Below are 55,008 nucleotides of genomic sequence, written 5' to 3'. Positions count from 1 at the left end.
GGACCGTGGCGGCGGTGACCGATGTGAGCTTCGACCTGCGTGCCGGAGAGACATTGGGGATCGTCGGCGAGTCCGGGTCGGGCAAGAGCGTGACCGCGATGTCCATCCTCGGGCTGATCCCGAAGCCCCCGGGCAAGGTCGTGTCCGGCGAGATCCGGGTGGACGGGAAGGACCTGCTGGCGCTCGACCGCCGCAGCCTGCGGGCGGCGAGCGGGTCGGACGTGGCGATGATCTTCCAGGATCCGATGACCTCGCTCAACCCGGTCCACCGGATCGGGGCGCAGATCGCCGAGGGGATCCTGGCCCACCGGCGCAGGCCGTCGAAGGCCGACAGGGAGGCGGCCCGGCGCAGGGCCGTCGAACTGCTCGCGGCCGTCGGGGTGCCGGCGCCGGAGCGGCGCGCCCGGCAGTATCCGCACGAGCTGTCCGGCGGCATGCGGCAGCGGGTGATGATCGCCATGGCGATGAGCTGCGACCCGAAGGTGCTCATCGCCGACGAGCCGACCACCGCGCTCGACGCCACGATCCAGGCGCAGATCATGCGGCTGCTGCGCGAGGTACAGCAGCGCACCAACGTCGGGATCATGCTGATCACCCACGACATCGGCCTGGTGGCACAGAACGTCGACCGCGTCCTGGTCATGTACGCGGGGCGGGTGGTGGAGATGGGCACCGTCGAGGAGGTGCTGGGAAACCCCAAGCACCCCTACACCGTAGGCCTGCTCCGGTGCACGCCGAGCCGGCTGCCTGCGGACTCCGTCCGGCGGCGGCTCACGCCGATCCACGGCCTTCCGCCCAACCCGACGGACCTGCCCCCCGGATGTTCCTTCGCGCCCCGATGCACTCTCCGCGGCGACCGGGAGCGGTGTCTCCTGGAACAGCCGGAGCTGCGCCCGGCGCCGACGGACGACCACCGGTCCGCATGCCACTTCCTTGAAGAGGTCACCCCCTGAGCGTGTCCCCGCGCTCGTGCTCGACGGTGAGGAGTCGGAACTGATGTTCCACAGCACACAACAAGACGTGGTGGATCCCGCGGAACCGGCCGGTGAGGAACTGCTGCGGATCGAGGGACTCAAGGTCCACTTCCCGCTCGGCAGGCGCAGACGCGGCCGGTACGCCGAGACGGTGTACGCCGTCGACGGCGTGGACTTCACCCTGCACAAGGGCCAGACCGTCTCGCTCGTCGGGGAGTCGGGGTGCGGCAAGTCGACCGTCGCACGGTCACTCGTCGGGCTGGCCCGCCCGACCGCCGGGTCCATCCGGTACAAGGGCATGGACCTGAGGACCGCGAGCCGCAGCCAGATGCGGATGCTGCGGCGGGAGGTGCAGATCGTCTTCCAGGACCCGTTCGCGTCGGTCAACCCGCGGATGCGGGTGCGGGACATCATCGAGGAGCCTCTGCGCGTGCAGGGGCTCCCACGGGACAAGTACGTGGCCGAGGAACTCCTGGAGATGGTCGGGCTCCAGCCCGTGTACGCCAACCGGTTCCCGCACGAGTTCTCCGGCGGGCAGATGCAGCGCATCGGCATCGCGCGCGCGCTCGCGCTGAAGCCGCGGGTGCTGGTGCTCGACGAGCCGATCTCCGCGCTCGACGTGTCGATCCAGGCCCAGATCATCAACCTGCTCATGGACCTGCAGGACGAGCTGGGACTGGCCTACCTGCTCATCGCGCACGACGTGGCCGTCGTGCGCGCCGTCAGCCACCGCGTGCTGGTGATGTACCTGGGCCGGATCGTCGAGGCGGGCCCCGAGGTGCTGTCCGATCCCAGTCACCCGTACACGCAGGCACTGCTGAGCGCCATCCCCTCGGCGGAGGTCGGCTCCCGCGGCTCCAGGAAGGAGATCATCCTTGAGGGCGACGTCCCCAGCCCGACCGACCCGCCGAGCGGCTGCCGGTTCCGCACCCGGTGCTGGAAGGCCGCCGACGTGTGCGCGGAGGAGGAGCCCGGACTGCTCGACCGCACCGGGCTGGGCGTGCTCAACGCCTGCCACTTTCCCGTCCGTGAGTAGTGCGCGAAACGCCGAAGGCCCGGAAGCCGCTGTGGCGGCTTCCGGGCCTTTCCCGCGCCGGAAACTAGAGGCGGTAGATGTGGTACACCTTCTGGAAGGTCTCGTGGACGGTCCAGGTGCCGTTCCAGCCGACGGGGAAAACCGCGCTCGACCCGGGCGTGAGCTTGACGGGTTCGCCGCCGTCCTCCTGCACGGTCATGCTGCCGGAGATCACGTAGATGGACTCCTCCCGGTTGGGGTACTCCCAACGGGACGAGCCGGGCGCGCACTCCCAGGTGCCGATGATGAACTTCTTGTCCTCGCTCATGTGCAGGACGCGGTTGCGGGTGAGAATCTCGGCGGGCTCGATGGGCGTGGCGCTCGGCGGTACGAGAGGCCGCTGCTTCGAGTCGCTCAGATCAAGGTCTTCGGGGCGAAAGTTCATCGTCATGGATCGCTCCTCACTTCGTCGGGGTCGCCGGACGGCCCGGCCCCGGTCCTCGCCGGGGCCGATGGCGGCGGTGCTGCGTGAAGTCTTCCTTTGAATTCTATACTTGATATATCACATGTCAAATCTGGTGCGTATAAAGCGCGACGGTCGTCACCCGTGCGCCCCGCCGCCCGGCCCGCTGTCCCCGGCCTCCCAGGCGGTCGCGCGGGGGAGGTCGAGGACGCGTTCGAGCCAGGAGCCGCGGGCGGCCTTCGACGCCCGGCTGACCGTGGTTCCTGGAGCCTGCTCCGTGAAGCCGTGGAACGCCCCCGCCCAGATGTGCAGCTCGGCCTGGCCGCCGACCGCCCAGATGCGTGTCGCGTAGTCGACGGCCTCGTCACGGAACACCTCGCAGGCGCCCGCGTCGATGTAGGCGGGCGGGAGGCCGGACAGGTCGCTCGCCCGCGACGGCGCGGCGTACGGGGACACCTCCGGGCCGCCCGCGTCGTCGCCCAGCAGGAAACGCCAGCCCCAGAGGTTGCTGTTACGGTCCCACCAGCCGATCCCGTCGTACTGGTGACTCGACGCCGTGGTGTTCCTGTCGTCGATCATCGGGCAGTACAGCCCCTGCCCGGCGATGGCGGGCCCACCCCGGTCACGCGCCAGCAGCGACACGCCCGCGGCGAGGCCGCCGCCCGCGCTGCGCCCCATCACGACGATCCGTCCGGGGTCGAAGCCCAGTTCGCCGGCGTGCTCGGAGACCCAGACGAGGCCCGCGTAGCAGTCCTCGACCGGCGCGGGATGCGGATGCTCGGGCGCGAGCCGGTACTCGACCGAGACCGCGACGAGCCCGTAGACGTCGACGAGCTCCACGAAGCTCTCCATGGACCAGAACCGGTTGCCCATGCACATCCCGCCGCCGTGGATGTTGTACAGCGCGGCCGGCGTCGTGACCCCGCCCTTCGGGCGCAGGATCGAGACGGTGAGGTCGGGGGCTCCCGCCGGGCCCGGGATCACCCGGTCCTCGAACTCCACCGGGCGGTCGCCGAGGATCTCCTCGATGGGCTTGGTCATCGACCCGCCGCCGTCGCGTCCCGCGCGTACGGTCTCCGGGCCGAGCGGCGGGCCCCCGCCGACGTGGAGCGCCTCGTAGGCGGGCAGAAGGTCGGGGTCGAACGGGACGGGTGTCACGGTCATCGGGATTCCTTCGGGTCTCGGGCAGGGGGAACGGCCGCGTCCTCGCGTCGGGGAAAACCGGCCTGCGAGGGGGGTGTCCAAGGCTCGGCGCCCCTGGGCTCGCAGGCCCCGGTTCCGCGTCCGGCCGGGCGCGTGACGCCGTTTCGAGGGGAAAACAGCTTAGATACTAGATGTGATGTATCAATTCGTCTATTATGTGATGGGGCGCCCGGGCCGGACGGCACACGCCGTCCGGCCCGGGAAACCGGGTCTAACGCGCCGGGTCGAACTCGGCGGGATAGACCGTCGTGCCGATCAGCCTGCCGAACCCGTCGAGCGTGAAATGGTCGAGGACCTGCCGGGACTCGTCGAGCCCGAACAGCACGCCCCGCGAACGGACGCTGCGGATGTCACGGTGGTCGGCGACCGTCACCGCCGCGCAGGGGAGCGCCTTCTCCCGCCAGGCGAACAGGAAGATGCCGGGGCGCAGTTCGTAGGCGGTGCACTCGTCGGTGTCCGCGAGCCCCTCCTCGGAACCGGCCAGGCACTGCCAGGCGTATTGCCGCGGTCCGAGGTAGATGTGCTCGTACACGCGGTCGTGGCCGTACTCCCACAGCACACGGCGGCCGGTGAGCGCGGTGGACGGCGCGGGCGGGAGCATGGTCGACTCGACTCCCTCGATCCGCGCCGTCGCGAAGCACTGCAGGACCCGGGGCCGGCCCGGTGAGGGATCGCCGGCCAGGGTGAGCACAGAAAGCGCGTGCCCGCTCGTGAAGTCGAGCGCGAGGCTCACGGACTCCGTCGGCGTCTGGGTGTGGCGGAACTGTACGTAGAAGAGATCGTCCGCGACCCGGAACGCGTCGTAGCGGCCCTCTCCTGAGGCCGAGACGTCGTCTCCGCGCCCCGGGCTACGCGTCCACGTGACGGTGTCCGCACCGAAACGGTGCGTGATGCGGGTGCCGTGGTCGTCGTAGAGCACGACCACGCGGCCGACGAGGGCGGGCGGCGGATCGGTTCTGGTGAGACCGATGTCCGCGGCCGCGAGGAGTCCGTGGACGGGTTGACGGATCGAGGCTTCGGAAAGGTCGCTGATCATGGTTCTCCTCACCGGAGGAAGACGGAGGCGAGGGTGAGCGAGGAGGCCACGGGCGCGGATGGGGCAGCGCCAGTGGCTCCCGCTCGGCTCATCGAGCTCGGTTTCGTCCGCGACGGCGGACTCTGGTCTGTAAGTAAGCGCGCGGCTGTACGCCGGTCGTCAGATGTAACGCTGGTTGTGTGGAGCGGGATGAACGAGACGGAGACGGCGCGGTGGGACCCGGCGAACGCCGTGGCGACGTGACCGATCCGCGCCTCTTGAACAGGATCGTTCAAGACTTACCTCCCTTGCCTCAAGGGCAAAGCTTGCCGATCCCATATGGCATCCCGCCAGGTTCGGTGCTGTCAAGGTGATTTGAGCGGGCACCGGATCGGGTGATCGCCGCACGTCCGGTGCCGACGGTGTGCTCTGGAGCGTGTCGGCGGCCGTCACAGCGGGGGGCGGAGCCGCTCACAGGCCTCGACGTACTCAGCGACGATCCGCTCGACGATCTCGGCCGCGGGGAGCACCGAGTGGATGAGCCCGGCGGACTGACCCGCCTCGGCCTTGCCCCAGGTGACGTCGCCGTACAGCGCGGCGTCCCGCAGCGTCGAGGCCTGGAACGCCTTGCCCCGCACGTCGATGTCCGCGTTGGACTCCTCAAGTTCGATCATTCGGGCGGTGAACTCGTTCGCGAGCGCGCGGGTGACGCCGAGCCCACGTCCGACGGCCCGGGTGCCGTCGACGGTCGCGGCGAGGACGGCGGCCTTGTAGTTCGGGTGGACACCCGCCTCGTGGCTGGCGAGGAACCGGGTGCCGAACTGCGCGGCGTCGGCCCCGAGGGCGAGCATCGCGGCGAGGCCCGCGCCGTCGGCGACGCCGCCGGAGGCGATGACGGGGACGCCGGGGACCGCGGTGACGACGGCGCGCACGAGGACCTGCGTGGTGACCATGGCGGGCGGCGGGTGGCCGCCCGCTTCCGCGCCGACGACGATCAGCCCGTCGACGCCCGCCGCAGCGGCCTTGTGGGCGTGCTCGATGCCCGCGACGACGTGCAGGCACGTGGTGCCGATGTCGCGGAAGCGATCGAGGTAGCGCTGCGTCCCGCCCTGGGCCGCGATCAGGATCGGCGGCCTGCGCCGGAGGAGAAGGTCGATCACCTCGTCGGCGCCCCGCCGGTAGAGGGGAAGGTTGACGGCCCACGGCCGGTCGGTCCCGGCGGCCATCTCGTCGAGCGTGCGCGTCAGGTCGGGGATCCGCATCGGGCCGGCGGCGACGACGCCGAGTCCACCGGCCCGGCTCACGGCGAGCGGCAGGGCGGAGTTGGACGAGGCCCAGGACATGCCGCCCTGGATGATCGGCAGGTCGATTCCGAGCAGGCGGGTGACGGAGGTGGAGATCACGCCCCCACCTCGCTGCGCTCCTGGTCGAGCAGCCCGCGCGCGTGGGCCGCGAGCTGGTTCTTCTGCACCTTCGAGCTCGCGGTCATCCCGATGTCCTCGAACCCGTCCACGATGCGGAGATAACGGGGGACCTTGAACCCGGCGAGGTGCGTGCGGGACCAGCTGAGCAGTTCCTCCTCGGTGGCGTCGCCGGACTCGGTGAGCACGACGAACGCGAAGGGAACCTCGATCAACCGCTCGTCGGGGACCCCGACCACGGCGGCCTGGTGGACGCCGGGGTGACGGTGCAGGGCGTCCTCGATGTCGGCGGGCGCGACGTTCTCCCCGCCGACCCTGATGATGTCCTTCGTGCGTCCGACGAAGTGCAGCCGCCCGGCCTCGTCGAGGACGCCGATGTCGCCGGTGAACAGCCACCCGTCGGAGTCGATGGTCGCGGCGGTCTGCTTGGCGTCGTCGAGGTAGCCCCGCATGACGTTCCAGCCGCGGACGAGGATCGAACCCGGCTCGCCGGGGGCGCAGTCACGACTGCCGTCGAGGGCGCGGATGCGGACCTCGACACCCGGCTGGACGCGCATCGCGCCGGAGGCCCGTACGGCCTCGTCCTCCCACCAGGCGGACAGCGCGACGTTGGGGGAGGCCTCGGACAGGCCGTAGGCGGCGACACACTCGGTGGCGCCGAGTTCGTCGATCACGCGCCGGATCACGGTGGAGGACGCCGCGACCCAGGCTCCCCGCAGGTACAGCGTCCGCCGGGCGCGGTCGGGGTGGTTGAGCAGCATCAGCGCGATGGTGTCGTTGCCGGAGAAGTGCGTGCACCGTTCCGCCTCGAACAGGCGCAGCGCCTCGGCGGGCTCGAAACGGGCCATGGTCACCAGGGTGGTGGCGTGCTGGATCGACGCGAGCACCGAGAGCGTGCTCCCCGCGACGTGGAAGAACGGCCGCGCGCTGTGGTAGCGATCGCCCGGGCGCAGACCGAGGCGTACCCCGGCGAAGAAGGCGTCGGCGCACATGCTGCGGTGGGTGAGCAGGACGCCCTTGGGCCGCGAGGTGGTGCCGGAGGTGTACTGGACCAGCAGGACGTCGTCCGGGTCGGCGGCGGGCGGTACGGTGCCCACCTCGCTCCCCGCCTCGACGAAGTCCGACCACGCGGTCCCCCATTCGGGGACGTTTTCGCCGAGTACGACGACCGACCTGAGCTCGGGCAGGGCCGGGCAGGCCGGGGTCCCGTCGTGACCGATGCCGATCTCGCGCAGCATCGTGATGAAGTCAACGCGCAGGACCCGGTCGGCCACGAACAGGGTGGAGATGCGGGCGTGGTGCAGCGTGTACTCCACCTCACCGGCGGTGAACCGGGTGTTCACCGGGACGGTGACGGCTCCGACGCTCCCGAGGGCGACGAACAGGGCGACCCAGCGTGGCTCGTTGCCGAGGCAGACACCGACCCGGTCACCGTGCCCGATGCCGGCGGCGGTGAGGGCCGCGCGGATGCGGGCGACCTCCTCGGCCAACTCGGCGTAGGTGATCCGTTCTTCGGCGGTGACCACCGCCTCGACGTCGGGAGCGAGCAAAGCGGCGCGGTCCAGCGCTTCGTGCGCGGTGACAGGACACGCCGTTCTGAGGTCCATCAAGCTTCCTCCGTCCCGGAGCCGGTGCGCCGGACCTGTGGTCCGCCCGGGGCGACGTACGCGCAGACAGTGATCGCGTCGGTCATCGAGCCACCTCCTCGTGCTGGCTCTAGGAGTACGCAAATCTGTTGACGTTGTCAACACTCTAGGGATCGTTTGTGTGGTCGCGTTCCTGGTGCTCCATGTCCAGTGCGAGGTCGGCGAGCTTGTCGAGCGCCCGCACCAGCACCTTTTGCTCCTCCGGGGACAGGACGGCGAGGAACGTCGCGTCGCGCTCGTTCGCCGCGTGTATGAGGCCGCGGTAGACCTCCACGCCCGTCTCGGTGAGCGCCAGCTGGGACGTCCGCCCCGACCCCGCGGTCCGGTTGACCAGACCCCGCTCCGTCAGCTTGGTCACAATGCGGCTCATCTGCGCTTTGTCCAGACCGGCGCGCCTGGCCAACCGGTTCAGGGTGAGTGTCGGATCGGACGCGATCAGGGCGATCGCCCGCCACTCGCCGAGGGTGACGTCGAACTCGCGGCGGTAGCGCAGGGCCGCGCTGCGGGAGAGGGCCGCCGATGTGCGTGACAGGCGATAAGACAGCAGCTCGGCTATGGGGACGAGATTCCTGACGTTCGCGCGCTCGGACATGGGGAGATCGTAGTAGGCGAGGGCTCGGTGTTGCATCATCAACAACCAGGTCCATCGAGGGTGATCGTCACGGCCGCGTCGGCCGCCTCCTCCACCGGCCGTCCGCCCTTCGCCGGTGCCCTCGCCTCCCTGGCCCTCGCGACGCACGTCGCCGGGGTCCCTCGTGAGGCCAAGGCCGACAGCGGCCGCACACTATGACGCACCGAGGGGCTTGTGGCAAGACCCGGGTCGTGCCGCAGAATCTCCGACCGAAGTGAGAATTCACGGAAATGAGGAGAGTCATGACCTCGGCTGAGGAGCGGTACCGCAAGCGTCGTGTTGAGGTCGATGGGCTTGAAATGGCATACGTCGAGGAGGGAGAAGGCGATCCGATCGTCTTTCTTCACGGCAACCCGACGTCGTCGTACGTATGGCGGAACGTAATCCCGTACCTGGCGGGCAAAGGGCGCTGCATAGCCCCGGACCTGATCGGGATGGGCGATTCCGCGAAACTTCCGGCCAGCGGGCCGGGCTCATACCGCTTCGTCGAGCATCGCCGTTATCTCGACGCGTTCCTCCAGGCCCTCGGTGTGCGTGAGCGGGTGGTCCTGGTGCTGCAGGACTGGGGTTCGGCCCTGGGTTTCGACTGGGCGTACCGCCACCCTTCCGCACTCCGGGGCATCGCCTACATGGAGGCGTTCGTGACTCCGATCCCCTCGTGGAGCGACTGGCCGGAGCCTGCGATCGCGCTCTTCCAGGCGATCCGCTCCACTGTGGGTGAGGAGATGGTCCTCGACCGGAACTTCTTCGTCGACGAGGTCCTGCCCGCAGAGGTGCTGCGAGGACTGTCGGAGGCGGAGACGGCCGTCTACCGTCGCCCCTACACGGAACCGGGCGAGTCACGCCGGCCGACGCTGACCTGGCCTCGCGAGGTTCCCGTCGCGGGCGAACCACGCGATGTTCACGACGTCATCACGCGTTACGCGGAGTGGCTCGCCGAGTCCTCGGTTCCCAAGCTGTTCATCGAGGCGGTTCCAGGAACGATGTTCGAAACGCACCGGGCCGTTGCCCGGTCATGGCCGAATCAGGCACACATCACGATCACGGGTGGCCACATGGTTCAGGAAGACGCTCCCGACCAAATCGGGGCGGCCATTGTCTCCTGGCTGCGAGATCTCTCCTGAAAGGGACGACAGAATCCGGACCCGCCTTCACCCTTGGAACGGGAGACGGGAACCGAACCCGCGCTGTCGGCTCGGGAATCCCTCATCGCGTCTGGTTACCGAGCTGGTGACCGTGATTCCCTGTGGTCACTTCTTTGACGGATACGCACCGGGCATGCCGTCCGGACCGGTAGGTCTTCCCCGAACCGGAGCGGTACCGGTCGAATGCGATGTCAGTGGCCGTGCGCCGCCGCCACGGCACTCAGCGATAGGAGGTACGGCGCCGCCTCCTCAAGTGAGGGGAAGCATTCGTCCGCCTTGGCCAGCTCACCGGGAGCGTGAGTGGTGGCCACGGCGATCACCGTGCACCCCGCCGCCTTCCCGGCGGCCACCCCGTGTGGGGCGTCCTCGATCACGACGCAGTCGACCGGATCGATCAGGAGAAGTTCGGCGGCCTTGAGATAGCCCTCGGGATGAGGCTTCGACCGTTCGACGTCCTCGCCGTAGATCTGCACCGGGGGCAACGGAAGCGAGGCGAGCCGGAAGCGCCGGTGAACGGGGGTCCGGCTGCCCGAGGTGACCAGTGCCCAGGGCCGCCGGTCCAGCTCGCCCAGCAGGGCCGCAGCCCCGGGCGCCGCCGGGAAGGCGTCACCCTCCTCGACCATCAACCGGTTCAACACCCCGCGCTCAGCGGCGGGGTCGAGGTCGGGGGCGACATCGCGGACGGTGTCCTCAGGCCGACGGCCGTGAGTGAGGCTCCACACCAGGTCTCCGTCCAGCCCGCGCATGCGCGACCAGGCGTCCCAGATCCGTCGATGCGTCGCGGTGGAATCGAGCAACACCCCGTCGACATCGAACAGCAAAGCCTTGATCGCCATGAGACGGAGGATGCCACAGACGGCCGGGACGACAGTGGACGAAGGAATGCCGCTCTCGTCCTGGACGGCCCGGCACGGCGGTGCTCCTCATCGGTGCCGCGAGGGGGTGTCTGCCAGGACGCGTTCCAGGGTGCGTCGGCCCATCCGGCTCATGACCGGGTTGGTTTCCAGGTAGTACCAGACAAGTCCCATCGCCTGCGCGAAGGCCCACGCTCTGCCTCGCTCCCATTCGAGGTCGTCACACCTGAGGTCCAGGCGGAGCGCCTGGCGTGGCCCGGCCTCAAGCAGATGCCAGGCGCTCACGAGATCCAGAGCGGGGTCGGCCGGTCCGAAGCCGCCGACGTCGAGAATCCCGGCCAGCCGACCGGCGGACACAAGCACGTTGCCGGGGATGAGATCACTGTGGTTCATCACGTCGCCCGCTTCGCGGGGGAGGCTCCGAAGGTTCTCCCACATCCGGCGAAGCCGGCGAACGTCCAGGAGCTGTTCACTGTTCCTGAAACAGGTCTCCATCCACGCGTCGTGGGACCGGAGGTCGCCTCCCCGGCCTTTGCCGGAGAACGTACGGCCACGCGTGTCGATCGCGCGCAGGTCATTGATGAGGTCAGCCAGGTCGTGGGCGAACGCGACTGATTCGCCCGGGTCCTCCTCGGTGGCCACGACGCCGGGCAGCCATGTCTGCACCGACCATGGAAGCGGGTACCCCGCACCGGGTTCGCCGAGCGCCACCGGCTCGGGCGTGGGAAACCGCGTGCGACCCGTCAGCTCGCGGGCCGCCTCCGCCTCGGCCTCCAGCAGGCGCCGCGTCGAGTCGACCTCTCCGGGCTGCAGAGGGAACCGGGCTGCGAAGCGGTCGCCGATGCGGAAGATGGCGTTGACCGTCCCATGGTGGGTGACGCCCGTGACAGGAAGGCCCCGCCACTCAGGGAACTGCTCATCCACCAACGTGCGCGCTGTCTCCGGTGACACCGTCAGCTGATCGGCGTGCATCTTCACGTCGGCAGCCTCCCGCGCCTCAGCCCGCCCCCGCAACGCGTTTCCGGCCCCGCAGGACCGCTTCGACCCATGCCGCCAACCATAAGACCGAACAGCCGATGTCCATGCCCATGACCTGGGCCTCCCCCTCCAGAGCGGGCAACGAGAGTTGAACCCGCGCTGTCAGCTCGGGAGGTCCCTGTCGCGGCTGGGCGCTGAGCTGCGGGAGCGAGATGAGCGGCCGTGATCCCCCTTGATCACCCTCCTGACGGGCACGACTGAGATGCTGTCGGTCATGAGCGAGATCATCAGGCGGATGACGTTCCCCTTCAGCGATGGAAGGTTTCCGTCCGAGCTTGGGGCTGTCGCGCAGCGCACGGTCATCAGCGGGGAATTGCCGGCGCTCATTGTGATCCATGACGATGACGGTGATTGGCTGATCGGGGACGACGTAACCGATGCGAGCGACCCCGAGGCCTCGGTCATCAGCCATGCTCGTCACCTGGTGGAGAGCGACCCCAGCATCGAGGAGACCGTCGGCCTGCCCTATGGGTACGCGGCTCGAAGGTCGTCGCCATCGGCCCCATGGGTGATCGAGAGGTGGAGCTACGCGGATGAGGACTAGCAGTTCGTGAGGTGATGTCCTTATCCACTGCCGCCGGTTGTCGTCTGGCCGCTTGTGCGATGCCCGATGGTCTGGGGCCGAGGTATGAAGCTCCCCTGGCCCTGTATGGAGATCAGCCACCGCCAGGCGATCGTGAGGAGGTGCTTCACCCCAACCGGCCCCTTACTCGGGCAGATCCAGTCCATGAGCCCTGAGCGCCTTACGAGCCCGCTGGAGACATTCTTCCGCCGAGTGGGCATCGGCTCGCACGGCCCATCGGTCGTCTTGAGGTCCGCCACTTGCATGAAAGGTCCAAGGGCGAACACCTTCGCGCTCGGCGTCCACTCTGATCAGGGCGTTCACATCGCGCTCCAGAAGCCAACCGAGCATTGTGATCGCGTCCATCCGGGCAGCATACGGTTCTCGGTGGTGTGTCGCAGGGTCGGCGAGCGCGTTAGGTACGGCGGTGCGGTGTGCCGTCGCTGTGGTTTTCACAGGGACAATTCGGCAACCTGTTTCTAGAATGGTGGATATTTCCTTTACGGCAAAGGAGTTGACTCAGGTGGATCTCGGAGCGGTGCAGGTAGTCACGCTGGGAGCGGCATGCCTGATCGCCGGGATCGGCGTCTACGCGCTGGTGACCAACCGGTTGCCGCGCTTGCCTTTCTTCCGCACCGCCCGTTATGCGCCTCGACGTTACGGATGGGGAATTCTGCTGATAGCGGCCTTCGGGTTCACCTCGACGCTGGGTTCGGACGCGATGGAGCCGGGCTCGTGGCAGGACCTGGCATTACTCGTACTGTCGTGTGGATTTCTCGTGTCAGGAACAGGGCTGGTGATGTTCTCAGCGAAGCGACCCCGGCGGTCTTCCTGAAATCCACTGCGTCGGTCCGGCAGCTCCGGCTGGCGTTCGTGGAATTCCCGGACGAGGACTTCGCGGAGGTCGCCGATGAGGGCCGGGCGTCGGTTCTGGCGGTGGTGCCGTTCCCACCCGGTTGGCACGAGCTGGAAGGCATCTGCCCGATCGGCCGGACCTCTGGCTTCTCCTGTCAGCCACCCGGGCGGTGGAGGCCTGACCTGAGGGAGAGACCAGACGCGGCTTCGGTCCGGAGGGATCGTGCGAGAGACCGGGCAAGGACCCGCCGGTGGTCGCCCGTGGCCTCGCGGGCGAACGAATCTCAGGTACCTCTCAAGACCTGCCGGACAGTCGCTGGGCCCGCTGAGTGTAGGCGCGGGCGAAGTTCGCCGAGGCCATCCGCTCGGCCTGGGTGAACCACCCGTGGACAGCCTCCGGAGCCAGTGAGGGGAGCGTCAGCGCGGCCTGCTGCAGCCGGTCCAGTGCGGCGTTGGCACGGCGGCGTACGGCGGCGAGGTCGACTCCGATGAGCCTGCCGTGCAGTTTGCGGGTCCGACCGGCGACGAGCACGGTGGAGACGTCCGCGGCGGTGGACTGGAGGACGACGGAGCCGATCGGGTGGCTGGAGCGGACGAGGTCCATGCGAGGGGCCACGACGATGAGGTCGGCCTGCTTGCCGGGTGTGAGGGAGCCGGTGAGCGCGCCGATGCCGAGGGCGTCCGCGCCGTTGCGGGTGGCCCAGTCGAGCGCGTCGCGCACGCCGAGACCGACGCGGACGGGCATGGTGCCGGTGCGGTGCACGGCGTCGTGGTCGAGGCAGCGCTGGAACTGCAGGCCGAGCCGCATCTGGGAGAACAGGTCGCCCGAGCCGACGCAGACGATGTCGGTGCTGATCGCGGGGGTGAGGCCGTGATCGAGGGCGGCGCGGAAAGGCGGGTGGCCCATGCCCATCTGCATTTCGGTCTCGGGGGCGATGGTGACCTTGCCCCCGGTCTCGGCGAGGAGCCTCCATTCCTGATCGGTCAGGGCCGGGCAGTGGATGTGCAGGTGGCCGGGGAGCAGCAGGTCGTGGTCGTGCAGCTCGCGCAGGCCACGCAGCAGGATGGAACCGGTGGCGGCGCCGGTGTGGGAGGCGCCGAGGACGTCCAGGTCGCGGGCGGTGCGGATCTCCTCGGCGGTCTGCTCGAAGGGCAGGATGCCGAAGTCGCTGTAGAGCAGGCCCATCCGCCCCAGGCCGTCGGTGGCGAAGTGCTCCGCGCGCAGGCGGCGGGCGTCGCGCAGCCGGTCGGCGTGGTCGGCGAAGACGGGAGGCTGGAAGTCGAAGGCCTGCATGCCGTACGCGTAGACGAACCGGATCCCGGACGCCTTCAGCGACTCCACGGCCGCGTCGGCGTGCTCGGGGCTGTTCACGCAGTCGCAGCAGTCGAGGATGGTTGTGACACCGGCGTCGAGTGCCTCCAGGGCGCCCACCTGCGCGGCGGCGCCGAGGTCGGCGGCGGTGACGAGCGAGCCGATGCCGTAGAAGGTGGAGGCGAGGAACTCCAGGAGCGACTGGTCGGCTGAGTGGCCGCGCAGCAGCGCCATCCAGGTGTGCCGGTGGCTGTCGATCATGCCGGGCAGGACGAAGCCGCCCGCGGCGTCGATGCGCTCGGCGTCGACGTGGGCGAACTCCTCGGCCGTGCGGCCGACCGCGGCGATCCGGTCGCCCTCGACCAGGACGGCTCCGCCGGGCAGGTCGCCCAGGGCGTCGTCCATGGTGATCACATGTCCGCCGGTGATCAGTGTGCGGTTCATCGTGTACGGCTCCGCGGCTCGAACGGGTCGGGTGACGGTCCGATGGTGGCCGCGGGGGAGTGAGGTGCGCCAATGCCGCTTAGGCGGTCAGGTATGCCGATTCGGAGGTATCTCGTCCTGGTTATGGCTCGCGACGGAAAGCGTATTGGACAACGTCAGGCGGGCGGCGCAGGATGGCGGCAGAGGTATCCTAAAGTGGATCCAATTTTCGGCCCTGGTGGGAGTGGACATGGGCAGATGTCACGTCCACGACGTAGTCCGTGGTCACCGGCTCGTAGCCCGGCAGATCCACGGCCCAGGCGACCTCGACCGGCGGTGCGAGCGTGCCGTTCGCCGAGAGGGGCACGGTGATCCCCAGCCCCGCCGCGGCGTCGACCAGCGGCCCGAAGCGGTGCCAGGGGTCGGCGTCGGTGATCAGCCCGATCGCGGAGCTGAGGACGTGCAACTCCTGCACCCGCCGCGCCCGCGCGCCGTCCCGGCGCCGCATCGCCTCCAGGAAGGCCCGGTCGAGCTCGACGGCGAAGGCCGGAATGCGGCGGCTGCGGTAATAGAAGCGCTGCAGCCGCGACAGCCGCAGATACAGGTCATGGGCGATCTTGGACAGAGTGGGTCCGAAGGTCGCCTCGTGCAGGGCGTGGAAGGCGGCGTGGTCGCGGTGGAAGTCGCGTGGCTCCTGCGGCCTGTCGCGCATCAGCGCCGACAGCTCAGCCATCCGGGTCAGCGACTCCTCCGAGATCTCCCGGGCCGCCCGGGGCACCATCGGCGCCTGCAACATGAGCAGCGCGGCGTAGAGTTCCTCGGCCTCGTCAAGATCGAGTCCGGCGACGGTGACGCCGTGGTTGGCCCGGGAGAGCACGAACCCCTCAGCCTCCAGCATCCGCAGCGCCTCGCGCAGCGGGGTACGGCCCACACCGAGCCGCTCGCCCAGCTCGCGCTGGGTGAGCCGCTGACCGGGCAGGATGCGCCCGCTGAGGATCAGCTCCCGGAGCTCCTCGTGCACGAGTGCGACCGCGTCACCCGCTCGCGACCTGTCAGATGTATCCACCTTTGGATCATATCTTCGAGTCAGTGAGGAGCCCGAGATCGACCTACTCAACGGACGGCTGAAGCTCCGTCACCTCATCGTGGTGGTGGCCATCGCCGAGCAGGGCAGCGTGGTTCGGGCCGCCCACCACCTGCGCCTGGCCCAGCCCGCCGTGACCCGCTGCCTGCGCGAGCTCGAACGCATCCTGGACGTGGAGCTGTTCGTCCGTGGGCCGCGCGGGGTGCGCCCGACCTTCTACGGCGAGGCGTTCCTGGAGCACGCCCGGGCCGCGCTGGCCGAGCTGCGGCGGGCAGGGGAGCGGATCACCGACCTCGCCGACGGGCGCCTGGGCACCGTCCGGGTCGGCACCTTGCTGGCCGGCTCCAGCCAGCTCCTGCCCCGGGCGATCGCCGACCTCAAACGGGCGTATCCGGCAGTCACCGTGGTGGTGTCGGAGGCGACCTTCGACAAACAGGTGCTACGGCTGCTCGCCGGGGAGCTCGATCTGATCGTGGGCAGGCTCACTCCGCTCGACGGCCTGGGCGGTCTGCGGCAGATCCGGCTCTACAGCGAGGCGATGCGGCTGGTCGCCCGCCGTGACCACCCCGTGCGCGGGCGGGCGGGACTGGGCCTGAAGGACCTGCTCGACTACCCGTGGATCCTGCCGCTGGCGCAGACCGCCCTGCGCCAGGAGGTGGAGCGGGCCTTCGGCGCCGAGGACCTCGACCTGCCCGCGGACGTGGTCGAGTGCACCTCGATCCTCACCGTGCGCACTCTCGTGCGGGAGACCGACATGATCGCCGTACTGCCGGAGCTGGTCGCCGCCGCCGACGGCGACCTCGCGCCGCTCGCCGTACCGCTGGAGGGGATCCGGCGGGCGGTGGGCGTCACCGTCCCGCAGGAGAGGTCGTTGACGCCGGCGGCCGGGCTGCTGCTCGGCTTCCTGCGCGAACGCGCCTCCACGCTGGAACCGGTGGCCGACGGGGATCAGAACAGGTTCAGCAGGGCACGGGTGAACGTGGAATCCGCGTCGGCGAGGTCCAGGATGACGTCGTAGTGGTGTCGTTGGGTGCGGACGAGCGGGCGTGGATCGAACAGGCCACCGACCGGGAGCACCGCGCGGACGGCCGACGGCGGCAGGCCGGCCGCCACCCGCGGCACCCGGACGCTCCCCAGCCGGTCGGCGAGTTCCGGCGCCGCCCAGCCGCCGTGCGAGGTGGAGACAGGCACCAGCCGCTGAGCGGAGGCAGCGTCGGGCAGGCGGAGCCGGTGACGTCGTGGTCAAGGGCGGTCAGGGTGTTCACGGCTCCCAGCGTCCTGCGTGGCCCTCTCTTGCCGCCAATACCGTTTCGAGCCGCCGGTATACCCTGGCCGACCATCGCACTCTGGGCATATGCCACGAGCGAACCGGTATTAGCGGCCCTGTCCGGTCGGCTGGAAGATTCTGGCCACCGTCCCTCCGACACAGGAGCCCAGCCAGATGAGCGAACACGTGCTGACCGCGATCCGCGACCTGTTGCCCGTCCTCGGAGAACGCGCGCAGGCGGCCGAGGACGCCCGCGTGGTCCCCGCGGAATCGATCAAGGAGCTGCGCGAGGCGGGCTTCTTCCGTCTACTGCAACCCGTGCGCTTCGGCGGACACGAGGCCGATCCGGTGACCTTCTACACCGCGGTGCGCATGATCGCCGGCGCCTGCGGCTCCACCGGCTGGGTCGCCTCGGTGCTCGGCGCCCACGCGTGGCACGTCGCCACCTTCCCGGCCGCGGCGCAGGAGGAGATCTGGGGACGCGACCCCGCCGCCCTGGTCTCCTCCGCGTACGCGCCCGTCGGCCGGGCCACCGTCGTCGACGGCGGCTACCGCCTTTCGGGCACGTGGAACTTCTCCTCGGGGGTGGACCACGCCACCGCCGCCATCCTCGGAGCCCTGATCACGGGCGAGGACGGCAGGCCCACCGACTGGGTGGCCTTCCTGGTGCCGCGCGAGGACTACACCGTCCGCGACGTCTGGCGCACCGTGGGCCTGCGCGGCACGGGCAGCAACGACGTGGTGGTCGAGGACGTCTTCGTTCCCGCGCACCGCGTGCTCAGCTTCGCCGACTCCTTCCGCTGCGTCTGTCCGGGGCAGGAGGTGAACCCGAGCCCGCTGTACCGCATCCCGCTCTACTCGCTGATGACCACCACGATCGCCACCCCGCTGGTCGGCATGGCCACCGGCGCCTACGAGGCGCACGTGGCGCACCAGCGGCAGCGCGTGCGGGTGTTCGTGGGGGAGAAGGTGAAGGACGACCCGTTCGCGAAGGTCCGCGTCGCCCGCGCGGCCAGCGAGGTGGACGCCGCATGGCTGCAGCTCACCCGCAACATCACCGAGGTCTACGACACCGCGCGGCGCGGTGAGCCGATCCCCACCGCTCTGCGGCTGCGGCTGCGCCGCGACCAGGTACGGGCCTCCGAACGGTGCATCGCGGCCGTGGACCAGCTCTTCGAGAACTCCGGGGCGGGAGCGCTCGCCGAGGGCACCCCGATCCAGCGGTTCTGGCGCGACGCGCACGCGGCACGGGTACACGTCGCCAACGACCCGGAGGCGGCGCTCAAGCTCTTCGGCGACGGGGAGTTCGGCGAGGACGTCACGGTGGGCATGTTGTGAACCCCTCGCTCTTCCGGCAGGTCCTGGGCCACTTCTGCACGGGCGTGACGGTCGTCGCGACCATGCGGGACGAGCGGCCGGTGGGCTTCGCCTGCCAGTCCTTCGCCGCGCTCTCGCTCGACCCGCCGCTCGTGCTGTTCTGCCCGGCCAGGTCGTCAGGAACCTGGCCGGACGTCGAACGGTCAGGCCGCTTCGCCGTCAGCGTGCTGGCCCACGACCAGCGCGAGACCAGCACGCTGTTCGGACGGGGCGGTGCGGACCGCTTCTCCAGCACCCCCTGGCGGCGCTCGCCCAGCGGCTCGCCACTGCTGGAAGGGGCGCTGGCCTGGGTGGACTGCTCGCTGGAGGCCGTGTACGAGGCGGGCGACCACTACATCGCCGTGGGCCGGGTGCACGACCTGGGCGCCGGTCCGGGCGAGCGGCCCCTGCTGTTCTACCGGGGCGGATACACCGTCACCGAGCCCCCGGCGTCGCCCGCCGGAGCCCAGGAGGGCTTCCTCACCTGGGCCAGGCCGGGAGACTGGTGCTGATCCACCGGCGAAGCCCCGGTCGATTCGAGGCGTAGAGAAAGGGGCCGGGCCACCCCCGCCTGCGCAGGGACGACCGGAGACGCGTCACCGCACGGGACGGACGCCGACGCCGTCGAGGTAGGCCTCGACGGCGCCGAGTTCGGCGGTGCCGACCACGGCCGCGACGTATCCGTCCGGCCGGATGAGCGCCCACTGCTCGGGCGACAGCCCGTACGCGCTCCGGACGTGGCCTCCGGTGTCGCGGATGTCGCCGCCGACGACGTGGATGCGCAGGCCTTCGCGCGGTTCCGGGGCCGGGGCGTCGCCGGGTTCGTAGCCGAGCAGGGTCCAGTGTGGTCCCTGGAACAGGCTGAACAGCCGTGTGGCGAGCCCGCCCGCGCCGGTGACGGGAGCGTCGGGCGCGCGGTCGCCGGACGCCACGCCCTTGTAGGGCTCCAGGCCGGTCAGCGACAGAGACGAGCCCGGATAGCCGACATCGAGCTGGGTCACCTCGCGGCCCCGGCGCATGTCGCGGTTCTTGGCCGCTTCGAGCAGCTTCTCGGACAGGCCGAGGACCGCCTCGGCGACCGGTCGGCGCTCCTCCTCGTAGGTCGCCAGCAGCGACTCCGGCGCGCCGTCGAGCACGGCGGCGAGCTTCCAGCCAAGGTTGTAGGCGTCCTGGACACTCGTGTTCAGGCCCTGTCCGCCGGTCGGCGGATGGCAGTGCGCGGCGTCCCCGGTCAGGAGCACGCGCCCACGCCGGTAGGCGTCGGCCAGCCGGGCCTGCATCGTGAACACCGATGCCCAGGACACCTCGCGGATCACGACGTCGTCTTGGCCGCCGCGCTCGTGGAGCAGGGCGGTGAGCCCCTCGGCCGAGAGGTCGACCTCCACGTCGAGGGGGACCGGGGCCATGTACTGGAACGTGTCGGTGCCGTGGAGCGGGCACAGCGAGACGCTCCGTTCGGGCTTCTCCTCGCCCCAGCGGTGCCAGACGCGCGACGAGGCGCCGTCGACCCGCACGTCGGCCACGAGCGCCCGCACGTTGAGGGACTTCCCGCGGAACTCGATGCCGAGGGCCTTGCGGACGAAGCTCGATCCGCCGTCGGCGCCGACCAGGTAGGCGGCCCGCACGGTCCGCTCCCCGTCGGGGGCGGCGATCCGCGCGGTCACGCCGTCGGCGTCCTGGTCGAAGCCAACGAGCTCGCAGCCGTACTCCGGGGCGTGACCGAGTTCGGTCAGCCGCTCCCGCAGCCGGCGCTCGGTGAGGAACTGCGGAACGAGCAGCGGGATCTGGTACGGCTCGGCAGGCGTCGGCTCAGGCAGGATCCCGGCGTGTTTGTCGACCGGCCCGTCGTGGGTGTAGGTGCGCAGGGGAGGGTACTCACCCCCCGAGGCGACGATCCGGTCGATCACGCCGAGGTCCTCGAACACCTCCTCGGTGCGCGGCTGGATGCCCTTGCCGCGTGAGCCGATGAACGGGTGCGGCGCCTTGTCGATCAACCGGAACGCGATGTTCCTGCGGGCGAGATCGATGGCGAGGGTCAATCCCGCCGCGCCGGAACCACAGATGATCACATCAAGGTCTTCGTCGCGTGTCACGGTTCACCTCTCCGTCGGTGACGGTCGGCCGGGCAGCCATCCCGTCCGATCCAGATTTATGTGTATTTGGCACGGAGTATGTTCCGCAACCAGAGCGGTCGTCAAGCCCTCCCTTGTGGTCGACGCATCGTCCCGGCAGTGTTCCGGCCATTGGAAAAAGCGGTCTGAACTGGCCTTTCGTAACCTTGGTGCATGGGAGAAATCTCGATCCAAGTGTTGTGGTAGCGCTGGTGGAGAATTATGTGTGTAATGAGCGCATCTTCCGGAGGTGGCCGTCCGTTCCCACGCCGGTCATGAGGTGACCGATCACCCGTCGCGGGAACGGCACGGCCTCCGCCACGCCTCGCCACCCGCATCCGCGTCGCCGCCGGGCACCGTCGGCCTACCGGAGGCTGCCGGTATCCTCGCCTTGGCATCTCCCCGTCCGTCCGCAAGGGCACGTAAGGCATCGGTGGCGAGCATGGCTTCCCAACACCGCCGGCACATCGCGTTCCGGCGCCTGCACGAATCGCTCGTCGACCTGGTCGCGCTGATGAACCTGCCGCAACGCGACGAGGCCCTCATGGCCGAGGCAGGCATCGATCTCGACCGCTCGTTGTTCAAACTGATCGTCGGGATCCGGCGGTTCGGGCCGATCGGCGTGGTCGAACTCGCCGAACGGGCAGGACGCGACCACACCACCGTCAGCCGGCAGGTGGCCAAACTCGCCGAGCTCGGCTTGGTCGAGCGGCGTCCGAACCCGGCGGACCGACGGGTCAAGGAAGCCGTGATCACCAGTGCGGGCCGTCGTGTCACGGACGCGCTTGAGGCGGCCAGGCAGAGGCTCGTCGGCTCCGCCTTCGCCGAATGGAGCGACCAGGACCTCGTCCAGTTCGAGCAACTGATGCGCAGGTGCGTCGACGACATGCTCGCCATGTCCGCGGCCGACAAGGAAGAGGGCGGTCAGTAGCGCCGCTCAGCCGAGTGGCCCCGAAACGCCTCCGAGCCGGCCGCGTACCGGTTGCCGAACCTGCCCGAAGACACTCCGCCGGTCGACCTGGTCACCCTGGCCACGATCCGCCGGCGCATCGAGCGCGACGACCGGGAATCGAAGACCGGTCAGGGCCGGGGCCGTCACAGGAGACGTCCTCATCACCAAGTGGACGTTTCGCGCTCCGCGGGCCAACGCGTTCGCGGAACCTCACAGTGGTTCGATCTCAGGGAACGGCGGCGAACTCCACGCGCCTGCTGTCTCCGTCGGACAGGAACGACGCCAGCGCCTGCCCCTGCTCGGCCACACTGTCGCGCTCGGCTCGTGAGAGGCGGCGCAGTGGGCTGACCAGTACGGCGCCGCCCTCGACGTTCCAGGTCGCGGCGACCCGGCCGTCGACCAGCACGAAGCGGGCGCCGGTGACCGACAGGCCGCGGTGGGCGTCGTCGATGACGCGGGTGCGGTCGTGGTAGCCGAGGACGGCGTTGTCGAAGGCCGGCAGGAACCGTACCGGGGCGGGGACGCCGGGATCGGGGCGGGGTGCGTCGGGGAGATCCAGCAGGTGCCGGCCCCGCTCGTCGCGGAAGCCGACCAGCTCGTCCCGGATCGCGGAGACCGCCGCGGGCAGCCCGGCCAGGCCGCACCAGGCGCGCAGGTCGGCGGTGGCCGCGGGGCCGAACGCGGCCAGGTAGCGCCGTACCAGCGCCTGACCGGCCAGGTCGGGGCCGTCCGGGGAGAGGGGGTCGACCTCGCGGCCCAGCCAGGCCGAGAGCGGAACGTTGCGCACCCCCGCCTTTCTGCGCCACAGGCCACGCGGCGGCATCTGCGCCATCGGAACCAGGGCGGCGACCAGCATCTCGCCCAGCGCCCGCGGCCCCGGCTCCGGCCAGCGCCCGGCCAGCGTCCGCGCCAGCTCGGCCATCGAGCGGGGCTCGCCGTCGGCCGTCACCGCCCGGCCCGCCTCCGCGAGCTCGTCGAGGTCCACCCCGGCGAGCTCACTGCGGTAGGTCCCGAGTACGCGCCGGCGCAGCATGCCGTCGTGGCGCGCCCGCCAGGCCAGGACGTCCTCGGCGGCCAGGAGGTGGACGGTGCGGCGCATCAGGTGCGTACGCACCACACTCCGCCGGATCAGCAGGTCCGACAGAACCGCTGGGTCGAACCCACGCACCCGTGACCAGAGCCCCACGAACGGTTCCTGCGGTTCCTGCGCCTGCAGGCCACACAGATGCGTGACGGCGTCGAGGACCGGCATGTCGGCGTGACCGAGCAGCAGCTGCCGGGCGAGCGTCGCGCGGTTGAGCGCCCTGATGTCGAGAACGGTCATCGGATCTGGGCCTCGACGATGTCCTCGGTCTCGCTGTAGGAGTACACGTCGGCGGTGTCGATGACGTTTTCGTCGTGGTCAGGATTGCCGGCCCGGCCGAACATCATGGTGCCCGGGCAGTAGGGGCTGACCTGCATTCCGGTCCGCCCCAGCGGACGCGTTCTCATTCCGGCTGTCTCCTTCGGTTTCTTCGGTGGCCCCGGGGCGTGGTGCGGGAGGCGCACTCCCGCACCACGTGTGACGTTCAGCCGTTGTACTCGCTCACGACGTCCACGACCCAGACGACGCCGAAGCGGTCCCTGAGCATGCCGTAGAGCGGGGCCCACTGCGCGGGCCCCAACGGCTGCACGACGGTGGCGCCCTCGGAGAGCTTGTCCCAGTACGCGGTGATCTCCTGCGCGCTCTCGCCACGCAGGGAGAGGAAGAAGGAGTTCTCGCCCTGGTTCCACGGCATCCGCGAGGGCACGTCGTAGGCCATCACGTGGAAGCCGTTGTCGGCGAGCACCTGACCCCACATCACCTGGTCGGCCTCTGCGGGGTCCTGCACGCTCCCGGCGTCCTTGTAGGTGACGACGGCGAGGTCACCGTCGAAAACGGACTGGTAGAACTCAAGTGCCGCGCGGGCGTCGCCACGGAAGTTCAGATGAGTCACGGACTTGACGGTCATATCGGCTCCTGATCATTGACTGTCGTCTCTGGACGCCGTTGTCCGGCGCGAGACAACAGTCACAGATGAAGAGGACAGGTTGTGGCCGCTTCTCAGGGCAGTATGGGGCCATGCCGAAGACCTCCGCGCGACTGCTGGCGTTGCTCTCGCTGCTCCAGGCACGCAGGGACTGGCCGGGGGCACTGCTGGCCGAAAGGCTGGACATCAGTGCGCGTACCGTGCGCCGGGACGTCGACCGCCTGCGCGAGCTCGGCTACCCCATCGTGGCGACCAAGGGTCCCGACGGCGGCTACCGGCTTGAGGCGGGTACGGACCTGCCCCCGCTGTTGTTCGACGACGAGCAGGCCGTCGCCCTGGCCGTCGCGCTCCAGACCGCCGCCATGTCGGGGGCCGGCATCGAGGAGGCCGCGGTACGGGCGCTGAACACCGTACGACAGGTCATGCCCGCTCGGCTGCGCCACCGGATCGACACCCTTCGGATCACCACCGTCGAGCGGCCGGGCAGCCGGACGGACTCGCCGACCGACAGCGGTGTGATCATGGCGCTCAGCGCCGCGGTGCACGCCTGCCAGGTGCTGCGCTTCGACTACTCGCCGCACAGAGGAGACGACGGCGGCGAGTGGCCCCCGCCGCGCCGGGTGCAGCCGCATCACCTCGTCAGCCGGGGCGGGCACTGGTACCTCGTCGCCTGGGACCTCGACCGTGAGGACTGGCGCACCTTCCGTGCCGACCGGATCACCCCCCGCGCCCCAACGGGACCCCGCTTCACCCCGCGCGAGCTGCCCGGAGGCGACGTGGCCGCCTTCGTGAACGGCAGGTTCCGGGGCTCCGACGGCGACTGGTCCTGCCACGGCGAGGTGATCCTCGACCTGCCCGCCGCCGTCGTGTCCCAGTACACCCACGACGGACTCGTCGAGGAGGTCGGCCCGAACCGTTGCCGCCTCGTCCTGGGCTCGTGGTCCTGGGTCGCCCTGGCCGCCGCCATCGGCAGGTTCGACGTCGACTTCGAGGTGGTCGGCCCGCCCGAGCTCAAGGACGCCTTCGAGCACCTCGCCCGGCGCTACGCCGCCGCCGCGACCGGCCGCGCCCTCCCCTGACCGGGAGGAGGATCCCGCCGCAGGACCTCTCAGGACCTGTCCGCCTGCGGCGAGGCACGCGCCCGGATCCAGGCCGCCGACGGCTACCCCACGCCGGCGGATGCCCCTCCTGTGGGCTTCCACCACGACGGCGTACGGTGCCGCAGACCGCTGGGAGTCGGCTGGAGAGCCCGGTGGTGGATCCGGTCCTGCCTGCTCGGCGTCTCCTGGACGGCGGCCGGCTCGTCCGGCCGTCTCGGGGGTGGAGGGGCGGGCCCGTCGGTTACGGCTGGGGGGCGATGTTCTGCCAGCCGCGGTCGAGGAGGTCGAAGGCGCTGGTGATGGCTTCGTCGGCGTCGTGGTGGTCGCGCACGGAGCTGGGCGCTTCGAGGGCGAAGTGGGCCAGGGCGGTGCAGGCGGGGTCGTCGGCGGGCAGGCCGCTGTCCTCGGCGATGGCCTGGGCGAGGGAGGTGGTGTGGCGCAGCCAGAGGGCCCGATGGTAGTCGCCCAGTGCCGGGGTGCTGTTGACCAGGTCGAGGAAGGCCCGAAACTCGGGGGTGCTGTTGGCGCCGGCCCGCCGGAAGCGCAGGGCGTGCTCGCGTAGCGCGGCCGGGATCGACTGGCCGGAAGGGCGGTCGCGTACGGCCGACAGCAGGCTCTTCTCGACGTCCTCGGCCTCGTCGAAGACGAGGGCCTCTTTGACGGGGAAGTGCTTGAACAGCGTGGTCGTGGACACGTCGGCGGCGTCGGCGATCTCGCGGATGCCCACGTCGTCGTAGCCGCGCTCCAGGAACAGCCGCAGGGCGGCGTCGGCGATGGCCTGGCGGGTGGCGGCCTTCTTGCGCTCACGGCGCCCGATGGGAGCAGGGCTGTCATCAAGCATGAAAGCAACCTACACCATTTGTTGCTCAGGTTAAAAAGTTGACTTGTTGTACTTTTGGATCTGGTGTGGTTCTCTCGGTGCAGCGGTCGGCAGCCCTTGCCTCTCCACCGAAGCCCCTGGGAACAGGAAGTGATCTCGCCATGCCCAAAACCGTCCCCGAGCCCGCCCCGGTGCTCGCCGTGCCGATCTCCACCGGCGCCGTCGCCGTGGTGGCCGCGCCGTTCACCGTCGAAGCGCCGCTCGGCAAGGCACGCCCCGCCCCCGCACGGGCCTGAACCCCTCTTCTCCCGTCACCACCGGCCGCCAGGCCGGACCACGAAACGGAGCACCACCGTGAACACACCCCGCATCGCCGTCATCGGCGCCGGCCCCGGCGGCCTGACCTGCGCGACCATCCTGCAAAAGCACGGCATCGCCGTGACCGTCCACGAAGCCGACGCCGCCGCAGGAGTCCGCGACCAGGGCGGCAGCCTGGACCTGCACGCCGACAGCGGCCAGCTCGCCCTCAAGGAGGCCGGCCTGCTGGAGAGTTTCTTCGCCCTCAGCCGCCCCGAAGGCCAGGAGATGCGCCAGTACGACGCGACCTCGGGAGAGCTCGGCTTCCACCACGTCCCCGACGAAGACGAGGCCCACCGCCCCGAGATCGAACGCGGCGTGCTGCGCGACATGCTGCTGGACTCCCTCACCCCCGGCACCGTCCGGTGGGGCCACGCCCTACGGGCCGTCGAAGGCCCCTCCGACGGCCCGCGCCTGCTGCGCTTCACTGACGGCACCACCACCGAAGCCGACCTCGTCATCGGCGCCGACGGCGCCTGGTCCCCGGTCCGAGCCGCGATCTCGGCCGCCCTCCCGCAGTACACCGGCATCACCTTCGTCGAGGCCTGGTTCCACGACGCCGACACCCGGCACCCCGACATCGCCGAGTTCGTCGGCAACGGCAGCGCCATCGCCGGCGACGGCGCGCGCGGCATGTTCGCCCAGCACAACGGCGGCGGCCACATCCGCGTCTACCTCATCCAGCGTCTCGCCCTCGACTGGCTCGCCCAGGCCGGTCTCACCCACGACGACACCGAAGGCATCCGCGCCTTCCTCCTGGACGCCTACCGCGACTGGGCGCCCGGCCTGCGCCGCGTCATCACCGACAACGACGGTCGCTACCTCCAGCGCCCCATCAACGCCCTGCCCGTTCCGCACATCTGGGAGCCCAGCCCCACCATCACCCTGCTGGGCGACGCCGCCCACCTCATGCCCCCGCTCGGACTCGGCGTCAACCTCGCCATGCTCGACGCCCTCGAACTCGCCCTCGCCCTCGCTCACAACCCCGTCATCGACGACGCCCTGCGCGCGTACGAGAAGACCATGATCCCCCGCTCCCACCAGATGCAGGCCGAACTCGACGGACGCGCCGCCGACCTCATGGCCGACGACCCCTTCGACGCCGAGGACCCGCAGGCCCACCTCAACGCGCAGGACAACCAGCCCCGACCGCCGGCGACATGAAGTCGCACGTTGTGAGTGATCACGAGAAAGGAGACCCGGCACTGTCGGGATCGTGATCCAGGTCAGTGTCTGAGACCTGTCCCCGCTCTGGCGTGCGTCGCGGGTGACCGTGGGGTGCGGAGCCCGGAGGGAAGCCCAAGGGTGCCCGTTCCGTCCGGGGGCCAGGCCGTGGCCATGGAGTTTCCCCAGCTGGACGGCGTGGCGCCGTGAAAGAGGACAGCCGTCATGCTCCCTGCTCCGTGGGGGACGGGCTGATGAGCGGCAGATGAAGGACGAAGCGTGCCCCGTGAGAGGGCGCGTTCTGGACGTCGAGGGTGCCGTGGTGGGCGTGGGCGATGCCGCGGGCGATGGCCAGTCCCAGTCCGGTGCCGCCGTGATCACGGCTGCGGGCGGTGTCCAGGCGGGTGAAGCTCTGGAAGATGTGGTCATACTCGGTTTCGGGGACTCCCGGACCATCGTCGGTGACGCTGAGCTCCGCCTTACCGATGGTGTGGCGTACCCGCACCACGATGCTGTGCGCGGCGTGACGCTGGGCGTTGTCGAGCAGATTGCGCAGAATCCGACAGATCTGCGGGGGGACGACATCGACCATCACACCGGGGTGCGCGTCCAGGCGTACCTCGTGGCGGTCGCCGGTACGGCTGCGGATTTCGGCTTCGGCGAGTTCGGCCAGGTCGACGCGCTTGAAGGCGGTAGGCGGGTCGGCGCCGAGCCGGGCCAGCAGCATCAGGTCGTCGATGATGGCCTGGAGCCGGTTCACATCGCGCAGCGCATGGTCGATCAGCTCGCCCAGGTGGGTCTGGTCGGGATGCAGCTGTGCCTCCTCCAACTGCGCACGCAGTCCGGCAAGCGGGGTGCGCAGTTCATGGGAGGCATCGGTGGTGAACCGCCGCTGGAGTTCGAGGGACCGTTGCAGCGACGCGGTGGCACGTTCCAGTTCCAGGGAGATGGCGCGCTCGTGGGTGTAGCGGCGGGCGTTGTCGATGCACACCGCCGTACGGCTGACCAGTGCCTCGGCCAGGGAGACATCGTCGGCCTCGAACGGATCGGACGCCTGCCGCCGCGTGAACGTCACCACCCCCAGCACCCTGTCCTGGGCCAGCAACGGCACCGCGATGACCGAGGAGGCCGGTTCTCCGGTCACTCGCACCGGCCGGGAGCCGCCCGGATCCGGCCAGAGCACCGTCTCCCCACTCGCCAAACAGCGCGCCTGCTGGGAGGAAGGGAGGTAGCGCACCGGCTCGCCCGCGGCGACCGGGCTCACGTTCTCCTGGGCGCTCCGGACGGCGACCCGGCGCAGGCCGCCGGTGAGCGCCGCGGGCTCCTCACCGCGCACGACGCCCTCGCTGAGATCGACGGTCACCAGGTCGGCGAACCGTGAGACGGTCACCCCGGTGAGTTCCTCGGCCGTCCGCACCACGTCGAGGGTCTGACCGATGTTCATGGCGGCCTCGCACAGCAACCTCAGGCGCTTGCGCGCCGCGGTGGCGAGTCTGCCGACCTCCGGTTCGCCGAAGAGGAGCAGCCACGGGGCGATGGGGGTGAGCGCCTCCCCCGGGGAGCCGGACGGCGGCCGTGCCTCGTCCTTCTCGCCCATGCCGAGCTCCACGTCGCCCACCACCGGAAGGTGGTCCGCGCCGGGCGCGATCCTCACAGGATCACCACCGCCTGCGGCGCTACCGTTGACGACAAGATCCACGTTCGCGGTGTTCTGGTGGTGTGCGACGGTCACCGACGGGGCCGTCGAACGGCCCAGCCGATCGTATGTCGACGTGACGGGGTCGTCGGCGAGGGACTGCCACCGGCCGCCCTGGATCCGGACCTGCGCCACGACGCCGACCATACCGGCGGGTTCCGGCCCAGGCAGGGCGCGCAGTGTGGCGTTACGGCCGTGGGACAGGGAGACCTCGACGGCCGCCCGTTGCCCGTACGCGATCAGCTCGGCGGCCTTCTCCTCCAGCGCGAGACGATCGCCGAGGGGGAGATCGCGGAGCAGCGAGTCGGCCTCCTGAGCGGGCAGGAGGTCGGGCAGGTCCGCGGTTCGCAGGTACGCGTCGAGCAGGGCGCGTTCCTGTGCGGTGCTCTGCTCCAGGAGCCGTTGTTCGATGGCCTCGGCCACCTGCCGGGCGAACACGCTCATCGTCGGATGCGTGTATTTGTTCAGGCACGAGATCGTCACCACACCGCGCGCGTGCCCCGTGAGCGGGTCGAGGATCGGGACACCGGTGGCGGTGAACGGCTGCATGCATCCGGCCAGATGTTCGAAGCCCACCACCTGCACCAAGCGTTTCTCACGCAGGGGGGTGCCCGCGGCGTTGGTCCCGAGAAGTGCTTCGGAGTACTCCACGCCCGGGAAGTGACACCTGGGGTCGAGCGCTCTTTTCAGCTGCAGATCACTCTCATAACGCTGCAGCATTCTGGCCCGTTCGTCGGTGAGGAGCAGAGCCGTACCCGTGTCCGCGATCGCGACCCGGAACCGCTCGAACACCGGCCTGGCCACCCGGGCGAGGGCGCAGTCCACGTCGACCTCGACCGGATCGGCGAATTCGAGCCGCTCCGGGACGAGCCCGAGCTCCTGACACCTGCGCCACGACTTCAAGATGGCAGGCCGAACACTCCCCTCTGTCGACTGTCCCTCGTAGAACCGCTCAAAGATCCGCTCGGTGCGTGCGGCCATGCTGATCCCCCGAAACCTGCAGCCGACGTCGTTCCTGGCACACCTCTCCAAGATTAAATCGCCAGCATACATAGCAAATCGCGACAAATCCCCAAGTAAGACCAGGTCAGGGCAAATTTCTGTCCAGGCGGCCGCTGCTCGCGGCGGCCGGCATGGCCGGTGCCGCCGAGGGCGAACCGCGCGACGCGGGCCGGGCGCTCACTTCTCCGCTCACCTTGCCGCGCTGGTCCTCGACATCGGCAGGTTCTGCCGCGTCTGGCTTCAGCCCGACGCTCGACCGCCCCCACCGCCTGAACCGCGGGGGTCCGCGAGCCCTCCGGCCCGCCTGCGCCGTTACGCGACCACAACCGGCAACCCCGTCATACGTTGATCCACTCAGCCAGACACCTCTGGAATCAAGCCGCCTGCGATAGCGCGACAACCACGGTTCCGGCGCGGGTGCGGTAGCCGCTGCGGCGGTTGGCGCGCTCATCGGTCCGCTCGCCGTATCCGGCGCCGCACAGACTGTCGGCCTCGGCGAGGGCCTTCCCCATGGATCGCAGAGCATTCCGCTCGCGACCGTGAGGCCGTCATCTCCATCAAAGCCGCCTACCTGCGTACGCACCTGCCATGGCCGCCCACCGGGCCGGAAACACCGACGGCGGACACGCCCATCAACGACGTCGTGCCGCTGGAGGTCCGGGTGGCCGACGCCCAGGTGGCGCTGACCGGCCTCGGTGTGCTGTGCCGGCATCGAGAGCAGCCCTGGGTCAACCTCAGCATCACCGACTTGCGCCGGGCCGACTGTGACGGGCTCTGGCTGCCCGGGGTCAACCTGGATCGCTCCTGTATGGAGGCGGCGGGTCTGTACCACGCCAACCTGACGCAGGCCTCCCTCGTCTCGGTCAACCTGCGGCACGCCGACCTTAAGACCGCGCTCCTGCGCCGTGCCCGCTTCGCCCTGGCCGACCTGCGAGGCGCACGGCTGGTCGAAACCGACCTGCGCGACGCGGACTTCACCGAGGCAGATCTGCGCGAGGTGAACCTGCGCAAGGCCGACGCGGGCGGCGCTGTCTTCCGCCGCGCCGACCTGCGCCTAGCCGACCTGCGGGGAGCCGACCTGAGTACGGCCGACCTTCTCCAGACACGTCTGACCGGTGCGGTGGCCAGCGAGCGCACTCGCTGGCCCGTCGGCTTCGACCACGCGGCCGCCGGTGTCGTCCTCGCCGAGGATCCTGGCCCCGAACCCCTGCCCCTGCTTCAGCCGCCGGGGATAACGATGCAGCACCCGCCCCTGAGGTCCATGTCGTGACCGAGGTGCACGCTTGAAGGCTGGTGGGAAGATCCCGGCTGACGCTCCTCGGAGAAACGACGGCGATGGTCCACCGTTCATTAAGTGAGGAACGTCTCAGGTGACGATCACGGCCGGCTCAGGGACTCAGCCCCGAATCTCGGTCTTCGTGTTCGGAGCGGGTGACGGGAACCGGACCCGCGCTGTCAGCTTGGGAATCGGCTGCTGGCTTTGAGGGGCTGAGCTGGGAAAACAGGGGTGAAGGCCAGGGCTGGTCGAGTTCCCGTGGCTCCCTACCTGCTCTGGCACGCCCCCTTCTGATCGGAAGGCCCCCAAATGATCTCTACGACGACTCGGGTGGCTCGGCCCGACGGCTTGGAAGTCCCGGTCAGAGGCTGTCGAGGAACTCCACGAGCAGGCGGTTGACGTCGTCGGGGCGTTCCTGCTGGATCCAGTGGCCGCAGTCCAGGAGGTGACTGCCGGTGAGGTTGGGGAGCGTCTGCGGATAGGCGTCCATGGCGTCGGAGAGCCACATGGTGGAGGCGTCACGGGTGCCGCCAAGGAAGAGGGACGGCTGCTTGATCGGGGAACCCGCGTACGTGGCCAGGTCCTCCCAGTCACGGTCCATGTTGCGGTAGCGGTTGAGGGCACCGGTGAAGCCCGTGCGCTCGAACTCGGCGGCATAGAAGTCGAGGTCGTCCTGCGTCAGCCAGGAAGGCAGCGCGCCGGTGGGGAAACGCTCGCGCAGTGTGCCGCCCTGGGCGACGAAGTGTGGGTCTGAGGAGCCCGCCGCAGTCATCGTGTCCGCCGACAGGGCGCTGTAGAACCCAGCGAGCCAGCCGCGCACGTCGGGCTCGATCTCGGCCTCGGCTCGTCCGGGGCGCTGGAAGTAGGAGACATAGAACTCTTGCTCGCCGCCCATTCCCGCGAACACTTCGCTTGGCCGAGGCCCGCCGGGCGGGGTGTAAGGGACGCTCAACAATCCGACCGCACGAAACACCTCGGGCTCAACGAGTGCGGACTGCGCAGCGATCGTCGCCCCCAGTCGTGGCCGATGATCACAGCGGAGCTTTCGTCGAGCGCCCGGACCACCGACACGTTGTCACTGATCAAGTCGAGCATCCGGTACGCGGCGGGGTCCTGCGGCTTGGACGAACGCCCGTAGCCCCGTACGTCGAGCGCGACGGCCCGGTAACCGGCTGCCGCCAGCGCGGGAAGTTGCCGCCGCCAGGAATACCACGACTCGGGGAAACCATGGACGAGCAGAACCAGCGGGCCGCTGCCCTGTTCTACGACGTGAATCCGCTCCGCGCCCGCTTCCAGGATCCGGTGCTTCGCCGTCATCGTCCCTTCTCGACCAGGGCTCGTCGGTCGCCCCGACTATAGGGTCGAGGGAGGTCAGGGCCCAAGTTTCTTGCCATTCCGGCAAAAGGACGCATCAACCCGATCTTCGGCGGCTGGGTAATCACAGAGATCACATCCCGCCAGGTCCGCATCCGGCACACGGGCCTGACCGAGCACGGTCTCGGCGCATCACCTCCTGCGCGGCATCCTCAGCACCGCCGTTGCCGGTGAGCTGATCAAGAAGGCGGGCGTGGAGCACCCGGTCCTCACGGTGCCGATGGTCTTCGCGCCGACGGATGCGATGCCGCGCCTTGGTGCTCCTGGCCATTTGTGGCAGGCGATGGCTCGGCGGGTGCGCCCGTACCCAGCGACCGAGGAGCAAGGTCACCTGTTCTGACACGACGCTGAGAATCAACCCAGAAAACAATCAAGGCCAGATCCGGAAACCGTCCATGACCTGGGCCTTCGTAAGCGGAGCGGACGACGGGAATCGAACCGGCGCTGTCGGCTTGGGAGTCGCCTGCTGGTGTCGGTGGGCTGAGCTGGGAGAACGGGGGCGCAGGATGACGGCCCGCAGACGAGAGGTGGCGCCTCGGGGGTGGTCAGGGCGGCGTTGGCCAGACCGTGACCGTGGTCGCCGGACTCGATGGCGACGGCGCTTTCGCGCATGAGGATGTAGGAGATGACGCGCTGGTCTCCCAGTTCCACCGCGTAGTCCAAGGCTTTGGAGGGCCGGTTCGAAGAGGTCGCGTTGGCGGTGACGGTGCGGGCATGTGGAAATTGAGGTGCCAGAACCGGGCACGCACCCCTAACTTCGGCCCCATGCGCCGCGAATCCGCCCTGCTGAACGTCATCGATGTGGAAGCCACCTGCTGGGACGGACAGCCGCCGCCCGGTTCTGTGAACGAGATCATCGAGATTGGTCTCACCGTCGTGGACCTGTCGGTACGGCGCCGCGTGTCCCGGCATCGTGTCTTGGTACGTCCTGTCCGGTCGGCGGTGAGTGACTTCTGCACCGAACTGACCGGCCTGACGCAGGCCGAGGTGGAACGGGGCGTCACCTTCGCCGAGGCATGCCGGATCCTCGTCGAGGAGTACGAGGCCGGGAGGCGTCCCTGGGCGAGCTGGGGAGAGTACGACCGTCGGCAATTTGCTCGGCAGAGTCAGGCCGACGGGGTGGCCTACCCGTTCGGCTATCCAACGGAACGCACCCACACCAACGCCAAGGCCGTATTCGCCGCGGCGTATGGGCTGCGCAAGGAACCCGGCATGGACCACGCTCTACAGATCGCCGGGCTGCCGCTCGAAGGACGCCATCACCGTGGCGAGGACGACGCGTGGAACATCGCGGCACTCGTTCTCGACCTGTTGGGCCGTGGGGCGTGGCCGGTCACGGCCACAGTCGTCTAGGGAAGCGCCTCGACCTGACACCGAGCCCAAAGGCGCATCGGTGACCCTCGGGCCGCCCAAGTCCGCTGCCGGGCCGTACGGTGGCCCTGCCCGAGCGAAGCTTCACACCCACGTGGACAAGTACGTCGGAGACGGTGACGAGGCATTCGTCTTCCTCGCGACGGAAAGGAACCGCGGCTGTCGGCCTTCACCCGGTCGTGGGCCAGGAAGCTCAAGAAGGGGCCCTGACCGCAGTCCCTTCCATGATTTGCGTCACACGGACAACGGTTCGCCTCCCAGCCGGGTGCGACGCTGCGGGAACTGAGGAACCGTATGAGCCGCTTGACCACCCAGGCCACGCTCATCTACCCGCACCGAGGGAGACCGCCGATGGTACGGGCACGCTCGCTCAGGAGGTTCTCTACGAGAGAGGCCGGGGTGGATCGGACACGGAGGCCGGAAAGATCGAAGATGGGATGCCCGGGATTTTCCGGGCAGTCGGCTTGTGGGCTGAGCCTGTGCGGCTCGTGGATGCTCGGCGAGTGCCTCAGGGGGTGTGCGGTAGCCGAGCGCCGGGTGCGGGCGCCGCCGGTTGCAGAAGCCCTCGATGGAGCGGATGACCTGCTGCCTGGCCTTGGCGCGGGTGGTGAGGACGAACCGGTCCGGTCACTCGGTTTTGATCGCGGTGAAGAACGATTCGGCCATCGCGTGGTCGTGGCGGACGCCGGTGCGGCCGGCCGGGCGGCGGATCCGCCGGTTGGCGCAGTATCGGCCAGAGGCGTCGCTGGTGTGGTTCGAGCCGTGATCGGTGGGGAAGACGGCGTTCGGCTCGGCCAGGCCGGTGTCGATCGCCATGCGCGGGGCGTCTTTGACCCGTTCGGTGCGGTAGTGGCCGGCCATCGCCCAGCCGATGACGGCCTTGCTGTGGCGGTCGATGACGGTGGCCGGGTGGACGAACCCTTCCCGGGTGCGGATATGGGCGATGTCGCCCACCGGTTTGGTCCCGGGCCGGGGCGCGGTGAAGTCCCGGCGGGCCAGATCGGGGATGCCGCGGAAGTCGCCCTGCTGGGTGGTGCCCGGCCGGAGCGCCCGCGCCTGGACCGGGGTCGGTTCCGGCTCGCGCATCAGCGCCAGGACCGGTTCCGCCGAGTAGTGCTGCCCGGTTTGGGGCGGTGCGGCGTGCACGCGGCGGTGGCCGTAGGTCTGGTGGCTGCCGGAGAGGCGCATGTTGAGGTGCTCGCGTCGCTGGGCGGTGGGCGGGGCGGGCCGTCGGCGCCATTCGTGGTGGCCCGAGCGGGACACCTGCGGTCATCGGCACATCCGGACGATGCTGCGGGTGGCCTTCTGCGCGTCGATCAGCTCGTATGTGGCGAGCGTCATCGCGTCTCGGCGGCGAGGAAGGCGGCGGTGCTTTTTCAGGAACGTCAGCTTTTCGCGCCGTTCGGTGTTCTCGCGTTCCGGTTCGCGGATCCGGGCGCGTTCCGGCCCGGACAGCGGCTGCTCGGCCTCGGGTGGATGGTTTTGTGCATGTTGACCCGGCTACCGAGGGTGGTGGGGTTCATGCGAGCTCGCGGGCCGCTGAGGCGACCGTGCGGGGCCGTCCAGCATCATGCGGGCGGCTTCCTCCTTGAACTCGGGCGAGAACCACCTGCGACGTCGCGTCACGTGCCTATCTCTTCCAGGCTCTCTGTCAGGTTATGTGCCTGACTGTCTGGAAATCGTTGAACACCCCAGAGGACATTCTCGGCTTTGCCTACTTCCGTAACTCGGGCGGCTTGCGCATCGAGATCCAGAACATCAACGACGAGCCGGCCATGGATGCCTGGCTTCGCGGCAAGCCGCTCTGGGCCGACTGGTTCGCTAAGCTTCAGTAGGACATTGCGGACTTCGTTGGCTCGTCGCAGCGGTCAGCCGACGTCGGCCGCTGCGCTGCATTTCTTGTCGTTTCCCTCTACCGCTCGTCTCCCAGGCCGTCGTGGAAACCACAAATCAATGACCAGAAACCTGCGGTTGCAGCCATGAATTGTGAAGTGCCCAACGTCTGCTTTCGATGAAACTGGAGGCACTCCCGGCCGGCTCGCCACGGCTGTCAGAGGAATGCGTCATGACACCCCTTGTGCCGATCTCAAAATCAAAGTCAGGCAGCGACCTGCTGTTCAGCTCCCTGACGGGCACCGCTGCGCAAGGCCGGATCGCAGGATGTGCCGTTCTACCCGCAGCTCCACAGCAGTATCGCGGCGAACCTCTCACCGGAGCAGCATTCTTGGCGCAGAACCCGGCCAGCCGATTCTCGGTCATCGAGGCCGCCGAGGCGGCGGTGCGGACGATGGTGAACGCGGCGGCCTCGCGACCGTCCCGGTCGAGCACACATACGGCGTGCTCGGTGGACGCCCAGTCGATCCCGGCGAAGAACAGTGGCGACCACTCTGCGATCTTCCTGCTTGTAGTGCACGGCAGGAGCCAGGCGGAGGCGGGGGAACCGGCAGCGGAGTGGTCACTGACCGGCGCTCTGTGGCGCGGCCCTTCGTCATCGCTTCGCGGTTCCCGGGAAGCAGGGGGCGGCGGCGTCATGAGGGCCCACGAGGAGCGACCGACATAGGTCGTCGCCCCGGCTTCGCCTGGTTCCCATCACAAGCCCTGTCGGAGAGCCTGCACAGAAGAGGGTGCACCCGTGACCAACACATCCGATCTCGTTCACCTCGACCCTGCGGACCCCGCCTTCGCCGCAGACCGCTACGCGGCCTATCGGAGCATCCGAGACATCTCACCGGTCATGCGCACTGTCGTGCACGGGCAGGACTCCTGGCTGGTGACCGGCTTCGCCGAGGTCGAGAAGACGCTCAAGTTCCCGACGAACACCGTGCAGCCACGCCCCGGAGAGCACCCGGCACACATCGGCGAGGGCCCCGCATCCGAGTTCTACCGGCTGTCGATGCCGTCCACCGACGCCCCCGCACACACCCGCCTGCGCAAGCTCGTGGCTCCGGCGTTCCAACCGCGGGCTGTGACCCGAATGCGATCCTGGGTGGAGGAGCTCATCATCGTCGGCCTCGACGAGCTTTCCCAGCACGACGGCGAGGTCGACTTCGTACACGACTTCGCGATGAAGGTCCCAGCGCGGATCGCCTGTCGGCTGCTGCACGCTCCCATGGAAGACGCGGGAACCGTCCTGCAGCGGGTGCCGGCCCTGAACGCCATCTTCAGCCAAAGCGACCTCACCTCGGAGCAGCTCGCCGAGGCCGATGAGGTCGCACAGTTCTACTTCGACTACATCGGCGACATCGTCGACACGCTTCGCGGCAAGGTCGGCGACGACGACGCCGTAGGCGCTCTCATCAACGCGGAAGCGGCCGGGGACCGCCTCTCTCGAAACGAGCTCGTGGTCACCCTGGTTGGCTTCTTCATCGCCAGCTACCACACGACGATGATGGCGATGACCAACGTGGTCAACTCCACCGCCCGCTTCCCTGACCAGTACCGGCTCCTTGCCGGTGACCCGACCCTGGCCGCTGCGGCTTGGGAGGAGAACCTGCGGTTCGACACGCCCATCCACTTTCTCTGGCGTTACGCCGGCGAAGGACTGGAGCTCGACGGCACGCCTATCCCGCAGGGGTCGCACCTGCTGCTCGGCCTGGCCGCGGCGAACCGTGACCCGCGTCGCTTCGACAACCCCGACGTCTTCGACCTTTCACGCCCCGACAACCGCCACCTCTCGTTCACGGCCGGCAGCCACTACTGCATCGGAGCACCGCTCTCCCGGCTCGAAGGCGACATTCTCCTGCGCGAGCTTCCGAAGCGCCTCCCGAACCTTGAGGTGCTGGAGGAGAACCCGCCCCGGTTCCCGGACCTGATCTTCCCGACCATCACCCGGCTCACCGTCGCTCCGCAGGGTCGCTGATGCGCACCTGGTCGCGCCCGCAGGGAGAAGGTGAAGAGCCGTGGTGAGCAGGCGCTCAGGTGCGAATACGCAGGCACGTCGGCTTGCCGCGAGCACCCCCTGCTCTTCCAGATCGCTCGCTCCAAGAGCTCCGCCACGTTCTGCCCTACGGGTCCCCGGCTCGTCACCCCGGACGAGTTCGACCCGAGCGATGCCCGCCTTCGGCTCCGGGCCAACGGCGCGCTTCGACAGGACAGCACCACCGCCGACATGGTGGTCGATGTCGCCGGACTCATCTCCTCGGTCAGCGCATCGATCGCACCGCGGCCGGGGGGCATCCTGCCGACCGGCACGCCCCCGGGGTGCGGCTTCCAGCTGGACCCGCCCAGCTACCTCACCGACGGCGACATCGTCGAAGCGACCATCGACGGACCCGGACACATGCGCACCCACGACGCCACCGTCGCCGCGGTCTGAAACACCACGCTCAGAAAGGAACTCACCTTGCCTTTGGTGACTTACCGCGGGCCGGATGGGGAAACCACCATCGACGTTCCCCCCGGCACCCGGCTGATGCAAGCCGCAATCGACGGCGACGTCGACGGCATCATCGGCGAGTGCGGCGGAAACGTGATGTGCGCTACCTGTCACGTCTACGTCGGGGCGTCCGACGTCGACGTTTTCCCGCCGATGAGCGCCGACGAGGATGAGATGCTCACCTGCACCAAGGCGGAACGGCGCACAACGAGCCGGCTCAGCTGCCAGCTCCCCGCTCCCGCACACGACATCACCGTCGAACTGCCGGAGGACCAGTGATGACCGGCCCACCGATCATCATCGTGGGTGCCGGTTCACACCGCGCTCCTCCTGCGAGACGAAGGTGTCGAGGAGCCGATCATCTTGGTGGACACACTCCCCGGTCCAGCGGCCACCACTGTCGAAGGCGTTCCCAACGGAGGATTCGGACCCGAAGCTGGAGTTCCGACGCGCAACATCACCCTGGTCAACGACCACGTCACCGGCATCGATCGAGAGGCGTTCCGGGCGCTCTTCGCCGAGGGCGCCTCGCTCGCCTACAGCCACTGGAGGTGAGGATGGGGGCCTCCTGGAGTCGGCTGAGCAAGTACGGTCCCACTTCTTCCGGCGAAGACGGTGAGCATGTCGCGGACATCGGGCTTGGCGCAGGCGCGCAGCAGGGCGAACTCCTGCTCGGTGAGAAAAATCATCTCGTCGTCGCCCTCGCCGTCGTCCAGCCGGGGCAGGCGGGTGCGGGCGGCGGGGTTGGAGACACGGATGGGCGGGGTGGCCTCGACCGCTCCCTGCAGGATGGCGTACAGCAGGCCGTGCAGGTTCTGGATCGTCTTGGGCGCCAGCGGCCGTCGCAGCCACGCGCGGGGGTTGCCCGGGTCGGGGATGCCGCGGTGGAGGTCGTTCACCCAGGCGGACACGGTCGTCCGGTCGAAGACCGGGCTTTCGTCGCGCAGGTCCAGGCCACCGAAGGTCGGCACGATGTGGTTCTTGAGGTCACGCTCGTAGTCGTGGCGGGTGCGTTCTTCTATGCCGGACAGATTCGCCACGAACCGCTGGGCGTATTCGGCGAAGAGGACAGGGTCGGCTTTGACGGGTTGTTCCTCGGGTGGGGGTGCCCAGCCGAAGCCGCGGATCCAGTTCTCGGGCCAGTGATGCCCGCATGCTTCCACAGCCAGTTTGAAGGTGAGGGCGGCTGCCTTCTGGTCGGAGGACTCCAATTGCCAGGCGCCGGTTCTGGGGCCGGCAAGTCGCCAGTGAACTCGGTAGGTCTTGGTTTTCCCGTCCTTGCGGACGCGGGTCTCTATGCGTGCCCTGGGGCCAGTTTCAGCTGGTCATAGGGCATGCCAAAGGAAATTCAGAAGATCGTTCGGCGGGTGTGAGCCCATGGTGAGCCCATAAAGATCAAAAGCTTGACCGGTGATCAGGGGATCGCCTGGTCAGGCTCGGTCACGTCCAGCGAAGTGGTGTATGAGCTGACCTTCGCGTGATCCTGTTTCTGCAGGTTAAGCGGTAAGTGTCTGCGGTAGCGGATTATGGGCCGGTGTGTCGCCGGTAAGAACGCGCATCCGGCACTTGGCCAGGGCGTCGATTCCCATGTAGCGGCGGGCCTCGGTCCACTCGTCGGTCTGCTCGGCCAAAACCGCACCGACAAGCCGGACGATCGCGGCCCGGTCGGGGAAGATCCCGACCACGTCGGTGCGGCGGCGGATCTCCTTGTTCAGCCGTTCTTGAGGGTTGTTGGACCAGATCTGCTTCCAGACCTCGCGGGGGAAGGCGGCGAAGGCCAGCACCTCCTCCCGTGCTCGATCCAGGTGTTCGCACGCGGCCGGATATCTGGCCGCCAGTGCCTCGATGACCCAGGAGTACTGGGTGTGCACCGCTTCACTGGTGGGCTGGTCGAAGATGGTGCGCACCAAGGTGGCCACCCACGGCTGCGCCGACTTGGGTACGGTCGTCAAGAGGTTGCGCAGGTAGTGGGTGCGGCATCTCTGCCAGGACGCACCCGGCAGGGTCGCGCCGATCGCCTCCACCAGGCCGGGGTGGGCGTCGGAGACGACCAGCTGCACCCCGCCCAGGCCGCGGGCCACCAAGCCCCGCAGGAAGGCCAGCCAGCCGGCGCCGTCTTCGGCCGAGGTGACCTCCAGCCCGAGGATCTCCCGGTTGCCGTTGGTGTTAACGGCGGTGGCGACCAGGACGTGCACGTTGATGATCCGGCCGCCTTCGCGGACCTTCTGGGTCAGGGCGTCCAGCCACACGAACGCGTACGGCCCGGCGTCCAACGCGCGGGTGCGGAAGGCCTCCACCTGAACGTCGAGGACCTTGGCCATCTGGGAGACCTGGCTTTTGGAGATGGTTTTGATGCCGAGCTGTTCCACCAGCTTGTCGACCCGCCGGGTGGACACCCCGAGCAGGTAACTGGTGGCCACCACGCTGATCAGCGCCTGCTCGGCCCGCCGCCGACGCTCCAGCAGCCACTCGGGAAAGTAGGAGCCCGAGCGGAGTTTCGGAACGGCGAGTTCGACGGTGCCGGCGCGGGTGTCCCACTCGCGGGCGCGGTAGCCGTTGCGGCGGTTGGTGCGCTCGTCGCTGCGGGTGCCGTACTCGGCGCCGCACAGGGTGTCGGCCTCGGCCGACATCAACGTCTCGGCCATGGTCTTCACCATGGATCGCAACAGATCCGGATCCTGCTGCTGGATCTGCTCCGCCAGCCACGTGGCGGGGTCCACACTGTTGTTCACGGCCATCGCTTTCTCTCCTTCGATCTTGATGTCGCAATCACGAAGGATCACGCGATGGCCGTCCTCATTCACGGCGCCACGCCATCTAGCTGGGGAAACTCATACACCACGTCCGTGGACGCAACCCTCGGCACCCCTACCAATGGCCCGCCAATCCGGTCCCAGCCCTACCTTCTGTTTGGCGATCAGCCGATCGTAATCGGACGCTCGAAAAATGTCTCCAGTACGACGATCGCCTGCGTACTGGAGACGCCGGGAATGTCGTAGATCCGCCGGAGTACGTCCTGCAACTGCTCAGTTGTCGGGGTGCGGACCTTAAGCAAAACCGAGGCGGCACCGGCGATGACGTGCGCTTCTTGTACTTCAGGCAGGGCGGCGAAGGCCGCTGCCGTATCGCCCATCCAGGCGTTCGAGTTGACCATGACGTAGGACAGAACCTCCAGGCCCAGGGCTTTTGGATCCACATCCACGGTCGTGGCGCGGATCGCTCCCCGCTCGCGCAACTTCCGCACTCGCTCGTGAACGGCGCCCGCGGACAGGCCGACACTCTGCCCCAGTGCGGCGTAGGACTGTGTCGCGTCTCGCTGCAACTGTGCGATCAGCACATGATCGTTTTGATCCATGTTCACTCCGGTCTCGCCATAGCTTGATACTGTTCAGCAATAGTACGCTATGACTGAAGGAAATTTGATGACGAGTCGATTCAAGGCGGAATTCCTGACGCTCGACGAGCGGTTCGCGGGTTACGACGGAGACACTCATGTCGAGGTGCTCCACAGCGGAAGCAGGAAGACCGAAGGACCTGCCTACTTCCCGGCCGGCCGCTATCTGCTGTGGAGCGACATCCCCAATGACCGCCTGCTGCGCTGGGACGAGACCACCGGCGCGGTCGGGGTCTTCCGCCAGCCGTCAGGCAACGCCAACGGCAACACCGTCGATCGTGAAGGGCGGCTGATCACCTGCGAGCAGGGCGCCCGCCGGGTCACACGGACCGAGCACAACGGCGCCATCACCGTCCTGGCCGACAACTACCGGGGCAAGAAGCTCAACAGCCCCAACGACATCGTGGTCAAGTCGGACGGCTCCATCTGGTTCACCGATCCCCGGTATGGAATCACCGGCTACTACGAGGGCACACCTGCCGAGAGCGAGATCGGCGCGGACCACCTCTATCGTCTCGACCCCGACACCGGGGAACTGACCGTCGTCGCCGACGACTTCGTCCGCCCCAACGGCCTGGCCTTCTCCCTCGACGAGTCACAGCTCTACGTCGTCGACACCCGCAAGCGGCACCTGCGGGTGTTCGACGTCACCGGCGACAGTCTGAAGGGTGGCCGGGTGTTCGCGGAGGCATGGTTCGACGGCATACGGCTCGACTGCTACGGCCGGATCTGGGCCGCGGCCCTCGACGGGCTGCACTGTTACGACCCGGACGGCACGTTGATCGGCAAGCTGCCGCTGCCCGAGGCAGCCAGCAACCTGACCTTTGGCGGAACCAAGCGAAACAACCTGTTCATCACCAACTCGGCCGGAGATCTCTACTCCATCCGCGTGACCTTCGCAGGCGCGAAATGAAGCCTCCCCCAGGGCCCCGGCGAGTCTGTGATTTATCACCGTAGCCTTTTGAAGCGATTCCGAGCGGCGGGTCTAACACGCGGCATGACGCGGCGAAACTGCCGAAGGCTCTCATTTGTGCTGGTGAGGGTTAGCAGGTACAGGCGGAAGACCACGCCGCGGTCGTACTGTAGGTCGGCAGAAACACCAGCTCGGCATCGTTGGCAGCGGCCCAGGCTTTGACCTGGGGATGCTTGTGCGGCGAGTAGTTGTCCACGATCAGATAGAGGGTGCCGCCGGGCCAGCGCTCGCGCAGGGACGTGCAGAACGACAGGAACTCCCGCCAGCGCTTGCGCTTACGGATCCGGTAGTAGAGCTTCCCGGTGGCCAGGTCCAGGGCGCGGAGCAGGTGCATGACCCCGCCGTAGCGGTTGTAGGTGGCCCGCAGGCGGCGGGGATCCTTGCCCGGCCGCCAGGCCTTGCCCTTGCGGGGCTGCAGATTCAAGGGGCCGAACTCATCCACGCAGATCACCCGCCCGTCCTTGGGCGGGGCATCGTAGAGGGTCAGGACACGCTGCATCTTGGCGACGAATTCCGCATCGTTGCTGCTCTTCCACGTCGTGGTGCTCTGCCATGACACCTTGCCGGGCGCACGATTATGAGAACCCTTTGAGGCAAGGCCCCTTGAACGCGATGTCCTTCGAATCATGATGCTGCGGATTAAAAGTGGATGGCCCTTTCATGGGTCAAGGACGCGTTGACCCGCATGTGATCACTAAATCTCCTTCAACTGCGGCGAGGTCATTCCGTATATGCTCCGGATCTTGCTCTGTATGACGGCCAGGAGGGGGCCGGTCTGTGGTGGGTGCTGATTCAGTAGCGGTCGTCAGGCCAGTGAGGATCCGTCCAGCGGGCGAGGTCGGTAAGTCCGAGCAGTCGTATCCGGTGGAGCAACTCCGCGGGAGCGTTCGCGGCCTGGAGCCGGGCAGGGGCGTGACGGATCAGCCAGGCTGTCAACTCGGTACGCATCTCTTCCTCGTTGTTCCAGCTCTGCCATGGGAGTTGGTCTCCCAGCAGGTCGTACTCCCAGTGCGTCACCGCTTCGATTAGGTGACGGTCGGCCATGGCGCTCGTCTGCGCCTCCCAGGCGTGTAGCCATGGGCTGATTGCGGCGGAGGCCTCGGCACACAGGGCGAGGACTTGGTGGGCGGGCACGGCGGGATCCGAGTCGATGAGAGTGTGGGCCCACCAGGCGTTCAGAAATTCCCGCACCGCTGCTGTCTGATCGGCCGGCCACTGCTGCCACTCTCCACGAGCGAATGAACGCCCGACCTCCTCCATGCCGAAGAGAGGCTCGACGAGGCCGCCGACGAGGGCTCTCGACAGCTGAGGCAGAATGCGGCGCAGCACCGACGCGTGATCGTCCCAATCGGCGGCCTGCCAAGTGCGATGCAGGAGATCAAGGTCCAGCTCCGTGTCCGGCTCCTTCAACCGTGCGAGTTCCTCCGCGCTGCCCCAGTGGCACTCGCAGTTGTGCTCGTTGCGGCGGGCGGTCATGCCACGGAAGGTGACGGCCATACGATTCAACGCGACGTCGAGACGGAATCGTGCGGATGTCTGGTCAAAGTTCATCGCGGGCGTTCGCCTTCAAAGACTCCGGAAGGTCACACCGTCCGAAGATTGTCACCTTAGTGGAATCCAATGGGAGACGGAAACGGCGTTGTCAGCTTGGGAAGTCTCTATCGCGCCTGGCCGCTGAGCTGGGAGGATGCTGTCCTGTGGGGGAGTGGGGTGAGTGACCGTGGTTCCCCGTGAGTCCCCCTTGATCACCCTTCTGACGGGCACGCAACGGGCACAGCCGGAGAGCCCCGCGCGGACGGGACGATCAGGCCCACCCCAGCCACCTACGGTCTTCCGGTCCGTTCTGGCGATCATCCCGGAGCTGAGTGCCCCCGCCGGAGGCTGATCGTCACAGCGCATCACTACAGTCGGGTCATGAGTGACGATCAGAGTGCGCTTGACCGTCTTATCGCTCTGGTTCCCCCGCCCGCTGAGCCGGTCTTCGGCACCGGAAGCTGGGAAGAGCTGACCGCTGACACGGGGGTCAGGTTTCCCGCCGACTACATGGCCTTCATCGAACGCTACGGCCGTTGCGAGTTCGCCCGGTGGATGGCGATCTACGACCCCAGAGAACCGTCCAAGGAAGGCGAGTGGGATCTGGCCTTGTGGGGGGAGGAATACCGTGACTTGCGTGATGACTCGCCCGAGGATTACCCGCTGGCGATGTGGCCGGAGCCCGGTGGCTTCGTCGCCTGGGGCAGCACGATCGACGGTGAGACGTTCGGGTGGCTGACCGTGGGCGAGCCGGAGGAATGGCCGGTGCTCGTGCTCTACCGCCTTGATCTGGAGCTGGGGCCGGTCTACGAGAGCATGACGGAGTTCCTGCTCGGATGGGCCTCGGGCCTGCGGTACAACGGGCGCGGGGTCGATAACGCTGGTCTGCCGCTGAGGTGTCTTGCCTGGGCTTGAGGTGCGGGCGGCGGCGTGCGGCTGGAGTCGGAGAGTGCGTTGGGTACGGCGAGCGCGCGGTGCGGTTACGGCCCGGGGCGCCGCCGGACGCAACCAACGTCTCAGGAAACAACGAAGGCCCAGATCGGAAATCCATCCCTGACCCGGGCCTTTATGAGTGGAGCGGGTGACGGGAATCGAACCCGCGCTGTCAGCTTGGGAATCGGCTGCTGGTGTGGGTGGGTTGAGCTGGGAGAACGTGGGTGCAGGTCAGGGCAGGCCGAGCGCCCGTGAGTCCCCGTGAGCGACCGTGGTTCCCCGCCTGTTCTGGCACGGATCTGGCACGTGATCAAGGTACTGACCTCGTGCCATGCCCGAGCGAGGTCCTGGACCGTCGATGGCTCCAACCGTGAACAAGAGATCAGTCGGCACCAGGCCGAGGAAGGGCGATACCGCTCCACTAGGGGTTGCAAGAGGACTGCGTTCTGAGCGGCGCCAGGGCTTGTGAGCAGAGGAAGAGTACTTCCCTTGGATTGCGAGAAAGATCATCCCACATATATCCGCGCGGGCCCAGCATGTCGAGTGGGCGACAGGGAGTTCCTGTAGCTCCGGCTGATCGCCGTCCGAACGGGCATGACGGGATCGTGCGCGGCTGGTTCCTCTCCTATCTCATCCAAGATGAGCCAGCCCACAACGCTAACCCAACGATCACTCAGTGTAGTTGACTAGTAACCTTGCGAGACATCTCTAGATGCTAGAGATCAGATTGAGATGACAATTTGATAACAAGGGGCCTATTTCACGAGATTGTGACGTGATCTACGTCACGCCCAATTGGTTACAAAACGCGACAATACGCCTAATTCGGGCATGGGTATATTAGGTAAATTAGTAACTTCGCAGGTCACAAGTCCGCTTTGTTCTGGCGACTCATGATCCTCGGCGCGACCCTCACGCCCCAAAAGCGTCGGACGCTACCTCTAGAATCTTCGGCAAGCACGGAAAGCCCGGCTACAGACGGTCGGGCAGGTGCCTGATCTATGTCTGTAGCCGGGCCGTTTTACCTTGGCAGGAAAGCGATCCTAGCATTCAGCTGTGAGCTCCGGTATAAGGGGGGCTCATTTGGTCAGGTCCCGGCGTGCAGTGCGGTGGAACAGCTCCATCGCGAAGCCACAGGAGAGACACATGGCTACCTCGCTTGGATCGACAGCGCGCACTGGTGAGAAGTGCCCGGCCAGCGGTGTGTGGGAGGTCGTCGGCACTCCTTCGACCACCGCCCCCATCGCTCAGGGCAACATCATGCCGCCCTACCGCAACGCTGCCGTCACCTGGAAGCTGAAGAGCTACGCCTGATTTGCTAGAAGAAATACCTAGCAACACGTGAGCGGCCGGACAGTAGGAAATTCTGTCAGTCCTGCTGTCCGGTTCCCTCTAGAAGTCATCAGTACGGACTCTCAGGCGTTTACGTCACCACGGGTTTGCCCTTTCCCGCGGGACTATTTCGTGCTCTATTTTCCGCTGTTCTATGTGCCATTCGGCTCTATTTAGAGGCAGCATGTAACAGCCAGCCCGCTTCCAGTGTGTGAAACGGATACCTAATGACGATGACTAGCATTGACCGTGGAACCCTGCTCTCGCAGTGGATCAAACCGTCAAGTGATTCTGAGCAGGAACGGCAGGAACGCGCCGTGAGGATGATTAAAGATGCAATTAAATCGCATGCGCCCTTCGGCGGTGTCGACATTAGGATCTACGCCAAGGGGTCGTATGAGAATAACACGAACGTCAAGCGTGACAGTGACGTCGATATCGTTGTCGAATGCCATGAGTGTACCTTCTATGATTTTCTACCAGAAGTAACGCCAGCGGACAGAGAGTATGCCCAGCAGTTCCTTCCTCCATACGGTGGCCCGTGGACACCTACTGCATGGCGTAGGGAAGTCGTAGCAGCGATGGCTAACAGATTTGGTGATTCCGGAATAGACACTTCTGGTAACATCGCCATCAACATTGCGGAGGTGATCGGTAGCCGCCCCAACGCGGATGTTGTCCCCAGCTTTCCGCATCGGCGGTTTCGCAATGCCCATCCAATGAACTGGGACCAGGGTAGCCACGTCGTGGCGCGTGACGGGTCCGAGGTCGTCAACTGGCCGATCCAACAGTTGGAGAATGGGCGTGCCAAGAACATCCGCACAGGTGGCAGGTACAAGAACATGGTCCGAGCGCTCAAGAATGTTGAAAACGTCCTCGTAAAGGCTGATCTCCTTGAAGACCTGCCCTCATACCTCATGGAATGCCTAGTGTACAACGTGGCAGACAGTTCTCTTAAGACAGACGATCTTGACAGCGCCTTTCGGCAAGTTCTTCTCGACTTGGCGCTACCTCTCGTTACCGCCAACGGGACAGACCACTGGACCGAACCCAACGAGATCAAGAAACTCTTCGGTGACCAGCAGAAGTGGACCGTCCAGGATGCCCACGACCTGGTGTTCACTTCTCTCAAGTTCATGGGATATATAAACTGACGCAGTGCCATCACATGCTCAGTTCGCACGATGGGGAGCAACTGTCCTGTCGATCGCCTATGCGATCGCGCTCTACGCGACCGGCGTGCATCCGCAGACTGGGGTGGGGAAGGCCATCAGTTATGTACCCACTGTAATCAGCTTAGCTGTTGTAGCTTTCGACAAATGGCTATGGCGAATCCCTGGCATTCATCGTTTAGTGGGTCGCCCGCGATTGGATGGAACCTGGAAAGCAACTCTTCGACCAACGCTGGAGAGTCGTATTCCTGAAGGGGGAAACAGGGGTCCAATTAATGCTTATGTGATGATTGAGCAGACTTACTGGTCAATTAGCATAACTCTAATCACGGTAGAGAGTATGTCTCATTCAAGGGGTGCCGTCTTTAATAAAATTGCCGATGGTGACCGGAATTATTTGAGCTTTGTTTATGGAAATCGGCCACGGCAAGAGCATGCTTTAAGGAGTCCTCCGCATATAGGTGCAGTCGAATGGGCTATCGCCGGAAGGACTCCGCAGGAGATTTCTGGCCACTACTGGACTGATCGACTCACTACTGGAGATATGCAGTTGCAGTTCGTTGGCCGGGCTAGCGATCATGAATCATTTCGTGCAGCTCACAGTGAGTACCTTCGGTCAAAGAAGAAATCGTCTGCACGCTAATGTGGCGGCCAGTGCGCGGAAGTAACCTCGCCAGGTCTATAGATAATGGCCGAATTATACAGCGTTTCTTAGCCCAGGTGTCCGATGGGCCGGGGCTGAGGAACGAAGCCCTGGACTGTCGATCGCCCCCGACCACGTGAGAGCTCAGCCGTCATCAGGCGATCGTCGGGCGTAACCGTCTAAGACCTGAGAACAGAAGGGTCGGCGGACTTGTCAGTCTATTTTCCAGGGCGGCGGCGCGGCCCCAGTGCGGTGGCCGATGGTCGAGTGCGGCGCGTGGGCGGTGCGGCGGGCGGCCCGTGGTCCCGCCGCTGGCCGAGACCGGCGCCCACGCCGCACGCTCGGGCGGCGGGCCGTGCGGCGGCGCGCCGCGCCGCCGCGCTTGATACCCATGAGAACAACTCGGCAGTGCCCGCGCTACGTGATTGCGATCGCTTCGCGCCCAGTGCTCAGAGCTTGGCCAGCAGGGCCACTACGTCGGCGAAGCTGCCGGTCAGGGAGTCGAGAACAGCCTTACCTTTTTCGGCGGTGCCCAGGGACGGGCGCCCGATGACCCCGGTTCCGGTGTAGGCCCGCATACCCTCAGTCAGCAGATGGCGGCGGTCGTCGGCGATGTGGTCAGCGTCCTCGTAGCCAGGGCGGATCACTTCAGGACAGGCGTGAAGCAAGACGGAGGTCTCGATCTCTCCGGCGTGCATGTCCTCGTGCATAGAACTGACCAGCTCAGCAGCTGCCCTCGCCTCCTGCCAGTCCTCCCGGGTGGGGAACAGCGCCATCACACGACCTTCTGCGCTGGCCTCCTGGACGACGTTGCTCAGCACGTAGTTGCCGCCGTGCGCATTGACCACCACCAGAGCCCGGGGGCCAGTACGGGTGACCGAGTCATACACGTCGGTGATGACGGCGTGCAAAGTACGGGCGGAGATGCTGACGGTTCCGGGCCAGGCGCTGTGCTCATGAGAGCAGGAGATCGTGATCGGGGGCAGCAGCAGGACAGGGTAGGCCTCGGCGATCTTTCGGCAGATCAGGATGGCGATGATCGTGTCAGTACTCAAAGGCAGGTGGTCGCCGTGCTGTTCGAAGCTGCCGACGGGCAGGACGGCGATGGGGGCGTTGCGGTGGCGTTCCTCGGTGGTGGTCGCGGTGGGCAGCGCGTGGATCACCGTTCTCCTTCTGGTAGCCGGGGCGCGGGCAGGAAGAAGGACTCGGCGAGGAGGTCGAGTCTGGTGAGCAAGTCTGCCACGGGCCGATCCGTCGACCACCGGGACAACTGGATCCGGAGGGCGGTGAGCTGGCCGGCCACTCGGCTGGAACGCAACGCCTGGATCCGCGGGATGGCCTCCTCGGTTACGGCGCGGGCTTGGTCGCGGTCGCCTGCCATGGCGTAGGCGGTGGCCATGCGGGTCAGGAACAGGGCGTGGTCGCGGGCCTGGCTGGCGGGTGTCCACTGGGAGCGGCTGGCCTCGAAGATCGGGATCGCGGTGCTGGCCTGGCCGAGCAGGAGCCGGGTGGCTCCGGTTTCCATGGCGATGTAGGCGGGTGTGCAGTATGGCGCGCGGTCGGGTTCGGTCTGGCTCAGTCCTGCGGTGGCTTCGATGAGGGCGGTCTCTGAGTCGCGGGCGGAGTCGGTGGCTTCGCCCAGGTGGGCGTTGGCGATGGCCCGGGTGCGCAGGATGACGGCCCGCAGACGGGAGGTGAGGGCCTCGGGGGTGGTCAGGGCGGCGTTGGCCAGGCCGAGACCGTGACCGTGGTCGCCGGATTCGATGGCGATGGCGCTTTTGCGCATGAGGACGTAGGAGATGACGCGCCGGTCTCCCAGCTCCATCGCGTAGTCCAGGGCTTTGTTGGTCCACATCGTGGCCTGAGAGAAATCGCCAAGGTCCTGGTGAAGCCAGCCGCAGAATTCCAGCAGTTCGCTGGCGAAATTGAGCGCTTCGGCACGGTCGGCGCCTCGCGTCACCCGGCAGACGTGCCCGATCAAGGGGATCTGGCTGGTGACCGCGTTGACGAGCAGGGGCGGCCCCATGATGGCCTCGGCCTGGATATGGCCGGTGAGAACGTGCCGCAGGCCGGAAATGACGGGGCGGCTGGAGGTGCCGGTCAAGGTCGTGAGGTACTTCGTCGGCACATCTGGTTCCGGCAGCGGGACCTGGCCGGATGGCGCGGCATCTGGCGTCGGGAACGGGCTTTTGGGGGCCAGGCCGAGGGTCGTGCGGGCGGGGTCGGGCATGTTCAGGCCGTCAGCGATGCGTTCGATGACCTCGAATGAGGTGACCTGCACGGTTCCTTTCATGATCTCGCTGATCTTGCCCTGGCTGAGATTGACCGCGATGCCGATGCGGGTCTGGCTGGCTCCGGTGTGCTGGCGGATGAGCCGGAAAAGCTGCCCGATGTTCCGACTTCGGAGACTTTCCAGGGTTTCGGGACGTTGCCATACTTCCGGCAGGATAACGACTGGTTCAGTCGCATCTGCGGGCATATGGAATATCTCCTTGAAAGCTCGACTTTCGGGTATTCAACGGTTGCCGCCGAGTGGTTATCCCGTCAAGGGATACAGACCATCCGCCTGAAGGATTCTGCGCCGGGATGGGAGACATCGGTGCAGGTGAAGACCCTTGACCTATGACTGGCGAGGATACGCCGACGAGGGCGGCGGAGAAGAGGTGCCCGGCCTGTCGCGGGCGGGGCTGGCGGTGGGTTCGCCGTACCCGTGCTGAGATGGCGCTGCTGTTGGACGGGCAGGCCGTGACGCTGGTCCGGGTCGCGTGCCCGGACTGCCTGTCGGCGAGTGAGGCGGCGTGATGGGCCGCCATGACCGCCCTGTCGCCGGGCCGGGGCCGGTGGCCGGTGCGATGGAGGCGGCTCAGGGGCTGCGGCGGGAGCTGGCCAGGCTGGGGATCGCCTGTGACGTGCACACCGGACACTGCCTGGCCCTGGTGTCGGTCTGGTCGGGGCTGGTGGTGTGGACCGACGGCCGGACCTTCCGGTGGCGTTCCGGCCGCGACGTCATCGGCCGGGTGGTGCGGAACAGGCCGGGCTGGGACGCCTACGGGCGGGTCGAGGACCTGGCGGGTACGGCACAGCGGGTGGCGGCCCGGTATGCCGAGCTTCGCCGCCTGACCGCGTCCACCGAGACCGCGCCGAGCAGCGGGGTTCCGCTGTGACGGTGAGGGCGGGTGCCTGAGCCCGCACCCGGCCCGGCCGCTTCCGGACCACATGAGGCTGGTGTGGCGCAAACCGTGCCAGGCCGAGCGGCTACGGGTGATCGCGTGGAGCTGCGACTGCGGCGCGGTGGTGTACGAGCTGTGCCATGCCGGTGGACAGGCGTTCGTTCGCCGGACGCACCATTTCAACGGTGCCCGGATGGTGCATGAGACCTACCGGTGGCCGATCCGCAAGGGCGATGACGTCTGGAAGGCGTTGCTCTGCGGTCAGGCCCGGTAGAACGGCGCGGCGGGACGGGGTCCCCTGGTCTTGGAGGGGTCCGGGGAGCGTTACCCCTGTCCCGCCGCGCTCCTTATATTGCGCCGCCTGTGATTGCTGCCGGTGAAGGGTTGTCATCTCGACCTCGGCGCGCGGACGGTCAGGATCGAGGCGTCGGTGGCGGAGATGAAGACGGGGGAGTTGGTCACCGGTCGTCCGAAGTCGGACGCGGGCGCTCGGGTGGTCACTCTGCCGGAGATCATCATCGGTGACCTGACCTGGCACCTCCAGCGGTTCAGCGAGCCGGCACCTGACGGCCTGGTCTTCGTGGGGGAGAAGGGTGCCCAGCTCCGGCGGAGCAACTTCACGAAGGTCTGGGCCAAGGCCTTCACGGAGGCCGGGATTCCGAAGGTTCACATTCGCGACCTGCGGCACGCGGGCAACACGCTGGCGTCGATGACGGGGCCTCGCTCAAGGAGTTGATGGCGCGGATGGGGCACTCCAGCACCAAGGCGGCGATGGTCTATCTACACGCGGCCAAGGACAGGGACCAGGCCATCGCTGATGCGCTGGGGGAGATCGTTAAGGAAGGGCTCAAACTCAAGGAAGACGAGCCGACCGCCGAGGGCAAGATCAACTGATCTGGCACGAAACTGGCACGCGAGTGAGAAACGTCTCAGGAAACAAACAAGGCCCGGGTCTGGAAACCATCCGTGACCTGGGCCTTTATGAGTGGAGCGGGTGACGGGAATCGAACCCGCGCTGTCAGCTTGGGAAGCTGATGTTCTGCCATTGAACTACACCCGCAAGCGGCGAACCGCGTCCCCTACTGTAGCGGAAACTTCAGGGTGTCCGCTCACCTGTGGGCCTGCTTTCGGTGGGCATGTGGTTGGTAGGTTGCCTCACGTGCTGCTTTCCGATCGTGACATCCTCACCGAGATCGACTCCGGCAGGGTCAGGCTTGACCCCTTCCAGCCGGAGATGGTCCAGCCGTCGAGCATCGACGTACGGCTGGACCGTTACTTCAGGGTCTTCGAGAACCACAGGTATCCGCACATCGACCCGGCGGTCGAGCAGCCCGACCTGACGCGGATGGTCGAGCCCGAGGGGGACGAGCCCTTCATCCTCCATCCGGGGGAGTTCGTGCTGGCGAGCACCTACGAGGTCGTCACGCTGCCGGACGACATCGCCTCCCGCCTTGAGGGCAAGAGCTCGCTGGGCAGGCTGGGGCTGCTCACCCACTCGACCGCGGGGTTCATCGATCCCGGGTTCAGCGGGCATGTCACGCTTGAGCTCTCCAACGTCGCCACGTTGCCGATCAAGCTCTGGCCCGGCATGAAGATCGGCCAGCTGTGCATGTTCCGGCTCAGCTCGCCGGCCGAGCACCCCTACGGCTCGGAGAAGTACGGCTCCCGCTACCAGGGACAGCGGGGGCCGACGCCAAGCCGTTCGTATTTGAACTTCCACCGAACGCCCGTCTGAAGGCGAACCTCCGCCCGAAGGTGAATCTCCTGCCTGAAGACGGAGCCCCGTCTGAAGGCGACCTCCCGCCCGAGGGCGAGCTCCTGTCTGAAGACGGACCCGCCTGAAGACGTCCGAAGACGGCCCGCAGCCCGAAGGCGTCCGAAGGTGAGCCCCCCGTTAAGGGCGAACCGTCGTCCGAGGACGGCCCCCATCTCAGGGGTGATGGAAATCACCTGACGGCTACAAGGCCGACACCTGGGGCGTCGGGGCGGTAACGCACCGATCACCGTCTCCTCGGGCGGCTCCATAGATGACCAGTTTCCACGTAATATGGGTCAAAACCAGCATAACGGTCATCGGAAAGATGCACCCAAGGCTCACTCAACCCGCGTGTTGCCAGGTATACGCCGGGTAGCGACAGCTGGAAGAGTAGGCGTCTAGCGGGTGAAGTTCGCATTTCCGCTGGTAACCCGTACCCTTCTCTGCGGACCATCCCCGCACATCTGGAGAACGACGTGCGCCTGCGTCTCACGCCTAGTGAGGACAGCTACTACGACTTGTTCGCCGACTCGGCGAACAACCTCGTCACAGCGTCCCGACTGCTGGTAGAGATCATCAGCGACGGGTCGGACAGGGAAGCCCTGGCCGAGAAAATGCGCGCTTGTGAGCACGCCGGTGACGAGCGTACTCACGCGATCATGAACCGGCTCAACGAGAGCTTCATCACTCCCTTCGACCGTGAGGACATCTACCGCCTCGCCTCGAACCTCGACGACGTGATGGACTACATGGAGGCCGCGGCCGACCTCATCGTCCTCTACCAGATCGACCACCTCCCCAAGGAGGTCGTCCGTCAGGTCGAGGTCCTGGAACGTGCCGCGGAGCTCACGGCGGAAGCCATGCCCCGGTTGCGTTCGATGCGAAACCTGAACGAGTACTGGATCGAGATCAACCGGCTGGAGAACCAGGGAGACCAGGTCTACCGCCGCCTGCTCGCCAAACTCTTCGGCGGCGAGTACGACGCGTTGACCGTCCTGAAGATGAAGGAGGTCATCGATCAGCTTGAGATGGCCGCCGACGCCTTCGAGCACGTGGCCAACACGATCGAGTCGATCGCGGTCAAGGAAAGCTAAGTGGACCTCACGCTCGCACTCGTCATCGGCGTGGTGGTCGTGGCGTTGGCGTTCGACTACACCAACGGTTTCCACGACGCGGCGAACGCGATCGCGACCTCGGTCTCGACGCGTGCGCTGACGCCGAGGGCGGCCCTCTTCATGGCCGCCGCGATGAACTTCCTGGGCGCCCATCTCGGCACACAGGTGGCGGCGACCGTCGGCAAGGGCATCATCGACGCCCCGAAGGGCACCCACGGTCTGGTGATCGTGGGTTCCGGTCTGATCGGCGCGATCGCCTGGAACCTCATCACGTGGTACTTCGGTCTTCCCTCGTCGAGCAGCCACGCCCTCATCGGGGGCCTGGTCGGCTCGGCGATCGCCTCGTCGAGTGTCGTCCACTGGGACGGCGTCGTGGACAAGGTCGTCATTCCGATGATCCTGTCGCCGGTGCTCGGGTTCTTCCTCGCGGCGATCATCATGATCGCCATCCTATGGGGTTTCCGGCGCTCCCAGCCCGCCAAGACGAACCGGGGCTTCCGGCACGCCCAGACGCTCTCTGCCGCGGCCATGGCCCTCGGTCACGGCCTGCAGGACGCGCAGAAGACCATGGGTGTGATCTTCCTGGCCCTGGTGGTCGGCGGGTTCCAGCACGACGGGGACCCGATCCCGCAGTGGGTCATCCTCTCGGCCGCGACGGCCATCTCGCTGGGCACCTACGCCGGTGGCTGGCGGATCATGCGGACGCTCGGCCGCCGGATCATCGCCCTCACCCCGCCGCAGGGGTTCGCCGCCGAGTCGGCGGCGGCCGCGGTGCTCTACGTCGCGGCTCTGGGCTTCGGTGCTCCCGTCTCGACCACCCACACGATCACCAGCGCGATCATGGGCGTGGGCGCAACCAAGCGCCTGTCGGCCGTGCGCTGGGGGGTGGCGGGCAACATCGTGACCGCCTGGGTTCTCACGATCCCGGCGGCGGCACTGGTCGCGGCGCTGTCCTACTACGCGCTGCACTGGATGGTGGAGTAGGCGCGGGGGGGCCCGCCGCGCCCCCCCCCCCCCCCCCCCCCCCCGGCCCCCCGCCGGCCCAAACCACCCCGGGGGACCCCCCCCCACCAAGAAGGGGCCCCCCCCCCGGGTGGGGGGCTGGACCTAAACCAA

At 67.6% G+C, this 55,008-nt stretch carries 59 protein-coding genes, 1 tRNA gene and 1 pseudogene (1 of these 61 cut by a window edge); 33 read left to right on the top strand and 28 right to left on the bottom strand.

Going from position 1 to position 55,008, the window contains the following annotated elements; translation table 11 throughout:
• Positions 1-953: the 3' portion of an ABC transporter ATP-binding protein gene (locus tag ACIBVQ_RS23510; protein ID WP_399179913.1), read on the top strand. 106 nt of this gene lie to the left of the window's left edge; only the last 953 of its 1,059 coding nucleotides appear in the window; its start codon lies beyond the left edge, outside the window; its stop codon occupies positions 951-953.
• Between the two features lie 211 nt (positions 954-1,164).
• Positions 1,165-2,010: pseudogene (locus tag ACIBVQ_RS23505) on the top strand (ABC transporter ATP-binding protein); the annotation flags it as partial.
• 64 nt (positions 2,011-2,074) lie between these two features.
• Here the strand turns inward: ACIBVQ_RS23505 and ACIBVQ_RS23500 are convergent.
• The 6 genes from ACIBVQ_RS23500 to ACIBVQ_RS23475 form a co-directional block, all read right to left on the bottom strand.
• A complete protein-coding gene (locus ACIBVQ_RS23500; RefSeq protein ID WP_352014556.1) occupies positions 2,075-2,440 on the bottom strand; it encodes a cupin domain-containing protein in 366 nt (121 codons plus the stop codon).
• Positions 2,441-2,590: 150 nt separating this feature from the next.
• On the bottom strand, positions 2,591-3,616 hold the full coding sequence (locus tag ACIBVQ_RS23495) for an alpha/beta hydrolase (protein ID WP_399179911.1): 1,026 nt from the start codon (positions 3,614-3,616) through the stop codon (positions 2,591-2,593).
• Positions 3,617-3,866: 250 nt separating this feature from the next.
• Entirely contained in the window at positions 3,867-4,691 is an 825-nt protein-coding gene (locus ACIBVQ_RS23490; RefSeq protein WP_352014558.1) for a MoaF C-terminal domain-containing protein, read from the bottom strand.
• 428 nt (positions 4,692-5,119) lie between these two features.
• Entirely contained in the window at positions 5,120-6,073 is a 954-nt protein-coding gene (locus ACIBVQ_RS23485; protein ID WP_352014559.1) for a nitronate monooxygenase, read from the bottom strand.
• Positions 6,070-7,698: an AMP-binding protein gene (locus tag ACIBVQ_RS23480; RefSeq protein ID WP_352014560.1), complete on the bottom strand. Its 1,629-nt coding sequence runs from the start codon at positions 7,696-7,698 to the stop codon at positions 6,070-6,072. The genes ACIBVQ_RS23485 and ACIBVQ_RS23480 overlap by 4 nt, the downstream gene beginning before the upstream one ends.
• A gap of 145 nt (positions 7,699-7,843) precedes the next feature.
• Complete coding sequence (locus ACIBVQ_RS23475; protein WP_352014561.1) at positions 7,844-8,329, bottom strand: MarR family transcriptional regulator; 486 nt, start codon at positions 8,327-8,329, stop codon at positions 7,844-7,846.
• Positions 8,330-8,389: 60 nt separating this feature from the next.
• Here ACIBVQ_RS23475 and ACIBVQ_RS23470 point away from each other — a divergent pair, with 60 nt between their 5' ends.
• Both ACIBVQ_RS23470 and ACIBVQ_RS23465 read left to right on the top strand, forming a co-directional pair.
• The gene (locus tag ACIBVQ_RS23470) at positions 8,390-8,527 is read left to right on the top strand and encodes a hypothetical protein (protein WP_399179907.1); all 138 of its coding nucleotides are present in this window, start codon (positions 8,390-8,392) and stop codon (positions 8,525-8,527) included.
• 83 nt (positions 8,528-8,610) lie between these two features.
• Entirely contained in the window at positions 8,611-9,492 is an 882-nt protein-coding gene (locus ACIBVQ_RS23465) for a haloalkane dehalogenase (RefSeq protein ID WP_399179905.1), read from the top strand.
• 212 nt (positions 9,493-9,704) lie between these two features.
• Here the strand turns inward: ACIBVQ_RS23465 and ACIBVQ_RS23460 are convergent, their stop codons facing one another.
• Positions 9,705-10,349: an HAD-IA family hydrolase gene (locus tag ACIBVQ_RS23460; protein WP_399179903.1), complete on the bottom strand. Its 645-nt coding sequence runs from the start codon at positions 10,347-10,349 to the stop codon at positions 9,705-9,707.
• Between the two features lie 87 nt (positions 10,350-10,436).
• Positions 10,437-11,291, bottom strand: a complete 855-nt coding sequence (locus ACIBVQ_RS23455; protein WP_399179901.1) for an aminoglycoside phosphotransferase family protein — start codon at positions 11,289-11,291, stop codon at positions 10,437-10,439.
• 328 nt (positions 11,292-11,619) lie between these two features.
• On the opposite strand from ACIBVQ_RS23455, the gene ACIBVQ_RS23450 reads away from it, so the two are divergent.
• On the top strand, positions 11,620-11,949 hold the full coding sequence (locus ACIBVQ_RS23450) for a hypothetical protein (protein ID WP_399179899.1): 330 nt from the start codon (positions 11,620-11,622) through the stop codon (positions 11,947-11,949).
• A gap of 541 nt (positions 11,950-12,490) precedes the next feature.
• On the top strand, positions 12,491-12,802 hold the full coding sequence (locus ACIBVQ_RS23445) for a hypothetical protein (protein ID WP_399179897.1): 312 nt from the start codon (positions 12,491-12,493) through the stop codon (positions 12,800-12,802).
• Between the two features lie 315 nt (positions 12,803-13,117).
• Here ACIBVQ_RS23445 and ACIBVQ_RS23440 read toward each other — a convergent pair whose 3' ends face one another.
• Positions 13,118-14,578: an amidohydrolase family protein gene (locus ACIBVQ_RS23440; protein WP_399179895.1), complete on the bottom strand. Its 1,461-nt coding sequence runs from the start codon at positions 14,576-14,578 to the stop codon at positions 13,118-13,120.
• Positions 14,579-14,768: 190 nt separating this feature from the next.
• Positions 14,769-15,623, bottom strand: coding sequence for a GntR family transcriptional regulator (locus ACIBVQ_RS23435; protein WP_399179893.1), 855 nt, complete (start codon positions 15,621-15,623; stop codon positions 14,769-14,771).
• On the opposite strand from ACIBVQ_RS23435, the gene ACIBVQ_RS23430 reads away from it, so the two are divergent.
• Positions 15,607-16,659 (top strand): LysR substrate-binding domain-containing protein, encoded by a 1,053-nt coding sequence (locus tag ACIBVQ_RS23430; protein WP_362780110.1) that lies wholly within the window; start codon positions 15,607-15,609, stop codon positions 16,657-16,659. The genes ACIBVQ_RS23435 and ACIBVQ_RS23430 overlap by 17 nt on opposite strands.
• Here ACIBVQ_RS23430 and ACIBVQ_RS23425 read toward each other — a convergent pair.
• Positions 16,590-16,832 (bottom strand): hypothetical protein, encoded by a 243-nt coding sequence (locus ACIBVQ_RS23425; RefSeq protein WP_399179891.1) that lies wholly within the window; start codon positions 16,830-16,832, stop codon positions 16,590-16,592. The genes ACIBVQ_RS23430 and ACIBVQ_RS23425 overlap by 70 nt on opposite strands.
• Positions 16,833-17,082: 250 nt before the next feature.
• On the opposite strand from ACIBVQ_RS23425, the gene hsaA reads away from it, so the two are divergent.
• Entirely contained in the window at positions 17,083-18,246 is a 1,164-nt protein-coding gene (gene hsaA / locus ACIBVQ_RS23420; RefSeq protein WP_352014571.1) for a 3-hydroxy-9,10-secoandrosta-1,3,5(10)-triene-9,17-dione monooxygenase oxygenase subunit, read from the top strand.
• Positions 18,243-18,776 (top strand): 3-hydroxy-9,10-secoandrosta-1,3,5(10)-triene-9,17-dione monooxygenase reductase subunit, encoded by a 534-nt coding sequence (hsaB, locus tag ACIBVQ_RS23415; protein ID WP_362779863.1) that lies wholly within the window; start codon positions 18,243-18,245, stop codon positions 18,774-18,776. Before hsaA ends, hsaB begins: the two co-directional genes overlap by 4 nt.
• A gap of 84 nt (positions 18,777-18,860) precedes the next feature.
• Here the strand turns inward: hsaB and ACIBVQ_RS23410 are convergent, their stop codons facing one another.
• Entirely contained in the window at positions 18,861-20,357 is a 1,497-nt protein-coding gene (locus ACIBVQ_RS23410) for an FAD-dependent oxidoreductase (RefSeq protein WP_399179888.1), read from the bottom strand.
• Positions 20,358-20,817: 460 nt separating this feature from the next.
• Between ACIBVQ_RS23410 and ACIBVQ_RS23405 the strand changes: the two genes are divergently transcribed.
• A complete protein-coding gene (locus ACIBVQ_RS23405) occupies positions 20,818-21,306 on the top strand; it encodes a MarR family winged helix-turn-helix transcriptional regulator (protein WP_399179886.1) in 489 nt (162 codons plus the stop codon).
• Positions 21,307-21,553: 247 nt separating this feature from the next.
• Here ACIBVQ_RS23405 and ACIBVQ_RS23400 read toward each other — a convergent pair whose 3' ends face one another.
• From ACIBVQ_RS23400 to ACIBVQ_RS23390, 3 genes are all read right to left on the bottom strand, one after another.
• Positions 21,554-22,651 carry a winged helix DNA-binding domain-containing protein gene (locus ACIBVQ_RS23400; RefSeq protein WP_399179884.1) on the bottom strand — a complete coding sequence of 366 codons (1,098 nt, stop codon included), beginning with the start codon at positions 22,649-22,651 and terminating at the stop codon, positions 21,554-21,556.
• The gene (locus ACIBVQ_RS23395) at positions 22,648-22,818 is read right to left on the bottom strand and encodes a hypothetical protein (RefSeq protein ID WP_399179882.1); all 171 of its coding nucleotides are present in this window, start codon (positions 22,816-22,818) and stop codon (positions 22,648-22,650) included. Before ACIBVQ_RS23395 ends, ACIBVQ_RS23400 begins: the two co-directional genes overlap by 4 nt.
• Positions 22,819-22,895: 77 nt before the next feature.
• Positions 22,896-23,318 (bottom strand): VOC family protein, encoded by a 423-nt coding sequence (locus ACIBVQ_RS23390; protein ID WP_352014577.1) that lies wholly within the window; start codon positions 23,316-23,318, stop codon positions 22,896-22,898.
• Positions 23,319-23,428: 110 nt separating this feature from the next.
• Here ACIBVQ_RS23390 and ACIBVQ_RS23385 point away from each other — a divergent pair, with 110 nt between their 5' ends.
• The gene (locus ACIBVQ_RS23385; RefSeq protein WP_399179880.1) at positions 23,429-24,415 is read left to right on the top strand and encodes a helix-turn-helix transcriptional regulator; all 987 of its coding nucleotides are present in this window, start codon (positions 23,429-23,431) and stop codon (positions 24,413-24,415) included.
• A 262-nt stretch (positions 24,416-24,677) separates the two neighbouring features.
• Here the strand turns inward: ACIBVQ_RS23385 and ACIBVQ_RS23380 are convergent, their stop codons facing one another.
• Positions 24,678-25,277 carry a helix-turn-helix domain-containing protein gene (locus ACIBVQ_RS23380; protein WP_362915046.1) on the bottom strand — a complete coding sequence of 200 codons (600 nt, stop codon included), beginning with the start codon at positions 25,275-25,277 and terminating at the stop codon, positions 24,678-24,680.
• Between the two features lie 140 nt (positions 25,278-25,417).
• On the opposite strand from ACIBVQ_RS23380, the gene ACIBVQ_RS23375 reads away from it, so the two are divergent.
• Positions 25,418-25,552: a hypothetical protein gene (locus tag ACIBVQ_RS23375; protein WP_399179878.1), complete on the top strand. Its 135-nt coding sequence runs from the start codon at positions 25,418-25,420 to the stop codon at positions 25,550-25,552.
• A 58-nt stretch (positions 25,553-25,610) separates the two neighbouring features.
• Positions 25,611-26,777: an FAD-dependent oxidoreductase gene (locus tag ACIBVQ_RS23370; protein WP_399179876.1), complete on the top strand. Its 1,167-nt coding sequence runs from the start codon at positions 25,611-25,613 to the stop codon at positions 26,775-26,777.
• Positions 26,778-27,000: 223 nt separating this feature from the next.
• On the opposite strand, the gene ACIBVQ_RS23365 is transcribed toward ACIBVQ_RS23370, so the two are convergent.
• A complete protein-coding gene (locus tag ACIBVQ_RS23365) occupies positions 27,001-29,376 on the bottom strand; it encodes an ATP-binding protein (protein WP_399179874.1) in 2,376 nt (791 codons plus the stop codon).
• A 742-nt stretch (positions 29,377-30,118) separates the two neighbouring features.
• Between ACIBVQ_RS23365 and ACIBVQ_RS23360 the strand changes: the two genes are divergently transcribed.
• Positions 30,119-30,745, top strand: a complete 627-nt coding sequence (locus ACIBVQ_RS23360) for a pentapeptide repeat-containing protein (protein WP_399179872.1) — start codon at positions 30,119-30,121, stop codon at positions 30,743-30,745.
• Positions 30,746-31,112: 367 nt separating this feature from the next.
• On the opposite strand, the gene ACIBVQ_RS23355 is transcribed toward ACIBVQ_RS23360, so the two are convergent.
• Both ACIBVQ_RS23355 and ACIBVQ_RS23350 read right to left on the bottom strand, forming a co-directional pair.
• On the bottom strand, positions 31,113-31,646 hold the full coding sequence (locus ACIBVQ_RS23355) for an alpha/beta fold hydrolase (RefSeq protein WP_399179870.1): 534 nt from the start codon (positions 31,644-31,646) through the stop codon (positions 31,113-31,115).
• Positions 31,647-31,699: 53 nt separating this feature from the next.
• On the bottom strand, positions 31,700-32,068 hold the full coding sequence (locus tag ACIBVQ_RS23350) for an alpha/beta fold hydrolase (RefSeq protein ID WP_399179868.1): 369 nt from the start codon (positions 32,066-32,068) through the stop codon (positions 31,700-31,702).
• Between the two features lie 822 nt (positions 32,069-32,890).
• Between ACIBVQ_RS23350 and ACIBVQ_RS23345 the strand changes: the two genes are divergently transcribed.
• Positions 32,891-33,478 carry an exonuclease domain-containing protein gene (locus tag ACIBVQ_RS23345; RefSeq protein ID WP_399179866.1) on the top strand — a complete coding sequence of 196 codons (588 nt, stop codon included), beginning with the start codon at positions 32,891-32,893 and terminating at the stop codon, positions 33,476-33,478.
• 645 nt (positions 33,479-34,123) lie between these two features.
• Here ACIBVQ_RS23345 and ACIBVQ_RS23340 read toward each other — a convergent pair.
• Positions 34,124-34,759, bottom strand: a complete 636-nt coding sequence (locus ACIBVQ_RS23340; RefSeq protein ID WP_399179864.1) for a DDE-type integrase/transposase/recombinase — start codon at positions 34,757-34,759, stop codon at positions 34,124-34,126.
• A 419-nt stretch (positions 34,760-35,178) separates the two neighbouring features.
• Between ACIBVQ_RS23340 and ACIBVQ_RS23335 the strand changes: the two genes are divergently transcribed.
• The 5 genes from ACIBVQ_RS23335 (at position 35,179) to ACIBVQ_RS23315 (ending at position 38,426) form a co-directional block, all read left to right on the top strand.
• On the top strand, positions 35,179-35,331 hold the full coding sequence (locus ACIBVQ_RS23335; RefSeq protein WP_399179862.1) for a hypothetical protein: 153 nt from the start codon (positions 35,179-35,181) through the stop codon (positions 35,329-35,331).
• An 899-nt stretch (positions 35,332-36,230) separates the two neighbouring features.
• Positions 36,231-37,355 carry a cytochrome P450 gene (locus ACIBVQ_RS23330; protein ID WP_399179860.1) on the top strand — a complete coding sequence of 375 codons (1,125 nt, stop codon included), beginning with the start codon at positions 36,231-36,233 and terminating at the stop codon, positions 37,353-37,355.
• A 30-nt stretch (positions 37,356-37,385) separates the two neighbouring features.
• Positions 37,386-37,811 carry a fumarylacetoacetate hydrolase family protein gene (locus ACIBVQ_RS23325; protein ID WP_399179858.1) on the top strand — a complete coding sequence of 142 codons (426 nt, stop codon included), beginning with the start codon at positions 37,386-37,388 and terminating at the stop codon, positions 37,809-37,811.
• 36 nt (positions 37,812-37,847) lie between these two features.
• Positions 37,848-38,150: a 2Fe-2S iron-sulfur cluster-binding protein gene (locus ACIBVQ_RS23320; RefSeq protein WP_362915077.1), complete on the top strand. Its 303-nt coding sequence runs from the start codon at positions 37,848-37,850 to the stop codon at positions 38,148-38,150.
• A 27-nt stretch (positions 38,151-38,177) separates the two neighbouring features.
• On the top strand, positions 38,178-38,426 hold the full coding sequence (locus tag ACIBVQ_RS23315; RefSeq protein WP_399179856.1) for a hypothetical protein: 249 nt from the start codon (positions 38,178-38,180) through the stop codon (positions 38,424-38,426).
• Here ACIBVQ_RS23315 and ACIBVQ_RS23310 read toward each other — a convergent pair.
• The 3 genes from ACIBVQ_RS23310 to ACIBVQ_RS23300 form a co-directional block, all read right to left on the bottom strand.
• Complete coding sequence (locus tag ACIBVQ_RS23310) at positions 38,408-39,034, bottom strand: hypothetical protein (protein ID WP_399179854.1); 627 nt, start codon at positions 39,032-39,034, stop codon at positions 38,408-38,410. The genes ACIBVQ_RS23315 and ACIBVQ_RS23310 overlap by 19 nt on opposite strands.
• A gap of 333 nt (positions 39,035-39,367) precedes the next feature.
• Positions 39,368-40,609 carry an IS256 family transposase gene (locus ACIBVQ_RS23305; RefSeq protein ID WP_399179852.1) on the bottom strand — a complete coding sequence of 414 codons (1,242 nt, stop codon included), beginning with the start codon at positions 40,607-40,609 and terminating at the stop codon, positions 39,368-39,370.
• Positions 40,610-40,788: 179 nt separating this feature from the next.
• On the bottom strand, positions 40,789-41,226 hold the full coding sequence (locus ACIBVQ_RS23300; RefSeq protein WP_352014748.1) for an Lrp/AsnC family transcriptional regulator: 438 nt from the start codon (positions 41,224-41,226) through the stop codon (positions 40,789-40,791).
• Positions 41,227-41,293: 67 nt separating this feature from the next.
• On the opposite strand from ACIBVQ_RS23300, the gene ACIBVQ_RS23295 reads away from it, so the two are divergent.
• Positions 41,294-42,178, top strand: coding sequence for an SMP-30/gluconolactonase/LRE family protein (locus ACIBVQ_RS23295; RefSeq protein WP_399179849.1), 885 nt, complete (start codon positions 41,294-41,296; stop codon positions 42,176-42,178).
• A 130-nt stretch (positions 42,179-42,308) separates the two neighbouring features.
• Here the strand turns inward: ACIBVQ_RS23295 and ACIBVQ_RS23290 are convergent, their stop codons facing one another.
• Positions 42,309-42,866: an IS630 family transposase gene (locus ACIBVQ_RS23290; protein WP_399179847.1), complete on the bottom strand. Its 558-nt coding sequence runs from the start codon at positions 42,864-42,866 to the stop codon at positions 42,309-42,311.
• 164 nt (positions 42,867-43,030) lie between these two features.
• Positions 43,031-43,789, bottom strand: coding sequence for a hypothetical protein (locus ACIBVQ_RS23285; RefSeq protein WP_399179845.1), 759 nt, complete (start codon positions 43,787-43,789; stop codon positions 43,031-43,033).
• A gap of 363 nt (positions 43,790-44,152) precedes the next feature.
• Between ACIBVQ_RS23285 and ACIBVQ_RS23280 the strand changes: the two genes are divergently transcribed.
• From ACIBVQ_RS23280 to ACIBVQ_RS23265, 4 genes are all read left to right on the top strand, one after another.
• Positions 44,153-44,686: an SMI1/KNR4 family protein gene (locus ACIBVQ_RS23280; RefSeq protein ID WP_362915094.1), complete on the top strand. Its 534-nt coding sequence runs from the start codon at positions 44,153-44,155 to the stop codon at positions 44,684-44,686.
• Between the two features lie 1,164 nt (positions 44,687-45,850).
• A complete protein-coding gene (locus tag ACIBVQ_RS23275; protein ID WP_399179843.1) occupies positions 45,851-46,018 on the top strand; it encodes a hypothetical protein in 168 nt (55 codons plus the stop codon).
• A 251-nt stretch (positions 46,019-46,269) separates the two neighbouring features.
• Positions 46,270-47,190 carry a hypothetical protein gene (locus ACIBVQ_RS23270; RefSeq protein ID WP_399179841.1) on the top strand — a complete coding sequence of 307 codons (921 nt, stop codon included), beginning with the start codon at positions 46,270-46,272 and terminating at the stop codon, positions 47,188-47,190.
• Between the two features lie 4 nt (positions 47,191-47,194).
• A complete protein-coding gene (locus ACIBVQ_RS23265; protein WP_399179839.1) occupies positions 47,195-47,851 on the top strand; it encodes a hypothetical protein in 657 nt (218 codons plus the stop codon).
• Positions 47,852-48,300: 449 nt separating this feature from the next.
• Here the strand turns inward: ACIBVQ_RS23265 and ACIBVQ_RS23260 are convergent, their stop codons facing one another.
• Both ACIBVQ_RS23260 and ACIBVQ_RS23255 read right to left on the bottom strand, forming a co-directional pair.
• Entirely contained in the window at positions 48,301-49,014 is a 714-nt protein-coding gene (locus tag ACIBVQ_RS23260; RefSeq protein ID WP_399179837.1) for a creatininase family protein, read from the bottom strand.
• Positions 49,011-50,330: a helix-turn-helix domain-containing protein gene (locus tag ACIBVQ_RS23255; RefSeq protein WP_399179835.1), complete on the bottom strand. Its 1,320-nt coding sequence runs from the start codon at positions 50,328-50,330 to the stop codon at positions 49,011-49,013. Before ACIBVQ_RS23255 ends, ACIBVQ_RS23260 begins: the two co-directional genes overlap by 4 nt.
• Before the next feature lie 143 nt (positions 50,331-50,473).
• Here ACIBVQ_RS23255 and ACIBVQ_RS23250 point away from each other — a divergent pair, with 143 nt between their 5' ends.
• The 5 genes from ACIBVQ_RS23250 to ACIBVQ_RS23230 all read left to right on the top strand — a co-directional run bounded on the left by ACIBVQ_RS23250 (position 50,474) and on the right by ACIBVQ_RS23230 (position 51,915).
• Complete coding sequence (locus ACIBVQ_RS23250; protein WP_399179833.1) at positions 50,474-50,653, top strand: hypothetical protein; 180 nt, start codon at positions 50,474-50,476, stop codon at positions 50,651-50,653.
• Entirely contained in the window at positions 50,653-51,015 is a 363-nt protein-coding gene (locus tag ACIBVQ_RS23245) for a hypothetical protein (protein ID WP_399179831.1), read from the top strand. Before ACIBVQ_RS23250 ends, ACIBVQ_RS23245 begins: the two co-directional genes overlap by 1 nt.
• 61 nt (positions 51,016-51,076) lie before the next feature.
• Positions 51,077-51,295, top strand: coding sequence for a hypothetical protein (locus tag ACIBVQ_RS23240; protein ID WP_389847261.1), 219 nt, complete (start codon positions 51,077-51,079; stop codon positions 51,293-51,295).
• A 102-nt stretch (positions 51,296-51,397) separates the two neighbouring features.
• Positions 51,398-51,757, top strand: coding sequence for a hypothetical protein (locus ACIBVQ_RS23235; protein WP_399179829.1), 360 nt, complete (start codon positions 51,398-51,400; stop codon positions 51,755-51,757).
• Positions 51,757-51,915 (top strand): hypothetical protein, encoded by a 159-nt coding sequence (locus tag ACIBVQ_RS23230; RefSeq protein ID WP_399179827.1) that lies wholly within the window; start codon positions 51,757-51,759, stop codon positions 51,913-51,915. Before ACIBVQ_RS23235 ends, ACIBVQ_RS23230 begins: the two co-directional genes overlap by 1 nt.
• Positions 51,916-52,007: 92 nt before the next feature.
• On the opposite strand, the gene ACIBVQ_RS23225 is transcribed toward ACIBVQ_RS23230, so the two are convergent.
• Positions 52,008-52,081, bottom strand: a tRNA-Gly gene (locus ACIBVQ_RS23225).
• 99 nt (positions 52,082-52,180) lie between these two features.
• On the opposite strand from ACIBVQ_RS23225, the gene dcd reads away from it, so the two are divergent.
• The 3 genes from dcd (at position 52,181) to ACIBVQ_RS23210 (ending at position 54,876) form a co-directional block, all read left to right on the top strand.
• Complete coding sequence (gene dcd / locus ACIBVQ_RS23220) at positions 52,181-52,756, top strand: dCTP deaminase (protein ID WP_362915096.1); 576 nt, start codon at positions 52,181-52,183, stop codon at positions 52,754-52,756.
• 497 nt (positions 52,757-53,253) lie between these two features.
• A complete protein-coding gene (locus tag ACIBVQ_RS23215; RefSeq protein ID WP_352014610.1) occupies positions 53,254-53,871 on the top strand; it encodes a DUF47 family protein in 618 nt (205 codons plus the stop codon).
• Positions 53,872-54,876, top strand: coding sequence for an inorganic phosphate transporter (locus ACIBVQ_RS23210; protein ID WP_352014611.1), 1,005 nt, complete (start codon positions 53,872-53,874; stop codon positions 54,874-54,876). It begins immediately after the preceding gene.
• Positions 54,877-55,008: the final 132 nt, after the last annotated feature.

It is taken from the genome of Streptosporangium sp. NPDC049376 (genome assembly GCF_044466505.1).
In the GTDB taxonomy this organism is placed as follows: Bacteria; Actinomycetota; Actinomycetes; order Streptosporangiales; family Streptosporangiaceae; genus Streptosporangium.
This window is presented reverse-complemented; position numbering and strand designations above follow the sequence as displayed.

Coding starts and splice junctions, on each gene's coding strand:
- ACIBVQ_RS23500 (WP_352014556.1), bottom strand. CDS start 2,440: ATGACGATGAACTTTCGCCCCGAAGACCTTGATCTGAGCGACTCGAAG.
- ACIBVQ_RS23495 (WP_399179911.1), bottom strand. CDS start 3,616: ATGACCGTGACACCCGTCCCGTTCGACCCCGACCTTCTGCCCGCCTAC.
- ACIBVQ_RS23490 (WP_352014558.1), bottom strand. CDS start 4,691: ATGATCAGCGACCTTTCCGAAGCCTCGATCCGTCAACCCGTCCACGGA.
- ACIBVQ_RS23480 (WP_352014560.1), bottom strand. CDS start 7,698: ATGGACCTCAGAACGGCGTGTCCTGTCACCGCGCACGAAGCGCTGGAC.
- ACIBVQ_RS23475 (WP_352014561.1), bottom strand. CDS start 8,329: ATGTCCGAGCGCGCGAACGTCAGGAATCTCGTCCCCATAGCCGAGCTG.
- ACIBVQ_RS23465 (WP_399179905.1), top strand. CDS start 8,611: ATGACCTCGGCTGAGGAGCGGTACCGCAAGCGTCGTGTTGAGGTCGAT.
- ACIBVQ_RS23460 (WP_399179903.1), bottom strand. CDS start 10,349: ATGGCGATCAAGGCTTTGCTGTTCGATGTCGACGGGGTGTTGCTCGAT.
- ACIBVQ_RS23450 (WP_399179899.1), top strand. CDS start 11,620: ATGAGCGAGATCATCAGGCGGATGACGTTCCCCTTCAGCGATGGAAGG.
- ACIBVQ_RS23440 (WP_399179895.1), bottom strand. CDS start 14,578: ATGAACCGCACACTGATCACCGGCGGACATGTGATCACCATGGACGAC.
- hsaA (WP_352014571.1), top strand. CDS start 17,083: ATGAGCGAACACGTGCTGACCGCGATCCGCGACCTGTTGCCCGTCCTC.
- ACIBVQ_RS23405 (WP_399179886.1), top strand. CDS start 20,818: ATGGCTTCCCAACACCGCCGGCACATCGCGTTCCGGCGCCTGCACGAA.
- ACIBVQ_RS23400 (WP_399179884.1), bottom strand. CDS start 22,651: ATGACCGTTCTCGACATCAGGGCGCTCAACCGCGCGACGCTCGCCCGG.
- ACIBVQ_RS23395 (WP_399179882.1), bottom strand. CDS start 22,818: ATGAGAACGCGTCCGCTGGGGCGGACCGGAATGCAGGTCAGCCCCTAC.
- ACIBVQ_RS23390 (WP_352014577.1), bottom strand. CDS start 23,318: ATGACCGTCAAGTCCGTGACTCATCTGAACTTCCGTGGCGACGCCCGC.
- ACIBVQ_RS23385 (WP_399179880.1), top strand. CDS start 23,429: ATGCCGAAGACCTCCGCGCGACTGCTGGCGTTGCTCTCGCTGCTCCAG.
- ACIBVQ_RS23380 (WP_362915046.1), bottom strand. CDS start 25,277: ATGCTTGATGACAGCCCTGCTCCCATCGGGCGCCGTGAGCGCAAGAAG.
- ACIBVQ_RS23375 (WP_399179878.1), top strand. CDS start 25,418: ATGCCCAAAACCGTCCCCGAGCCCGCCCCGGTGCTCGCCGTGCCGATC.
- ACIBVQ_RS23355 (WP_399179870.1), bottom strand. CDS start 31,646: ATGGGCGGCGAGCAAGAGTTCTATGTCTCCTACTTCCAGCGCCCCGGA.
- ACIBVQ_RS23350 (WP_399179868.1), bottom strand. CDS start 32,068: ATGACGGCGAAGCACCGGATCCTGGAAGCGGGCGCGGAGCGGATTCAC.
- ACIBVQ_RS23345 (WP_399179866.1), top strand. CDS start 32,891: ATGCGCCGCGAATCCGCCCTGCTGAACGTCATCGATGTGGAAGCCACC.
- ACIBVQ_RS23330 (WP_399179860.1), top strand. CDS start 36,231: ATGCGCACTGTCGTGCACGGGCAGGACTCCTGGCTGGTGACCGGCTTC.
- ACIBVQ_RS23305 (WP_399179852.1), bottom strand. CDS start 40,609: ATGGCCGTGAACAACAGTGTGGACCCCGCCACGTGGCTGGCGGAGCAG.
- ACIBVQ_RS23300 (WP_352014748.1), bottom strand. CDS start 41,226: ATGGATCAAAACGATCATGTGCTGATCGCACAGTTGCAGCGAGACGCG.
- ACIBVQ_RS23295 (WP_399179849.1), top strand. CDS start 41,294: ATGACGAGTCGATTCAAGGCGGAATTCCTGACGCTCGACGAGCGGTTC.
- ACIBVQ_RS23290 (WP_399179847.1), bottom strand. CDS start 42,866: ATGATTCGAAGGACATCGCGTTCAAGGGGCCTTGCCTCAAAGGGTTCT.
- ACIBVQ_RS23285 (WP_399179845.1), bottom strand. CDS start 43,789: ATGAACTTTGACCAGACATCCGCACGATTCCGTCTCGACGTCGCGTTG.
- ACIBVQ_RS23280 (WP_362915094.1), top strand. CDS start 44,153: ATGAGTGACGATCAGAGTGCGCTTGACCGTCTTATCGCTCTGGTTCCC.
- ACIBVQ_RS23275 (WP_399179843.1), top strand. CDS start 45,851: ATGGCTACCTCGCTTGGATCGACAGCGCGCACTGGTGAGAAGTGCCCG.
- ACIBVQ_RS23270 (WP_399179841.1), top strand. CDS start 46,270: ATGACTAGCATTGACCGTGGAACCCTGCTCTCGCAGTGGATCAAACCG.
- ACIBVQ_RS23255 (WP_399179835.1), bottom strand. CDS start 50,330: ATGCCCGCAGATGCGACTGAACCAGTCGTTATCCTGCCGGAAGTATGG.
- ACIBVQ_RS23250 (WP_399179833.1), top strand. CDS start 50,474: ATGACTGGCGAGGATACGCCGACGAGGGCGGCGGAGAAGAGGTGCCCG.
- ACIBVQ_RS23245 (WP_399179831.1), top strand. CDS start 50,653: ATGGGCCGCCATGACCGCCCTGTCGCCGGGCCGGGGCCGGTGGCCGGT.
- ACIBVQ_RS23230 (WP_399179827.1), top strand. CDS start 51,757: ATGGCGCGGATGGGGCACTCCAGCACCAAGGCGGCGATGGTCTATCTA.